General features: G+C 70.4%; 56 protein-coding genes (2 of these 56 running past the window's edge). 35 read left to right on the top strand and 21 right to left on the bottom strand.

Annotation, left to right across the window (positions count from 1 at the left end; translation table 11 throughout):
• On the top strand, positions 1-215 hold the final stretch of the coding sequence (gene rnhA / locus NQV15_RS04255; protein ID WP_232398365.1) for a ribonuclease HI. The gene continues 247 nt to the left of window position 1, outside the view; only the last 215 of its 462 coding nucleotides appear in the window; the start codon falls outside the window, past its left edge; it ends in the stop codon at positions 213-215.
• A 35-nt stretch (positions 216-250) separates the two neighbouring features.
• Positions 251-442 carry a hypothetical protein gene (locus NQV15_RS04260; RefSeq protein ID WP_232398366.1) on the top strand — a complete coding sequence of 64 codons (192 nt, stop codon included), beginning with the start codon at positions 251-253 and terminating at the stop codon, positions 440-442.
• An 89-nt stretch (positions 443-531) separates the two neighbouring features.
• On the opposite strand, the gene NQV15_RS04265 is transcribed toward NQV15_RS04260, so the two are convergent.
• Entirely contained in the window at positions 532-2,655 is a 2,124-nt protein-coding gene (locus tag NQV15_RS04265; RefSeq protein ID WP_232398367.1) for a DEAD/DEAH box helicase, read from the bottom strand.
• 317 nt (positions 2,656-2,972) lie between these two features.
• Complete coding sequence (locus NQV15_RS04270) at positions 2,973-4,235, bottom strand: YibE/F family protein (protein ID WP_232398368.1); 1,263 nt, start codon at positions 4,233-4,235, stop codon at positions 2,973-2,975.
• A 9-nt stretch (positions 4,236-4,244) separates the two neighbouring features.
• On the opposite strand from NQV15_RS04270, the gene NQV15_RS04275 reads away from it, so the two are divergent.
• Together NQV15_RS04275 and NQV15_RS04280 are read left to right on the top strand one after the other, a co-directional pair.
• Entirely contained in the window at positions 4,245-4,997 is a 753-nt protein-coding gene (locus NQV15_RS04275; protein WP_232398369.1) for a phosphotransferase, read from the top strand.
• A complete protein-coding gene (locus NQV15_RS04280; protein WP_232398370.1) occupies positions 4,994-5,425 on the top strand; it encodes a cupin domain-containing protein in 432 nt (143 codons plus the stop codon). Before NQV15_RS04275 ends, NQV15_RS04280 begins: the two co-directional genes overlap by 4 nt.
• A gap of 2 nt (positions 5,426-5,427) precedes the next feature.
• Here the strand turns inward: NQV15_RS04280 and NQV15_RS04285 are convergent, their stop codons facing one another.
• Positions 5,428-6,192: a YqjF family protein gene (locus NQV15_RS04285; protein ID WP_232398371.1), complete on the bottom strand. Its 765-nt coding sequence runs from the start codon at positions 6,190-6,192 to the stop codon at positions 5,428-5,430.
• Between the two features lie 212 nt (positions 6,193-6,404).
• Here NQV15_RS04285 and NQV15_RS04290 point away from each other — a divergent pair, with 212 nt between their 5' ends.
• On the top strand, positions 6,405-6,839 hold the full coding sequence (locus NQV15_RS04290; RefSeq protein WP_232398372.1) for a hypothetical protein: 435 nt from the start codon (positions 6,405-6,407) through the stop codon (positions 6,837-6,839).
• Positions 6,840-6,907: 68 nt separating this feature from the next.
• Positions 6,908-7,771 carry a bile acid:sodium symporter family protein gene (locus NQV15_RS04295; protein ID WP_232398373.1) on the top strand — a complete coding sequence of 288 codons (864 nt, stop codon included), beginning with the start codon at positions 6,908-6,910 and terminating at the stop codon, positions 7,769-7,771.
• Here NQV15_RS04295 and NQV15_RS04300 read toward each other — a convergent pair.
• Positions 7,768-9,018 carry an FAD-binding protein gene (locus NQV15_RS04300; RefSeq protein ID WP_232398374.1) on the bottom strand — a complete coding sequence of 417 codons (1,251 nt, stop codon included), beginning with the start codon at positions 9,016-9,018 and terminating at the stop codon, positions 7,768-7,770. The two genes, NQV15_RS04295 and NQV15_RS04300, sit on opposite strands and share 4 nt — an antisense overlap.
• 29 nt (positions 9,019-9,047) lie before the next feature.
• Positions 9,048-10,625, bottom strand: coding sequence for an ABC-F family ATP-binding cassette domain-containing protein (locus NQV15_RS04305; protein ID WP_232398375.1), 1,578 nt, complete (start codon positions 10,623-10,625; stop codon positions 9,048-9,050).
• A gap of 134 nt (positions 10,626-10,759) precedes the next feature.
• On the opposite strand from NQV15_RS04305, the gene NQV15_RS04310 reads away from it, so the two are divergent.
• Positions 10,760-11,029: a hypothetical protein gene (locus NQV15_RS04310; protein WP_232398376.1), complete on the top strand. Its 270-nt coding sequence runs from the start codon at positions 10,760-10,762 to the stop codon at positions 11,027-11,029.
• Positions 11,030-11,034: 5 nt separating this feature from the next.
• Here the strand turns inward: NQV15_RS04310 and NQV15_RS04315 are convergent, their stop codons facing one another.
• A complete protein-coding gene (locus NQV15_RS04315) occupies positions 11,035-13,116 on the bottom strand; it encodes a S9 family peptidase (RefSeq protein ID WP_232398377.1) in 2,082 nt (693 codons plus the stop codon).
• Positions 13,117-13,172: 56 nt separating this feature from the next.
• Between NQV15_RS04315 and mshB the strand changes: the two genes are divergently transcribed.
• From mshB to NQV15_RS04335, 4 genes are read left to right on the top strand one after another with little or no spacing between them, the layout of a single operon-like run.
• Positions 13,173-14,078, top strand: coding sequence for an N-acetyl-1-D-myo-inositol-2-amino-2-deoxy-alpha-D-glucopyranoside deacetylase (mshB, locus tag NQV15_RS04320; protein WP_232398378.1), 906 nt, complete (start codon positions 13,173-13,175; stop codon positions 14,076-14,078).
• Positions 14,079-14,087: 9 nt separating this feature from the next.
• Complete coding sequence (locus NQV15_RS04325) at positions 14,088-14,420, top strand: hypothetical protein (RefSeq protein ID WP_232398379.1); 333 nt, start codon at positions 14,088-14,090, stop codon at positions 14,418-14,420.
• Positions 14,417-14,950 (top strand): flavin reductase family protein, encoded by a 534-nt coding sequence (locus NQV15_RS04330; protein WP_232398380.1) that lies wholly within the window; start codon positions 14,417-14,419, stop codon positions 14,948-14,950. Before NQV15_RS04325 ends, NQV15_RS04330 begins: the two co-directional genes overlap by 4 nt.
• Positions 14,947-17,073, top strand: a complete 2,127-nt coding sequence (locus tag NQV15_RS04335; protein ID WP_232398381.1) for a VanW family protein — start codon at positions 14,947-14,949, stop codon at positions 17,071-17,073. Before NQV15_RS04330 ends, NQV15_RS04335 begins: the two co-directional genes overlap by 4 nt.
• Before the next feature lie 247 nt (positions 17,074-17,320).
• Here NQV15_RS04335 and NQV15_RS04340 read toward each other — a convergent pair whose 3' ends face one another.
• Complete coding sequence (locus NQV15_RS04340) at positions 17,321-18,277, bottom strand: GNAT family N-acetyltransferase (RefSeq protein ID WP_232398382.1); 957 nt, start codon at positions 18,275-18,277, stop codon at positions 17,321-17,323.
• Between the two features lie 96 nt (positions 18,278-18,373).
• On the opposite strand from NQV15_RS04340, the gene fdxA reads away from it, so the two are divergent.
• Entirely contained in the window at positions 18,374-18,697 is a 324-nt protein-coding gene (gene fdxA, locus NQV15_RS04345) for a ferredoxin (RefSeq protein ID WP_232398383.1), read from the top strand.
• Between the two features lie 6 nt (positions 18,698-18,703).
• Entirely contained in the window at positions 18,704-19,801 is a 1,098-nt protein-coding gene (dapC, locus tag NQV15_RS04350; RefSeq protein WP_232398384.1) for a succinyldiaminopimelate transaminase, read from the top strand.
• Between the two features lie 5 nt (positions 19,802-19,806).
• On the opposite strand, the gene NQV15_RS04355 is transcribed toward dapC, so the two are convergent.
• From NQV15_RS04355 to NQV15_RS04370, 4 genes are read right to left on the bottom strand one after another with little or no spacing between them, the layout of a single operon-like run.
• Positions 19,807-20,331, bottom strand: a complete 525-nt coding sequence (locus tag NQV15_RS04355) for a DUF2243 domain-containing protein (protein WP_232398385.1) — start codon at positions 20,329-20,331, stop codon at positions 19,807-19,809.
• Positions 20,332-20,379: 48 nt separating this feature from the next.
• A complete protein-coding gene (locus tag NQV15_RS18125; protein WP_306459362.1) occupies positions 20,380-21,204 on the bottom strand; it encodes a hypothetical protein in 825 nt (274 codons plus the stop codon).
• Positions 21,205-21,213: 9 nt separating this feature from the next.
• Positions 21,214-22,173: a 2,3,4,5-tetrahydropyridine-2,6-dicarboxylate N-succinyltransferase gene (gene dapD / locus NQV15_RS04365; protein ID WP_232398386.1), complete on the bottom strand. Its 960-nt coding sequence runs from the start codon at positions 22,171-22,173 to the stop codon at positions 21,214-21,216.
• A 23-nt stretch (positions 22,174-22,196) separates the two neighbouring features.
• A complete protein-coding gene (locus NQV15_RS04370) occupies positions 22,197-23,324 on the bottom strand; it encodes an LCP family protein (RefSeq protein WP_232398387.1) in 1,128 nt (375 codons plus the stop codon).
• A 158-nt stretch (positions 23,325-23,482) separates the two neighbouring features.
• Between NQV15_RS04370 and NQV15_RS04375 the strand changes: the two genes are divergently transcribed.
• On the top strand, positions 23,483-24,946 hold the full coding sequence (locus NQV15_RS04375; RefSeq protein WP_232398388.1) for an LCP family protein: 1,464 nt from the start codon (positions 23,483-23,485) through the stop codon (positions 24,944-24,946).
• A gap of 102 nt (positions 24,947-25,048) precedes the next feature.
• The gene (locus tag NQV15_RS04380; protein ID WP_232398389.1) at positions 25,049-26,503 is read left to right on the top strand and encodes an LCP family protein; all 1,455 of its coding nucleotides are present in this window, start codon (positions 25,049-25,051) and stop codon (positions 26,501-26,503) included.
• 10 nt (positions 26,504-26,513) lie between these two features.
• Here NQV15_RS04380 and NQV15_RS04385 read toward each other — a convergent pair whose 3' ends face one another.
• The 4 genes from NQV15_RS04385 to NQV15_RS04400 form a co-directional block, all read right to left on the bottom strand.
• Positions 26,514-27,305: an ABC transporter ATP-binding protein gene (locus NQV15_RS04385; protein WP_232398390.1), complete on the bottom strand. Its 792-nt coding sequence runs from the start codon at positions 27,303-27,305 to the stop codon at positions 26,514-26,516.
• Positions 27,295-28,191, bottom strand: a complete 897-nt coding sequence (locus NQV15_RS04390) for an ABC transporter permease (protein ID WP_232398391.1) — start codon at positions 28,189-28,191, stop codon at positions 27,295-27,297. The genes NQV15_RS04385 and NQV15_RS04390 overlap by 11 nt, the downstream gene beginning before the upstream one ends.
• Positions 28,192-28,273: 82 nt before the next feature.
• Entirely contained in the window at positions 28,274-28,939 is a 666-nt protein-coding gene (locus tag NQV15_RS04395) for a TIGR03089 family protein (RefSeq protein ID WP_232398392.1), read from the bottom strand.
• Positions 28,936-29,706: a 2-phospho-L-lactate transferase CofD family protein gene (locus tag NQV15_RS04400; protein ID WP_232398393.1), complete on the bottom strand. Its 771-nt coding sequence runs from the start codon at positions 29,704-29,706 to the stop codon at positions 28,936-28,938. The genes NQV15_RS04395 and NQV15_RS04400 overlap by 4 nt, the downstream gene beginning before the upstream one ends.
• A gap of 117 nt (positions 29,707-29,823) precedes the next feature.
• On the opposite strand from NQV15_RS04400, the gene NQV15_RS04405 reads away from it, so the two are divergent.
• The 3 genes from NQV15_RS04405 (at position 29,824) to NQV15_RS04415 (ending at position 34,410) form a co-directional block, all read left to right on the top strand.
• Positions 29,824-30,078 carry a WhiB family transcriptional regulator gene (locus NQV15_RS04405; protein ID WP_056611083.1) on the top strand — a complete coding sequence of 85 codons (255 nt, stop codon included), beginning with the start codon at positions 29,824-29,826 and terminating at the stop codon, positions 30,076-30,078.
• 181 nt (positions 30,079-30,259) lie between these two features.
• Positions 30,260-33,058: a glycosyltransferase family 2 protein gene (locus tag NQV15_RS04410; RefSeq protein WP_232398394.1), complete on the top strand. Its 2,799-nt coding sequence runs from the start codon at positions 30,260-30,262 to the stop codon at positions 33,056-33,058.
• The gene (locus NQV15_RS04415) at positions 33,055-34,410 is read left to right on the top strand and encodes a DUF5719 family protein (RefSeq protein ID WP_232398395.1); all 1,356 of its coding nucleotides are present in this window, start codon (positions 33,055-33,057) and stop codon (positions 34,408-34,410) included. The genes NQV15_RS04410 and NQV15_RS04415 overlap by 4 nt, the downstream gene beginning before the upstream one ends.
• Before the next feature lie 10 nt (positions 34,411-34,420).
• Here NQV15_RS04415 and NQV15_RS04420 read toward each other — a convergent pair whose 3' ends face one another.
• Complete coding sequence (locus tag NQV15_RS04420; protein ID WP_232398396.1) at positions 34,421-34,894, bottom strand: metallopeptidase family protein; 474 nt, start codon at positions 34,892-34,894, stop codon at positions 34,421-34,423.
• 48 nt (positions 34,895-34,942) lie between these two features.
• On the opposite strand from NQV15_RS04420, the gene NQV15_RS04425 reads away from it, so the two are divergent.
• The 3 genes from NQV15_RS04425 to NQV15_RS04435 are packed head-to-tail and all read left to right on the top strand — an operon-like array spanning position 34,943 to position 36,810.
• Positions 34,943-35,272, top strand: a complete 330-nt coding sequence (locus NQV15_RS04425; RefSeq protein ID WP_232398397.1) for a DUF3499 domain-containing protein — start codon at positions 34,943-34,945, stop codon at positions 35,270-35,272.
• A complete protein-coding gene (locus NQV15_RS04430; protein ID WP_232398398.1) occupies positions 35,269-36,630 on the top strand; it encodes a phosphomannomutase/phosphoglucomutase in 1,362 nt (453 codons plus the stop codon). The genes NQV15_RS04425 and NQV15_RS04430 overlap by 4 nt, the downstream gene beginning before the upstream one ends.
• 9 nt (positions 36,631-36,639) lie before the next feature.
• Positions 36,640-36,810, top strand: a complete 171-nt coding sequence (locus NQV15_RS04435; protein ID WP_232398399.1) for a Trm112 family protein — start codon at positions 36,640-36,642, stop codon at positions 36,808-36,810.
• Positions 36,811-36,828: 18 nt separating this feature from the next.
• Here the strand turns inward: NQV15_RS04435 and mctP are convergent, their stop codons facing one another.
• Together mctP and NQV15_RS04445 are read right to left on the bottom strand one after the other, a co-directional pair.
• Entirely contained in the window at positions 36,829-38,499 is a 1,671-nt protein-coding gene (gene mctP, locus NQV15_RS04440) for a monocarboxylate uptake permease MctP (RefSeq protein ID WP_232398400.1), read from the bottom strand.
• Positions 38,496-38,774: a DUF3311 domain-containing protein gene (locus tag NQV15_RS04445; RefSeq protein ID WP_232398401.1), complete on the bottom strand. Its 279-nt coding sequence runs from the start codon at positions 38,772-38,774 to the stop codon at positions 38,496-38,498. Before NQV15_RS04445 ends, mctP begins: the two co-directional genes overlap by 4 nt.
• Before the next feature lie 158 nt (positions 38,775-38,932).
• On the opposite strand from NQV15_RS04445, the gene ahcY reads away from it, so the two are divergent.
• The 10 genes from ahcY (at position 38,933) to NQV15_RS04495 (ending at position 51,650) form a co-directional block, all read left to right on the top strand.
• Complete coding sequence (gene ahcY, locus NQV15_RS04450) at positions 38,933-40,360, top strand: adenosylhomocysteinase (protein ID WP_232398402.1); 1,428 nt, start codon at positions 38,933-38,935, stop codon at positions 40,358-40,360.
• 82 nt (positions 40,361-40,442) lie between these two features.
• Positions 40,443-41,141, top strand: a complete 699-nt coding sequence (mtrA, locus tag NQV15_RS04455) for an MtrAB system response regulator MtrA (RefSeq protein ID WP_257125091.1) — start codon at positions 40,443-40,445, stop codon at positions 41,139-41,141.
• Positions 41,142-41,151: 10 nt separating this feature from the next.
• On the top strand, positions 41,152-42,681 hold the full coding sequence (gene mtrB, locus NQV15_RS04460; protein WP_232398403.1) for an MtrAB system histidine kinase MtrB: 1,530 nt from the start codon (positions 41,152-41,154) through the stop codon (positions 42,679-42,681).
• Positions 42,678-44,420, top strand: coding sequence for an LpqB family beta-propeller domain-containing protein (locus NQV15_RS04465; protein WP_232398404.1), 1,743 nt, complete (start codon positions 42,678-42,680; stop codon positions 44,418-44,420). Before mtrB ends, NQV15_RS04465 begins: the two co-directional genes overlap by 4 nt.
• Positions 44,421-44,478: 58 nt before the next feature.
• Entirely contained in the window at positions 44,479-45,177 is a 699-nt protein-coding gene (locus tag NQV15_RS04470; protein ID WP_232398405.1) for a ComF family protein, read from the top strand.
• 139 nt (positions 45,178-45,316) lie between these two features.
• Positions 45,317-45,946 (top strand): ribosome hibernation-promoting factor, HPF/YfiA family, encoded by a 630-nt coding sequence (gene hpf, locus NQV15_RS04475; protein ID WP_232398406.1) that lies wholly within the window; start codon positions 45,317-45,319, stop codon positions 45,944-45,946.
• A 53-nt stretch (positions 45,947-45,999) separates the two neighbouring features.
• Positions 46,000-46,662: a response regulator gene (locus NQV15_RS04480; protein WP_232398407.1), complete on the top strand. Its 663-nt coding sequence runs from the start codon at positions 46,000-46,002 to the stop codon at positions 46,660-46,662.
• A gap of 2 nt (positions 46,663-46,664) precedes the next feature.
• Positions 46,665-47,885, top strand: a complete 1,221-nt coding sequence (locus NQV15_RS04485) for a winged helix-turn-helix domain-containing protein (protein ID WP_232398408.1) — start codon at positions 46,665-46,667, stop codon at positions 47,883-47,885.
• A gap of 93 nt (positions 47,886-47,978) precedes the next feature.
• Positions 47,979-50,684 carry a preprotein translocase subunit SecA gene (gene secA / locus NQV15_RS04490; RefSeq protein ID WP_455423614.1) on the top strand — a complete coding sequence of 902 codons (2,706 nt, stop codon included), beginning with the start codon at positions 47,979-47,981 and terminating at the stop codon, positions 50,682-50,684.
• Between the two features lie 48 nt (positions 50,685-50,732).
• A complete protein-coding gene (locus NQV15_RS04495; RefSeq protein WP_232398409.1) occupies positions 50,733-51,650 on the top strand; it encodes an NAD-dependent epimerase/dehydratase family protein in 918 nt (305 codons plus the stop codon).
• A 9-nt stretch (positions 51,651-51,659) separates the two neighbouring features.
• On the opposite strand, the gene NQV15_RS04500 is transcribed toward NQV15_RS04495, so the two are convergent.
• Both NQV15_RS04500 and NQV15_RS04505 read right to left on the bottom strand, forming a co-directional pair.
• Positions 51,660-52,142, bottom strand: a complete 483-nt coding sequence (locus NQV15_RS04500) for an Rv3235 family protein (RefSeq protein ID WP_232398410.1) — start codon at positions 52,140-52,142, stop codon at positions 51,660-51,662.
• The gene (locus NQV15_RS04505) at positions 52,139-52,753 is read right to left on the bottom strand and encodes a LysM peptidoglycan-binding domain-containing protein (protein ID WP_232398411.1); all 615 of its coding nucleotides are present in this window, start codon (positions 52,751-52,753) and stop codon (positions 52,139-52,141) included. Before NQV15_RS04505 ends, NQV15_RS04500 begins: the two co-directional genes overlap by 4 nt.
• A gap of 113 nt (positions 52,754-52,866) precedes the next feature.
• Here NQV15_RS04505 and NQV15_RS04510 point away from each other — a divergent pair, with 113 nt between their 5' ends.
• Positions 52,867-53,370 (top strand): hypothetical protein, encoded by a 504-nt coding sequence (locus tag NQV15_RS04510; protein ID WP_232398412.1) that lies wholly within the window; start codon positions 52,867-52,869, stop codon positions 53,368-53,370.
• Here the strand turns inward: NQV15_RS04510 and NQV15_RS04515 are convergent.
• Positions 53,354-53,605: a helix-turn-helix domain-containing protein gene (locus tag NQV15_RS04515; protein ID WP_232398413.1), complete on the bottom strand. Its 252-nt coding sequence runs from the start codon at positions 53,603-53,605 to the stop codon at positions 53,354-53,356. The two genes, NQV15_RS04510 and NQV15_RS04515, sit on opposite strands and share 17 nt — an antisense overlap.
• Before the next feature lie 110 nt (positions 53,606-53,715).
• On the opposite strand from NQV15_RS04515, the gene NQV15_RS04520 reads away from it, so the two are divergent.
• The 3 genes in view from NQV15_RS04520 to NQV15_RS04530 are tightly spaced (at most 41 nt apart) and all read left to right on the top strand, a layout consistent with a single transcriptional unit that may run on beyond the window.
• On the top strand, positions 53,716-54,378 hold the full coding sequence (locus tag NQV15_RS04520) for a hypothetical protein (RefSeq protein ID WP_232398414.1): 663 nt from the start codon (positions 53,716-53,718) through the stop codon (positions 54,376-54,378).
• On the top strand, positions 54,375-55,526 hold the full coding sequence (locus NQV15_RS04525; RefSeq protein WP_232398415.1) for an AAA family ATPase: 1,152 nt from the start codon (positions 54,375-54,377) through the stop codon (positions 55,524-55,526). The genes NQV15_RS04520 and NQV15_RS04525 overlap by 4 nt, the downstream gene beginning before the upstream one ends.
• Before the next feature lie 41 nt (positions 55,527-55,567).
• Positions 55,568-55,762, top strand: the 5' portion of a protein-coding gene (locus NQV15_RS04530) for a WS/DGAT/MGAT family O-acyltransferase (protein ID WP_232398416.1). It continues 1,209 nt past the right edge of the window; the window shows 195 of its 1,404 coding nt (coding positions 1-195); the start codon lies at positions 55,568-55,570; the stop codon falls past the right edge of the window.

Consider the following 55,762-nt stretch of genomic DNA (forward strand, 5'->3'; position numbering starts at 1 on the left):
GCATCACGCAGTGGGTCGCGGGCTGGGAGCGCAATGGCTGGCGGACCGCGTCCAAGCAGCCGGTCAAGAACGTCGATCTGTGGCAGCGGCTCAAGGCCGCGTGCGACCGGCACGAGGTCGAGTGGTTCTGGGTCAAGGGCCACTCCGGGGTCGCCGACAACGAGCTCGCCGACCAGCTGGCCACCAAGGGAATGCTCGAGGCGATGGGCCGTTGACGACTGACTCGCGGCCGAACGGGTAACTCACTGCCATGAGCGATCCCATCACTGCACGCAACGACACCGACGACAGCACTTCCGACGAGGGCGGACAGCTGGCCAATCCCGGCCCCGTCCCCGCTGAGCCCGAGGACTCCACCGACACCGGTGAGGGACGCCCAGGCGATCTCTCGGCCGAGGCCGGCCCCGATCAGGACGATGCCGGCGGCGTCCTGGAGGAGTGATCCACCGCCAACCCACGCTGGGCCTGACGTTTTGACCGACACACCGACGGTGTGTCTGCCAAAACGTCAGGCCCAGCGGCGTGTGGGGGTCAGGCCCGGTTCTCGAGAGCCTCGGTGAGCAGGGCGACGAGCGCCTCCATCTGGATGTCGGCCGACGACGAGATCTCCTCGTCGGAGCCGTCCAGGGCCCGTGCCGCCAGACCGGCCTTGCTGTCGATCAGCTCGGCGATCTTGCCGTCGATCGTGTGCGCGGCGATGATCCGCCACGCGGTGACCGGCTCGCCCTGACCGATGCGGTGCACGCGGTCGATGGCCTGCGTCTGCTCAGCGTCGGTCCACGACAGCTCCGCCAGGACGACGTTGGAGGCGACCTGCAAGTTGAGGCCGACGCCCGCGGCGGTCAACGAGCAGACGACGATCTCGACCTCCTCGTCGTTGACGAAGGCGTCGATGTTCTCCTGGCGCGCCTTGGGGCTCTGGTCGCCGCGGATCGAGGAGTACTTGATGCCGCGCTTGGCGAAGGTCTCCTCGGCCACGTCCATCACGTCGATGTGCTTGGCGAAGAAGACGACCTTGCCGACGTTGCGGGCCAGCTGGGCGGCGTAGTCGGCGGCGAGCCCGGCCTTGGCCTGGCCGATGCGGCGCATCATGCCGAAGACGTTCTCGCCGGTCTTCTCGTCATCGCTGTCCTCGCGCTCCCAACGGGCGACGCTGCGGACCAGCTCGTGGTCGATGCCGTCGACCGTGACGCCCGACGTGCGGGTCTCCAGCGCCCGGTCGTAGCGGGCGACCAGACGGCGGGCCAGCTCGCGCTCGGAGTCGCGGATCGAGCGACCCACCGCATCGTCCAGCTCCACGGGCAGGTCCGCGATCCGGCGGGCGGGGATGTCGGCGGCCACGTCGACCTTGCGGCGCCGCACGATGCCCATGCTGATGACGCTGCTGCGCGCTGCTGAGTAGAAGCCCGAGTCGGCGGGCGTCAGCCCGGTGTCCTCCAGCTTGTCCATGAGCTCGGCGAGCGGCTTCTTGTCGTCGATCCAGCCCAGGAACTGCCAGATCGCGCGGAAGTCCTCGATGTCGTTGATCAGCGGTGTGCCGGTCAGCGCCATCAGCAGGGGCCGGACCGTCCGGGTGCGGATGCGCTCGGACAGCTCTAAGGCGTGCTTCGAGCGCTGGGACGACTTGTTCTTGATGAAGTGCGCCTCGTCGATCACCATGCCGCGGAAGCCGAATTCACCCAGCCAGCCGACGTGCCGGTCGAGCACCTCGTAGTTGACGATCACGATGTCGGCGAAGCCGTCGATCGAGTCGCCGTCGCCCTGGATGACGGTGGCCTTGCGGTTCGGCGTCCAGATGCCGACCTCACGGGCCCAGTTGGTCTTGACCACGTTCGGGACCACGACCAGCAGGGGATAGGCATCGGCGGCGTGGGCGGCGAGCAGCGCCTGGGCGGTCTTGCCCAGGCCGGGCTCGTCGGCCAGCAGGAAGGTGCGGTGTCCTTCGGCTGCGGCCGCCACGACCTGCGCCTGGTGCGGCATCAGCTCGTGGCCGCCGGGCGTCATCAGGAAGCCCGGCTCCGGCAGCGGCATGCACGACGAGGCGCCGCCGTACTCGAAGGCGCGGAACAACGGCCCGAGGAGCTCCCACGTCGCCAGCCGCTTGGGGCTGGAGGTGCGGTGCACGGCGGAGAAGTCAGGGGCGAGGAACGGGTTGGCCAGCTGCCGCGCGATGACCGACTGCGGCACGACCCGGCGCTCCGGCGCGGCGGCGGCGGGGGCGTCCTCCGAGGAGCTCTCCTCGACGGGAGCCTCGATGCCCGCGGCCTGCAGCATCTCGGTGCGCAGGGTGTCGGCGGCGTCGGTGAAGACGGCGTTCTCGTCCAGCAGGGGGTAGACCGTGGGATCCAGCGCGACGGTCTGGGCCAGGATCGTCGCGACCCCGTCCAGCCGCTTGAGCTGCTCGGCGCGGTGCGCCTCGGTGGCGTTCTTGTCGTTCTTGACCCGGGTGCGCTCCTCGCGGACCAGCACGGCGACGACCTGGAACTTGGTGCGACCCGAGGGGCTCAGCGGCCCGCGCTGCGCCTTCGCCTCGACCTCGCGCACGGCCCGCGCGAGGACGCGGATGATGTCGCCCTTCTCGAGCGGACGTGCACTGCGCTGCTGACGTGGAGCAGTGCGGGTGGCGCCGGCCTGGCGCTGGCCTCGTCGAGCCAAGAGTTCCTCCTGTGGACGTCAGACCTGCGTCCGACTGTGCGGCGGCACCGGGCCCTGCTCGTGGACCGTGACGAGAAGCGAGCCGGACGAGGTGGTCGCCCTGCGCGCTGTCGGTCGACCGCCGGGAACTGCGCATCCGGCGGACGCCTGTCATGGGCGTGCCGTTCGAGGAACGACATCGACCATGGCCCTGGAGCAGTCATCGTCGCTGGATGCAGCGACACTGCGGGTTCGGTGTCCTGGACCATGTTACCCCTGCGAGGTGCAGGACGCGCGAGAACCCGGCAACGTCAGGACGGCCTGGGCCGGGATCGTTCCTAGGCCGGCGGGGCGGTCTGCGGGCCCGAGTGTCGGCCGGCCGGGTCGGACCGGTCGACACCATCGGGGTCCTCCGCGGATCGTGGCGGGGCCAGCCACACCGCGAACAGGGTGGTGATGGGAACCGCGAGCACCAGGCCGATCGCGCCCACGAGCGTCCGCACGATCTCCTGGCCGATCTCCTCGGTCGTGGCGATGTCGGCGAGGCCGCGCTGGTACGCGGTGGCCAGCAGCAGGACGGTCATCGCCGAGCCGGCGTACGCGAACACCAACGTGTAGACGCTGGACGCGATGTGGTCGCGTCCGATCCGCATCGCGGAGGCGAACAGCTCGGCGGCACGGGCCGCGGGCCGGGCTGCCCGCAGCTCCCACACCGCGCTGGCCTGGGTGACGGTGACGTCGTTCAGCACGCCGAGACCGGCGATGACCATGGTTCCCGCGACGATCGCCGACAGCGAGATGTCGGGGACGGTGGCGATGAGCCGCTGGTCGTCCTCCGACCCGACGCCGCTCAGCTGCGACCAGCCCGTCGCCGCGACCCCGATCAGCGCCGTCAACAAGATGCCCATCAAGGTGCCGAACAGCGCCGACGTCGTGCGGATCGAGATGCCGTGGGCGAGGTACAGCACCACGATCATGATGACGGTCGACCCCACGACCGCCACGGCCAGCGGTGACTCGCCGGCCAGGAAGGCCGGCAGCATGAACTCGGTCAGCGCGAACAGCGTCACGCCGATGCCGACCAGCGCGAACAGCCCGCGCCACCGGGCAACGACAATGACCAGCAGCGCGAAGATCGCGGCCAGGCCGAGCAGCGGCACCCCGCGGTTGAAGTCCAGGAACTCGTACGAGGCCTCCTGCCCCTGCGGCTCGATGCGGATCAGCTGCACCTCGTCGCCCACGTCGATGCCCGCGCGGTAGCGGGAGGCGTCCAGGTCGAACGTGCCGGTGCCGCCGGGCACCTTCGCGGTGACGCGCGCGCAGTCCCCGGCGAGCTCGACCGTGCCGTCCGGACCCTCGCCGCCGCTGTTGCACTCGAACGGCACGACCTTCGTGACCGTGCCCTCCACGGTGCTGACGCCCTCGGCGCCGTACGGGTTCTGGTCGCGCGGCACCTGGTCGGCATCCGGCCACAGCACGATCATCGCCACGACCGCGGCGGCGGCGATCACCGCGACGACGGCGGCCAGCCAGATGGCGAGGCGGCGGCGGGGCGGCCCGTCGGAGGCTGGTGAGTGCGAGTGCGAGTGCGAATGTGCCACCATGACAGCGTGCCAGAGGACGACAGCGAGCATCTCCCCGGCGCCGTCGGAGGCGCTACCCGCATCGGTCGCACGGTGCGCCGGCCCACGGGGCCCTGGACGCCTGCCGTGCACGAGCTGCTGACGTATCTGCACGACAACGGGCTGCGCGGCGTGCCCACGGTGCACGGCCTGGACGACGAGGGACGTGAGGTCCTGGAGTACGTGGAGGGCCGCGGCGTCCCGATCGACCGGGAGATCGTGCTCGACTCGGTGCTCGAGGAGGCCGTCGTGTGGCTGCGCGACTTCCACGACATCGTGGAGGGCTACCGGCCGTCCGGCCCGCGCACGTGGCGCGGGGGCGAGGCCGAGCTGGAGCCGGGCCAGATCATCTGCCACCACGATCCCGGCGCCTACAACTGGATCATCCAGAGCGGGCACTTCGTGGCGATGATCGACTGGGACATGGCCGGTCCCGGACGACCCATCGAGGACCTGGCCTTCCTGGCGTGGACGGCGATCCCGCTGTACCGCGAGATCCCCGCCGCAGACGTCGCCCGCCGACTCGACATCCTGGTCGAGGCCTATGGCGAGTGGGGCCCGATGACGGTGCTCGAGGCGGTCGCCGAGCGGATGTCGGTGGCCGCGGACCGCATCGAGGCCGGGCAGGCCCGCGGCGACCAGGGCTTCATCAACCTGGCGAGGGTCGGCGAGCCGCAGCGCACCCGCGACCGGGTCGCGGCCTTCCGGGCACGGCTGCCCGAGATCGAAGCAGCTCTGTGAGCAGGCCTGCTCTGGCGGAGGCGCTGGACCTTGCGCCCCACCCGGAGGGCGGCTGGTACCGCCGCACGTGGGCGTCGCCGGTCGAGGTGACCCTCCCGGACGGCCGCGTGCGCCCGACCGCGACGCTGATCCACTTCCTGCTGCCCGCGGGGGAGTCGTCCGCGTGGCACAAGGTCGCCTCCGACGAGCTGTGGATCGCCCAGCAGGGCAGAGTCTGCCTTGAGCTGGGCGGCGACGCCGACCTGCCGGGCAAGGTCACCGGCCAGGTGGTGGGGCTTGATCTGGACGCGGGGGAGGTGCCGCAGGCACAGGTGCCGGCCGGCGTCTGGCAGCGGACCGTGCCGACCGACGCCGATGCGTTGGTCAGCTGCCTGGTGTCGCCCGGCTTCGACTTCGCCGACTTCCAGCTCGAGCCGGCGACGGACTGAAGTCAGGCGCGCACGAGTCGCGGCGTCCCGAACGTGGTGCGGATGCCCGCCGAGTGCAGCACCGAGTCCGGTGCACGTCCGGCGACGCCGGGCAGCCCGGCCACAGCCAGCAGGCTGTCGTCGAGGTGCTCCAGTGTGGCGCGGCGCAGCGGCCACGGGGTGTGATGGTTCGGCAGCCACAGCGTGCGCCCCAGCCGCCGGGTGTGCAGCCCGAACCGGGCCGTCACGAACTCCTCGACGGGGGAGAGCTGCGCCACCGGCTCGCCCACGGTGACACGCATCGTGCCGCCGACGCCACGGGGACCGGGCCAGCGCCGCCGCGTCGTGTACTCCAGCGCGTCACCGTCCCGGCGGATGCGCATGCGGGCCCACATGTAAGGAAGTCCCAGGAAGAATCGGGAGCCCAGGGCGAACAGCAGCCGGGCGGTCTCGAGCGACCGGAAGACGACGCCGTGGCGTCCCTGGCGGTCGACGCTGTACAGCCGCACGTTGGTCTCGGCGAAGTCGCCGATGAACGGCACCCCGGGGCCCCGGGCGAGACCTCCGTGGCGCAGGTGGAACGGGATGAGCCCGACGTAGGTGACGCCGTCGAGGACGTCGGGCCGCGTGCCCGCGGGGAGCAGTCCGGCGACGAGCTCGGGATCGACCGCCCAGTGCACGAAGGTGATGCTGGTCCAGTCCTGCCGCAGGATCCCGGGCCCGGGCAGAGTCGCCGGTACCGGCTCGAACGGCGGCGTCAGGTTGCCTGTCCAGCCGGTTCCGGTCACCGGTCCCAGTGTGCCCTGGCCCTACGATCACGGCATGCTGAGTGTTCCTCGACGCGCCGTTCGCGCCCGGACGCTCGTGGGGACTCCGTCCGACCCGACACGAGGAGAACCGTGACCATCGCCGCAGACGACGTCGACCGCGGAATCGTGCCGGACACGGCGCTCGAGGCGGAGGCCCTGGACCTCGCCCCGCGCCCGGAGGGCGGCCAGCCGTGACGCTGCTGGACGACGATGCGTCGGCCTCCGCCCTGCGCCACGGTCGCTGGCAGATCGTGCTGTTCATCGCAGCGCTCGTGGTGTGCCTCGCCATCATGCTTGCGCACCCCGAGCTGTTCCAGCTCGAGGAGGGCGAGGAGGCCGAGGTGTCCGAGCTGCACGCGACCCTGCGACCGTGGTCGATCGTCGCGGTGGGCGCCATGACGGTCTGGGCGCTGGTCCTGCCCGCGCTGGCGGCGCGTCACCGGCACGCGCTCGCGACCGATCCCGCCGCGCGCCGGTCGTTCCGGGTGGCCTCGACGACGCTGATCCTCCTGCCGGTGCTCCCGGGCTGGCTGCTCTGGGGCCCGGCCGGTCTGGGGGCGGCCGCGATCGGGTTGGTTTGCCTGGTCGCGACGTCGGTGCTGGCGCGGGCTCGCAACACCCAATGACGGCGCACCTACGCGATCCCACGCCTCGCACCACACGTGTGACCTGAGTCACGTCTAGGGTGTTCGCCATGGACTCCCCACTCACCACCGTCGGCCTGCCGGTTGCGCTCGGGATCATCATGTTCGGACTCGGCCTGTCGCTGACCGTCGCCGACTTCCAGCGGGTGCGCCGCCATCCCCGCGCGGTCGCCATCGCGCTGGTGTGTCAGCTGCTGGTCCTGCCCGTGGTGTGCCTCGGCCTGGTCGTGCTGCTGGACCTGCCGCCGCTGCTCGGCATCGGGATGCTCCTGCTCGCGGCCTCCCCGGGAGGCACCAGCGCCAACCTGTTCAGCCACCTGTTCCACGGCGACGTCGCGCTCAACGTGACGCTGACCGCGATCAACTCGATCATCGCGATCTTCACGCTGCCGATCATCACGAATCTCGCGATCGCGTACTACGACCGCGAGGACTCGGTGTCGCTGCAGTTCTCGAAGGTCGTCGAGGTGTTCGCGGTCGTGCTCGTGCCGGTGCTGCTGGGCATGCTGGTCCGGTCCCGGCGGCCCGGCATCGCCGCCGGTGCGGACAAGCCGGTCCGCATCGGCTCGGCCGTCATCCTTGCCGTGCTCGTGATCGGCATCCTGGTCGACCAACGGGACAAGATCGGCGAGTACTTCGGCGACGTGGGACTCGCGACGGGCCTGTTCTGCGCGATCAGCCTCGTCGTCGGCTACGTCGTGCCGAAGCTGCTGGGCGTCACGGAGGCGCAGGCCATCGCCTCGTCGATGGAGATCGGCGTGCACAATGCGACGCTCGCGATCTACATCGCGGTCGAGGTCCTCGACACCACCGAGATCTCCGTGCCTGCGGCGGTCTACTCGATCTTCATGTTCGCGTTCGCGGGCCTCTGGGGGTACCTGCTCTCCCGCCGCACCGCGAAGGTCGCGGTCTAGTCCTCGCTGCGTCCCAGCCACCCGTCGGTGAGCCTGTTGCGGAACACCCCGTCCGGGTCGAGCCGCTCGGCCAGCGCACGGAACTCCGGCAACCGTGGATAGGCCGCGAGCAGCCGTTCCGGCGTCGTCTCGAACACCTTGCCCCAGTGCGGCCTGGCCGCGAACGGGGCCAGCGCGTCGTCGAGCAGGGGCAGGAAGGCCGTGACCGCGGGGACGTCGAGCCGCCAGGTGAAGTGCAGCGCGACGCTGTCCCGGCCGCGGCTGGGGCTGAGCCACAGGCCGTCGGCCGCGATCGTGCGGATCTCCGAGACCAGCAGGATCGGCGCGAGCCGCTCGCGCAGCGCCCGGACGGACGCGATCGCGTCCAGGGCGTCGGTGCGGGCGACCAGGTACTCGGTCTGCAGCTCGTCGCCGTCGCTGGGGGTGAACTCCAGCCGGAAGTGCGGGAGGCGGTCCCACCACGGGCCGGGCAGGCCGAGCTGCCGGGTCGTCGCGCCGGGATCGACGCCGGGCAGCGGGTGCAGCTCCTGCGTGGCGACCTGTGCGCCGAACAGCTCGGTGACCGGGGGCGCGTCCGTGCGGGACTTGGTCCAGATCTGGTGTGGGCCGGTATCGCTCCAGTCCGTGTACATGCTGACGCTGTAGGCGCTGGAGGTGATCTCGTCGAAGTGCTCGGCGACCTCGGCCCACGGCAGGTGCTCGAACAGGTCCTGCTGCATCCAGAACGTCGGGACGATGTCGAGCGTCACGGCGGTCACGACGCCGAGCACGCCCCATGACACGACCATGCCCTCGAAGTCTGGGTCGCCGCGACGGACGTCCATGAGCTCTCCATCGGCCGTCACGAGCCGCAGCCCGGCGACGGCGGCGGCGAGGCTGTGGTTGCGGTCGCCCGACCCGTGCGTCCCGGTCGCGATCGCGCCGGCCACGGAGATGTGCGGCAGCGAGGCGAGATTGGGCAGCGCCCAGCCCGCGGCGTCCAGCTGCTCGACCAGCTCGCCGTAGCGCAGGCCCGCCGAGACGGTGACCTCGCGCGCCTGCTCGTCGATGTCGACGACGACCGGCAGGTGCGCGACCGACACCTGGGCGTCGTCGGTGTCGGCGATGCGGTTGAACGAGTGCCGCGAGCCCAGCGGGCGCAGCCGCGACGCAGATGCCACGATCTCGCGCAGCTCGTCGACCGTGGCCGGCTCGTGGAGCGAGGTCGCGCCGTACGTCAGGTTGCCTGCCCAGTTGGTCCCGGTCACCGGTCCAGTGTGCGCCGCTGCCGGTGACGTCACATCTCGAGGCGCCGGGTCAGCTCGAGGTCGTCGAGGAACCGCTCGTCATGACTCACGACGACGAGTGCCCCGCGGTACGACCGCAGCGCGTCGACGAGGTGCCGGATGCTGGGCAGGTCGAGGTTGTTGGTGGGCTCGTCCAGCAGCAGGAGCTGCGGGGCGGGCTCGGCCAGCAGCAGACAGGCCAGCGTGGCCCGAAGGCGCTCGCCACCGGAGAGCGTCGCTGCGAGCTGGTTGGCGGCGCGGCCCCGGAACAGGAACCTGGCCAGCCGCGACCGGCGCTGTGTCTCGCTGGCTTCCGGTGCGATGGCCGCGATGTTGTCGGCGACGGTCAGCGACTCGTCGAGGACGTCCATGCGTTGCGGCAGGTGGCGGATCGGCACCATCACCTCGACCGTCCCGCCTGTCGGCTGCAGCTCGCCGGCGACGGTGCGCAGCAGCGAGGTCTTGCCGCTGCCGTTGGGGCCGGTCAGGCCGATGCGCTCCGGTCCGCGGACGTCCAGGTCCAGGATCGTACGGCCGTGCGGGGCGCGCAGCTCCCGCGCGATGAGCACCGTCCGCCCCGGCGGCACCGCCGTCTGTGGCAGGTCGACGTGGATCTCCCGGTCGTCACGCAGCCGGGACTCCGCATCCTCGAGCCGGGCACCGGCAGCTTCCGCCCGGCCCTCGTGCAGGCCACTGAGCTTGCCGGCGGCCACCTCCGCGGAGCGCTTGCGGTTGCCCATGACGATCTTGGGCTCCCGCTTCTGGTCGTACATCTTCTGCCCGTACCGACGCCGGTGCGCCAGCTTGCTGTGGGTCTGCAGCAGCTCGCGCTGCTCGGCTCGCAGGTCCGCCTCGGCATTCCGGACCGCCCGCGCGGCAGCGTCCTGCTCGACGGCGACCGCCGCCTCGTAGTCGTCGTAGCCGCCTCCGTACCAGGTGACGACGCCCTCGCGGAGCTCGGCGATGTCGTCCATCGTGTTCAGCAGCGCACGGTCGTGGCTGACGACCAGGAGCGTCCCGCGCCAGGACGAGATCACGTCGACGAGCCGCTCGCGCGCGGACCGGTCCAGGTTGTTGGTGGGCTCGTCCAGCAGCAGCACCGACGGTCGGCGCAGCAGCAGCGCGGTCAGCGACAGCAGCACCAGCTCGCCGCCCGAGAGCGACCCCACGGGGCGGTCGAGGGTGAGGTGCCCCAAGCCCAGCCGGGACAGCTCGGCGGTGGTGCGCTCGGCGATGTCCCAGTCGTCGCCGATGAGGTCGACGTCGTCCTGATAAAACTCGCCGGCGTCCATGCGCTCGAGGGCCGCCAGCGTCGGCGCGACGCCGAGGACGTCCGCGACCGGGCGGGAGGGTTCCGTGCCGGGGTCCTGCCGCAGGTACGCGAGCGAGCCGTCCACGGCGATCGTGCCGGCCTGCGCCTCGAGGCGCCCGGCGATCAGGCGAAGCAGGGTCGACTTGCCCGAGCCGTTGATCCCGACCAGACCGTGCCGGCCGGGGCGGCCGGTGGACAGGTCGAGACCGTGGACGACGACGGTGCCGTCCGGCCAGGCGAAGTGCAGATCGGTGATCGAGATGGAGGTGTGGGCCATGCGTGCGCTCCGAGAGGTCGTGGGATCGCGCGCACCGTCGGCATCGACCGGTGCGGGCGGGGGACTGACCTCAGAGCTTCAACGGACGCTGACCTCGTGGTGGGGGGATGGTGCTTCCGGCCTACGATACCGGCATGTCCGCGGTGTACTTCGATTCCGATGACGACGCCACCGAGCTGGTCGCAGCGCTGGAGGCCGAGGGGTACACGACGACCTTGGAGCGGGAGGCGTTCGCCGGCGAGGAGGACTGGGAGGACCGGGCCTGGGTGCTCGTCGTGACGCCGTTCGACGACCGGGTCGTCGAGCTGGTCGACGCCTCCGACGGCTGGATGCCCGGCGACGAACGGGCGCCTGTCGCCCCGCCGGAGCTGCCCCAGCAGCCGAAGCGCCTCAAGAAGGGCTGAGCGCGTCAGGCCCCCAGGTGCTCCTTGAGGAACTGCAGCTGCAGCAGCTTGAGGTTCTCGGCCACGACCTCCTGCGGCGTCATGTGGGTGACGCCCGACAGCGGCAGCACGGTGTGCGGGCGTCCCGCGGCCAGCAACGCCGACGACAGCCGCAGCGTGTGCGCCGCGACGACGTTGTCGTCGGCGAGGCCATGGATGATCATCAGCGGACGCTCCAGCTGCGGGGCCAGGGGGATCAGAGAGTTGCGGTCGTAGACCTCCGGCTGGGTGTTCGGGTCGCCGAGGTACCGCTCGGTGTAGCAGGTGTCGTACAGGCGCCACTCGGTCACGGGCGCTCCTGCGACGGCCGCGTGGAAGACGTCCGGGCGCTGCAGCACCGCCAGCGCCGAGAGGTAGCCGCCGTACGACCAGCCGGTGATGCCGACCCGTGAGGTGTCGACGTCGTCGGGGTACGCCGCGGCAACGGCGTGCAGGGCGACGACCTGGTCGTCCAGCGTGACGGTCGCGAACTCGTGCAGGACGGCGCGCTCCCACGCGTGGCCGCGTCCGGGGGTGCCGCGTCCGTCGGCGACGACGACGCAGAAGCCCTGGTCGGCCAGCCACTGCGCCTCGAGGAATGCGCGCGCCGACGACAGCACGCGCTGCGCGTGCGGGCCGCCGTAGGGATCCATGAGGACCGGCAGCCGGCGCGAGCCCGGCTGGTGGTCGCGCGGGAACAGCACCGCAGTGCGCAGCTTGTCGTCTCCGGCGTGCAGCAGGGTGACCGACGGCTCCAGCGGGGCAGGCTCGGCCAGCACCCGGATCGCCGCGGGTGCGGCGTCCTCGCGGTGAACCGTGACGGTCGTCCCGACCACGTCGAGCCCCGATCGGACGACCACGGTGGTCGGGCCGCCCACCACGGCCCCGTGCACCGCGGCGCCATCGGTCAGCGGCGTGACCGTGCCGTCCAGGCCGAAGCGGACGACCTGGATCTCGGTCGGCTCCTGCGACGCCGTCGCGATCACGGAGTCGGCGAAGATCTCCACGACCGAGCGCACCTGCCAGCCGTCGGGGGTGACGGGCGAGCCCTCCACCACGACCCGGCGCCAGCCGTCGACGTCGTCGACCGTCGCGAGCCGGCCGTCGGGCAGGAACCGCGGCGCGGACGACAGCTCAACCCAGGCCTCGTCGCGCAGCTCGCGCAGCACCGTCGTGGCGCCGGTCGCGATGTCGACCGACAGGACCTGCGACGCCTTCTGGTCACGGCTCAGCACCTGCAGCAAGGGAGCGCCGTCCGCCGTCCACGTCACCCGGCCGAGGTACTCGTAGGCGTTCCGGTCCCAGACGATCTCGGTGCGGCTGCCGTCGAGACCGACGTGCCACAGGGTCACCTCGGCGTTGGGGGTGCCCGCCGCCGGGTAGCGCTGGGCGACCGGCTCGCGGTCCGGGTTCTCCGGGTCGGCGATGTGCCACGTCTGGACGGGGGCGTCGTCGAAGCGCTCGACCAGCAGCGACGAGCCGTCGGGCGCCCACCAGAACCCGCGGTAGCGCTCCATCTCCTCCGCAGCGATGAACTCGGCCTGGCCCCACACCTGGGTGTCGGTCTCCGGCGACACCAGGGCCCGCTCGCCCTTGCCGTCCACGCCGATGACCCGCAGCGCCCCGCCCGAGGCGTAGGCGATGCGGCGTCCGGTGGGGTCGAGGCGCGGGTCGATCACGGCACCGACGCTGGGCAGCGCGGTGACGGCCTTCGCGCCGAGGTGGACCGCCCACAACCGGCCGGACAGGGCGAAGCACGCCCACCGCCCGGTGTCGTCGACGTCGTAGGCGACCAGCCCGGCGGCCGACTCGCGGCTGCGCTCGCGCCGCGAACGCTCCTCGGCCGACAGCTGCTCGCCGTCCTCGCCCAGCAGGGCGACCGGGTCGACCAGCAGCGACTCGGAGCCGGACTCGACATCGTGCTCCCACAGCTGTCCGGTGCGGGTGACGCCGTCGGGTGTCCGGATGAACCGGACCGTGCTGCCGTCCGGCGACACCGTGATGTTGCGCGGGATCCCGAGCGTGAAGCGCAGGGTGCGGGCGGCCAGTCGGGGATAGGAGACGCTCATGCCCCGATCTCATCACACACGTGATGGGGCGCGACTCGGCCAGTAACCTTGAAGGCATGACCCTGAGTGATCGTCGGCTTCTGCTTGTCCATGCGCACCCTGACGACGAGACCATCGGCAACGGGGCCACGATGGCCAAGTACGCGGCCGAGGGCGTGGGGGTCACCCTCGTGACGTCCAACCGCGGCGAGATGGGTGAGGTCCTGGTGCCCGATCTGGAGCACCTGGCCTTCGAGCGGGACAACGGGCTCGGCGCGCACCGCGAGATCGAGCTGGCCGAGGCGATGAAGGCCCTGGGTGTCACCGACCACCGGTTCCTCGGCGGGCCGGGACGCTTCCACGACTCGGGCATGTCGTGGGCAGAGGACGGCACCGCGACCGCGGCCCACGACGTCCCTGAAGGCGCGTTCTGGCATGCGGACCTGCTGGTCGCGTCCGATCTGCTGGTCGAGATCATCCGCGAGGTCCGCCCGCACGTGCTGGTGACGTACGACCAGTTCGGCGGCTACGGGCACCCCGACCACGTCCAGGCGCACCGGGTCGCGACCTACGCGACCTCGCTGGCCGCCGTCCGCTCGTACAAGCCGGAGCTCGGCGACGCGTGGGACATCCCCAAGGTCTACTGGTCGGCGATGGCCAAGTCGCAGATGGCCGAGGGCATCCGCGCCATGCGTGAGGGCGGTGACACGACCAGCTTCGAGGGCTGGGACCCGGACAACCTGCCGTGGGGATCGGACGACGAGGACCTGGACGCCGTCGTCGACGGGTCCGACTTCGTGGAGGCCAAGATGGCCGCGATGCGCGCACACGCCACCCAGATCGCGCTGGACGGGCCGTTCTTCGCCCTGTCCAACAACGCCGGCACGCAGGTGTGGGGCAAGGAGTTCTACCGTCTGGCCAAGGGCAGCCGCGGGCCGGTCGGCGACTCCGGCCTCGAGGAAGACCTGTTCGCGGGGCTGTAGATCGACGTGATGCGTGCTGCTTTGGTGGTTCTCGGGGCCTACGTGTGCCTGCTCGGTGCCGTGCTGCACCGGCAGACGTGGCGGGCGGCGGACGTGTCATGGCCGTGGGGACTGGTCGTCGTCCTGGCGCTGACCCTGCTGGTGACCCTGGCGGCGGGTGGCTTCTCACGCGTCGGGGGCGCGTGGTTCGCGCTCGGCTGGGCGCTGGTCCTGCTGGCCTTGCAGTGGTCGCCGGACGGCAGCTATCTGGTCGCGTCCGACTGGCTGGGGCTGACATTCACCGGCGGCGGCCTGGGGGCCATCGTCCTGGGCATCTCGATTCACCCTAGGCTGGCGCGATGACCGAGATGGTGGACCAGACAGCATTTCGCGGCGCCCTCGGTCGCTTCGCCAGCGGTGTGACGGTGGTGACGACCGTCCTGGACGGGATCGACCACGCCATGACCGCCAGCGCGTTCTGCTCGGTGTCGCTCGACCCGCCGCTCGTGCTGGTCTGCTCGCACAAGAGCAGCCGGTTCCACGACGCCGTCCTGGACAGCGGAGTGTGGGGGGTGTCGATCCTGGCCGAGGAAGGCATGGCGGCGTCCGCGTGGTTCGCCCACCGGGGCCGGCCGCTGGAGACCCAGTTCGACACCATCGCGCACCGCCGCGGAGACGCGGGGGTCATCCTGCTCGACCAGTCGCTGGCGTGGCTGGAGTGCACGACGGACAGCGTCGTCGACGGCGGCGACCACACCATCTTGATCGGTGCCGTGACGGGGGCCGGGGTGCGCGACGACCTCGACGACCCGCTGCTGTACTACCGCTCGCACTACGGCACGATCGTGCGCTCGCCTGACTCCGAGAAGACCATCGAGGTGGATGACGCATGAGCGAGGACTCGAAGCGCTCCGTACGTGGCGCGGACCAGTCGGCCGAGGACGTCCCCCTGGCCGAGGCCGCGCTGGTCATCGAGAGCGACGAGCTGGATCTGTCCGAGGAAGAAGAAGCCGCACCGGTCGACGTCCCGGTCGAGGACGAGCCGGTGCCCGATGAGCCCGTGGAGGACGAGCTGGTGAAGGACGAGCCCGTGCCCGAGGAGGAGGCGGTGGCCGACGAGCCGGTGGCCGAGGAGCCGGTGGCCGAGGAGGAGGTCCGCGAGGAGGAGCACCTCGTCATCCCGGCGCATGCGGTCAGTGATGACTGGGAGCCCGAGCCGCCGGCACGCGGTGCTGCCCCCACCGAGGGTGACGGCATCGGCGACGGCACCGGTGGCGACGACGCGCCGGCGTCCTCGCGGCACTGGGGCAGGTACCTCCTGCTGGCAGTCCTGGTCCTCGTCGGCGCGGCCTATGTCGCCGGGTACTTCTTGACCGGCAGCCGCATGCCGGCGCAGGCCACGATCGGCGGAGTCGACGTGTCGGGCATGAGCCCGGCCGCGGCGCGCGAGGCCGTCGACGCGGCGTTGACTCCGAACGAGGACCGCGAGATCGAGCTGGTGCACGGCAAGAAGACGTTCACGGTCAAGCCGTCCGCCGCGGGCCTCGCGCTGGATGTCGACCGGTCCGTCGACGAGGCGGGCGGCGCCCGCAGCTGGGACCCGCGCGACATGGTGGCGCTGTTCATCGGCAAGCACGATCACCCCCCCGCGCTCACCGTCGACGAGGACGCCCTGTCGAGCGCTGTCGCCGCGATCGGGGAGTCGGTCGACGTCCCGGTGGTCGAGCCCCAGGTGACCTTTCCCGACGCGAAACCGAAGGCACGGCAGCCCAAGGCCGGACTGGTGATGTCCCGCGAGGACACCGCGGCCGCGATCCGCGCGGCCTACCTGGTCAGCGACGAGCCCATCGAGGTGCCCACGGTGCCCGTCGAGCCGACGGTCGACGCCGACGACCTGGCCACCGCGATGACGACGATCGCCGAGCCGGCCGTCAGCGGTCCGGTGACGCTGAAGGTGGGTGACAAGTCGGTCGCGCTGCCGGTGACCGCGTACGCGCCGGCCCTGTCGATCCGTGTCCGGGACGGCGCGCTCGCGCCCCACCTGGACCCCGACAAGCTCGCCGGCCCGCTCACCGACTCCACGACCGGCATCGGCACCAAGGCCGTCGACGCCACGGTCAAGATCCAGGGCGGCAAGCCGGTCGTCGTGCCCGGCAAGCAGGGCGTGGGCCTGCAGCCCGAGGAGATGGCCACAAAGCTGATCCCGGCCCTCACGCAGACCGGCGACGCCCGTTCGGTCGCGGTCGAGGCGAAGGTCGTCGAGCCGCAGTTCACGACCGAGGACGCGAAGGCGCTGAAGATCACCGAGAAGATCGGTGAGTTCAAGACGCAGTTCCCGTACGCGGAGTACCGCAACACCAACCAGGGGCGTGCCGCCGAGCTGATCGACGGCACGATCATCAAGCCCGGTGAGACGTTCAGCTTCAATGACGTCGTGGGGGAGCGGACCGAGGCCAACGGCTTCGTGACCGGCACGGTCATCAACGGCGGCGTGTTCCGTGAGGAGCTCGGTGGCGGCGTGTCGCAGGTGGCCACGACGATGTACAACGCGGGCTTCTTCGCCGGCATGGAGGACGTCGAGCACCACCCGCACGCGTTCTACATCGACCGCTACCCGGTCGGACGCGAGGCGACGGTGTACTTCGGCAGCCTCGACCTGCGCTGGAAGAATCCCACCGACTACGGCGTGCTGATCCGCTCCTACGTCAAGAAGAGCACCCCGTCGTCGCCGGGCAGCATGCACGTCGAGCTGTGGAGCACGAAGGTGTGGGACAAGATCGAGGCGAGCGCGTCACCGCGCCGCAACGGCCGCACCCCCGGCACGCAGTACGACGACACCAACCGGTGCGTGTCGCAGGCGCCGGTCCAGGGCTTCGACATCGACATCATCCGCAAGTTCATCAAGGACGGCAAGGTCGTCAAGACCGAGAAGGACACGGCCAACTACCAGGCCGCCGACCGCGTCATCTGCGGCAAGAAGCCCGAGCCCAAGAAGCCCAAGAAGTCGGACGACTGACGCCGAGGCGTGGCTTGCGCACGGCGACGCGTGGGTTACGCACGGCGAAGCGTGGGTTACGCGCGGCGACGCGTGGGTTGCGCACGGCGACGCGTGGGTTGCGCACCGTGAGGCGCGTGTTTCAGCGTTCGGAACTCACGCGTCAGCGTTCGGAACTCACGCGTCAGCGTTCGGAACTCACGCGTCAGCGTGCGTAAGCCACGCGTCAGCGTGCGTAAGCCACGCGTCAGCGTGCGGAAGCCACGCGTCAGCGGATGGGGGGTTCGAGGTAGACGTAGTCGTGGTGGTCGACGAAGCCGTAGGGGGCGTAGAGGGCGAGGGCTGCGGTGTTGGAGCGCATGGTCTGCAGGTACGCCTTGTCGGCGCCGCGCTCGAGGGCCCAGGCCAGGGACGTCTCGACGATGCGCCGGGCCAGACCCTGGCGCCGGGCCTCCGGACGCACCTCGACCGCCGACAGCCCGGCCCACTCGCCGGTCACCACGACCCGCCCGATCGCGACCGTCGGCGCGCCGATCGAGACGAAGGCGACCTTCGCCGGACGCTCCATCACGGCTCGCGCGATGGCGGCGTCGTCGACCCGTCCGTAGCCGGCCAGCCAGTCGTCATCGGCGGTGGCCGCCACCCGGGCGTCCGGATCGGCCTGGTGCGCCGGCCCCAGATCGGCCACCTGCACGACCGCCCCGCCGAAGTACCCCTGCTTGCGCACCCAGCCCGCGTCCGCGAACGACCGCTCCTGCGGCGAGTCCACGATGACCTGGGCCTGGGCCGGCAGCGAGCGCTGCGCGTAGAACCGCTCGACCTCTGCCAGGGCACGGTCGAACGGGACGCCCGGCGAGCCCGTCACCGCGACGGAGTTCGCACGGCCCGTGAAGCCGCCCGACGCCCGCAGCTCCCACTCACCCAGCGGTGCCGACTCGATCGCCGGCCAGCCGCGCGAGGTGATGCGGGTCAGCTCCTCGGCGTCCACCGCGACGGCGCGCCGCCGCCGGACCGGACGGTCGGGCACGCGCTTCCAGGTCACGATCGTCGCCACGGCGATGTCGGCCGTCCGCCCGTCCCGCAGCTCGAGCGTCACGGTGTCGTCGTGCACCGACAGGACGTGGCCGATCACATCGGTCATCTCCGGTCCGCCGCTCGGACCGACACCGCCCGTCTCATGGCGGACGACGATGCGCGAGCCGACCTCCTGAGCGTCTAGAGTCATGATCAAAGACTTCCATGCCGGCTGAGGCGGACCTGACTTCAGGGTCCTGAGGCCGTGACGGGATACTGATGTCAGCCTGTCGAAGGAGAAATGCTCGTGACGTACGTGATCGCCCAGCCGTGTGTGGACATCAAGGACCGCGCATGTGTGGACGAATGTCCCGTCGACTGCATCTACGAGGGCAAGCGGATGCTCTACATCCAGCCCGACGAGTGCGTGGACTGCGGCGCCTGTGAGCCGGTCTGCCCGGTCGAGGCCATCTTCTACGAGGACGACACGCCGCCGGAGTGGAAGGACTACTACGGCGCGAACGTGAACTTCTTCGACGATCTCGGGTCCCCCGGAGGCGCCGCCAAGCTCGGCGTCATCGACAAGGACCACCCGATGATCGCGGCGCTCCCTCCGCAGAACCAGGAGTAGCTCCGCATGGCTCGTGTGTCCGAGCGCTTCCCGGAGTTCCCGTGGGACACGATCGCCGGCGCGAAGGCACGCGCCGCCGAGCATCCCGGCGGGATCGTCGACCTGTCGATCGGCACCCCGGTCGACCCGACGCCCGAGGTGGCGCGCGAGGCGCTGGTCGGTGCTGCCGACTCACCGGGCTACCCGACCGTGTTCGGACCGGAGTCGTTGCGGCAGGCCGCCGTCGACTGGCTCGAGCGGCGCTTCGAGATCACCGGCCTGAGCCCGTCGCAGGTGCTGCCGACGGTCGGCTCCAAGGAGCTCATCGCCAATCTGCCGATGCAGCTGGGTCTGGGCGCGGGCGATCTGGTCGTGATCCCCGAGCTGGCCTACCCGACCTACGAGGTCGGTGCGCGGTACGCCGGCTGCGAGGTGCTGGCCGCCGACTCGACGATCGCGATCGGCCCGCGCAAGCCGGCCCTCATCTACCTGAACTCGCCGGCCAACCCGCACGGACGCATCCTGGGCAAGGACCACCTGCGCAAGGTCGTCGAGTTCGCCCGTGAGCGGGGCGCGCTGCTCGTCTCGGACGAGTGCTACCTGGAGTTCGCCTGGGACGACGAGCCGTTCTCGGTCCTGCACCCCGACATCTGCGGCGGCAGCTTCGACGGTCTGCTCGCGGTGCACTCGCTGTCCAAGCGGTCCAACCTGGCCGGCTACCGCGATGCCTTCGTGGTGGGTGACCAGGCGGTCGTCGACGAGCTCCTGGCCGTCCGCAAGCACCTGGGCTTCATGCTCCCGACGCCGGTGCAGGCAGCCATGACGGCCGCGCTGGCCGACGACACCCACGTCCAGGAGCAGCAGCAGGTGTACGCGGCGCGTCGCGCTGACCTGCGAGCGGCACTGGAGTCGGCCGGATTCACGGTCGAGCACTCCCAAGGGGCCCTCTACCTCTGGGCGACCCGGGGGGAGCCGTGCCGCGACACCGTCGCGTGGCTGGCCGAGCGCGGCATCCTGGTCGCGCCGGGGGAGTTCTACGGGTCCGCCGGAGCCCAGCACGTCCGGGTCGCCTTCACCGCCACGGACGATCGCATCGCGGCGGCCGTCGAGCGTCTGACGGCCTGAACGAACTAGGCGGCGCGCCGGGACAGCGCTGCCTGCCGGCGCTCCAGGGCGGCCACGCCCCGGCGGTGCAGCAGCCAGCCGCCGACCACCAGCGCGACGCCGAACGCCAGGAACCCGAGGTCCCACGACAGCGGCGCTCCCAGGTCGTCCCGGACGTGGTGCAGCTGCAGGATGTGGTGGTCGACGACGCCCTCGACGACGTTGAACAGCCCCCACCCGGTCAGCAGCAGCCCCAGGTGGAACGGCAGATTGGGTGAGAGCCGGCCCTGCCGCCAGCTGATCAGCATCGCGATGGAGCCCGCCAGCACGAAGATCCAGGTGGCGGCGTGGAAGAAGCCGTCCGCCAGGGTGTTGACCTCGAGCCCGGCCACGGTCTTCATCGACTCCTCGTGGCTCAGCATGTGGTGCCATTGCAGGATCTGGTGCAGCACGATGCCGTCGACGAAGCCGCCGAAGCCGATGCCCATCAGCAGCCCGCCGGTCCTGGACGGCAGCTCGCCCCGGTGGGTGTCGCTCATCGGGTGGCTCATGCTTGGACCGTACGTGGAACTCGCCCCGCCGCAACCGGGGGAGGACGGCTAGTTGGTCGTCGCGCGCACGACGGACCGCGATGCCTTCGGATCCTCGGCCCAGCCCCGGTCGGAGTGCGCCGCCGTCCACGTCCGCCCGTCGAACGAGATCTTGCTGATGCCCCGGGCGGACGCCTGCCCGACCAGATAGTGCGCGATGGCCCATCCACGCGCCTCGACGTCATCGGGACGCCCGCTCAACGGCCAGGAGGCGCTGTCGCCCTTGCGGGTGACGGTGATGTCGCCGAACGCCGCCCTGACGTCGTCGACGACGGCTGTCGTGCTGCCGATCGAGCCCGGGTTGATCTGGCAGGTGAACTTCGCCGGGCTGTACCCGCGCAGCGACGACGCGAGGGCGCGGGCGTAGTCCTCGTGCTGGGCGTAGGCGCCGGGGTGTCCCGAGCGCTGCACCAGCTGCGCGGCGTCGTTGATGATCATCGACTCGTAGCCGCGCACCTTCACCAAGGCGTCGTAGAAGGCCCCGATCGAGTAGTGGGGGTCCATGATCTGGGCGACGGTTCCCCACCCCTGCGAGGGACGCTGCTGGAACAGTCCGACGGAGTCACGGTCCCCGTAGTCGATGTTGTGGATCTTGGACTCCTGGAACGCCGTGGCGATCGCGATCGTCGTGGCGCGCGGGGGCAGGCCGCGCTGCTGGGCGATCGCCGCGATCAGCGATGCCCACCGTCCCTGCTCCAGATCGACCTGTGCACGGGTCTCTCCGACCTCGGCCACGCAGAACTCGGCCCGCAGCGGCGCACGGTCGCGCACCGCCGTCCCGAACAGCACCAGGGCCAGGACCAGTCCCAGCCCCACGAACCAGCGGAACTTCACCGGCTCGGGCTAGTTCGCGTGCAAGGCCGCGTTGAGCTCGATGCCCGTGCGAGCGCCGCGGGGCCGGGCCTGCAGCACACCGGTCTGGCTGTCGACGAGGAACAGGATGCCGTCCTGGCCGGACAGCTCCGATGCCTTGACGACGGTGCCGTCGGGCGTCGTGACCTTCGAGCCCGCGGTGACGTAGGTGCCGGCCGCGACGACGCAGTCATTGCCCAGCGAGATGCCGATGCCAGCGTTGGCGCCGATCAGGCAGTTCTCACCGACCCGGATGACCTCCTTGCCGCCACCGGACAGCGTGCCCATGATGGAGGCGCCGCCGCCCACGTCCGAACCGTTGCCGACGACCACACCGGCCGAGATGCGTCCCTCGACCATCGCGGTGCCGAGCGTGCCGGCGTTGAAGTTGACGAATCCCTCGTGCATGACGGTCGTGCCCTCCGCCAGGTGCGCACCGAGACGGACCCGGTCGGCGTCGCCGATGCGGACGCCGCTGGGAACCACGTAGTCGGTCATGCGGGGGAACTTGTCGACACTGGTGACCTGCAGGTGCTGGCCGGCGGCACGCGCCCGCGCCCGGGTCAGCTCGAAGTCGGCGACCGCGCAGGGCCCGATCGACGTCCACACGACGTTCGCGAGCAGTCCGAACTGTCCGTCCAGGCTGAGGCCGTGCGGCTTGACCAGGCGGTGCGAGAGCAGGTGCAGGCGCAGCCACACGTCGTAGGCATCGACGGGCGCGGCCTGCAGGTCCTCGATGATGGTGTGCACCACGACCTTGGTGACGTCGCGAACCGGGTCGTCGCCCTCCAGGGCGGTCAGGTCGGTCGGCTCGGTACCGGTGTCGGGTGCGGCACCCAGCTCGGGACGCGGGTACCAGACATCCAGCACCGTGCCGTCGGCCGTCAGGGTCGCCAGTCCGTACGCGTGCGCGCCCGCCTGCTCGGGGGTCGCGTGTTCCACAGAAGTCATGCGGACAACCTATAGGTCACCCGCTAGGACTTCGGCAGTCCGTCCTTGGTGCACAACGAGCCGATGTCGGAGCTGCGGTCCTTGGCGATGAGATCGAACATCTTGGGCGCCCGCACCGGGTCCCACGTCACCGCGAAGTCCTTCAGCGGGACCGTGCAGTTCAGGCCCTTGCCGCTCATCGCCGCCGACAGCGACCACGCGAACCGGCCCAGCGAGATCGGCCCGACGTTCTCACCGATCGTCAGCGACCCGGACGCGCCGGAGGCGACCTTGGCGTAGCGGACGGGGTTGAGGATGGTCCACGGCGACTTGGCCTCGCTCGCGATCGAGCCGAGCACCTCGCGCTGGCTCTGGACCCGCTGGATGTCCTGCGTCGAGTACGAGTGCCGGTTGCGCGAGTACGCCAGCGCGGTGCGGCCGTCGGCGGTCTGGCAGCCCTTCTTGACGTCGAGGCCGGAGTCCTTGTCCTTGAGATCCTGCTTGGGGCAGATCTCGACGCCACCCATCGAGTCGACGACCTTGACGAGACCGCCGAAACCGACCTCGACGTAGTCGTCGACCCGGATGCCGGTGTTGTCCTCGATCGTCTTGACCAGCAGCTTGGGGCCGCCGTAGGCGTAGGCGGCGTTGATCTTGGTGCGCCCGTAGCCGGGGATCTGCACGATCGAGTCCCGCGGGATCGACATCAGGACGCTCGGCCCGCTGCCGGTGTGCAGCATCATGATCGTGTCGGTGCGACCACGGCCACCGCCGTCGCCACCGGTGGACAGCTCCTTCTGCTCGGCCTTGGTCAGGCCGCGGCGGCTGTCCGACCCCACCAGCAGGTAGGTCGTCCCGGACTGCGCGGCGGGACGCTCCCCGCCCGGCTCGGCATCGACCTTGGCGATCTTGCCCCAGGCCCAGACGGGTACGGCCACCAGGAACACGATCCAGGCCAGCAGCAGGATCCCGAGGATCCGTCGACCGCTCCTGCGCTTCCTGGGGGCGCCGGGCGGCTCCTCACCGCCGGACTGGCGTCCCGGCGGCGGCAGGTTGGGGGGTGGCAGCTGCGGCGGGGGAAGCTTCGAGGTGGTCGTGCCGGGTGCCGGACGGCTCTTGTCGTCGTCGCCGTAGAGCCACCCGTAGCTGCCCTGCGGGCGTTCGTCTGACATGCAGAAGACCGTACCGGACCGGCCGGAACCAGCCGCGCATCCCGGGGCTGGGACGCGCCCGAAAATTCGGCGTGTCGCGGCGCGCCCTCAACCTTGGATTGAGACTTTGTGTGGATACTGGGCAAGCACCTCCAGCCTCTTCCCCACGTGAGGACATCATGTCTGACGTTCGCTCGAGTGTCATCGGCGGCTCGTACGACCGGCCCGCCGACACCTCGGCCCGTATCCAGTTCCGCCGCGCCCTGACCTTGACCGGGATGACGTTGGTCATGCCCGGCTCCGCCCAGCTCGTGGCGGGCAACAAGCGCATCGGTCGCATCAGCCTGCGCATCTGGATGGGGTTCCTGGCCGTCGGACTGGTGCTGCTGCTGGTGTCGATCACCTCGCGCACCGGACTGTTCTCCCTCATGACGAACCCCCGGCTGCTCACGCTCGGCCGCTGGGTGCTGATCGCGGGCGCGGTCGCCTGGGTCGCCCTGATCATCGATGCCTGGCGTCTCGGCCGGCCCACGGAGCTGAAGCGCGGCCACCAGATCTGGGCCGCCGGCCTCAACAGCGCGTTGTGCTTCGTCACGGCCGGGGCGATGTTCTTCGCCGCCCACCTCGTCGCCGTCCAGAGCTCGTTCATCGGCACGGTCTTCGCCTCCAGCACGACCTCGGCGCCCGCTGACGGCCGGTACAACGTGCTGCTGCTCGGCGGCGACTCCGGCCCCGACCGCAGTGGCGTCCGTCCCGACTCGCTCACGGTCGCCAGCATCGACAAGGACACCGGCCGCACCGTGCTGATCGGCCTGCCGCGCAACCTCGAGGACGTCCCGTTCAAGCCCGGTTCGGTCATGCACAAGGCATTCCCCGACGGATTCACCGGCGAGGGCAACTACCTCAACGCGGTCAACACCTGGGCCAACAACCATGCCGACCTGTTCGGCACCAAGGAGCCGGGGATCAAGGCCACGATGGACGCGGTCGAGCAGATCACCGGCCTCAAGATGAACTACTACGCGCTGGTCAACATGCACGGCTTCTCCAAGCTGATCGACGCGGTGGGTGGCGTGACGATGAACGTGCGCGAGCGCACCGCGATCGGCGGCATCGGCTCGCCCATCCGCGGCTACATCGAGCCGGGCAAGAAGAAGCTCACCGGCGACCAGGCGCTGTGGTACTCACGCAGCCGGGTGCTGAACAACGACTTCTCGCGCATGGGTCGCCAGAAGTGCGTCATGAACGCGATGCTGCAGCAGCTCAGCCCCAAGAAGGTGCTGATGAACGTCGAGAAGATCGCCGACTCCAGCAAGGCGCTGCTGACCACCGACATCGCCCAGCAGGACCTGGGTGTCTTCATGGACCTGGCGCTGAAGGCCAAGTCGCAGAAGGTCTCGACCGTGTCGCTCGTCCCGCCGGTCATCTACACCGGCAACCCCGACTACAAGAAGGTCCGCCGCATGATCAGCGCGGCGATCGACGAGGCCGAGGGCAAGAAGCCGGCCAAGCCGGCGCAGCTCGTCACCGCGACCCTGACGATGCCGCAGACCGAGCAGCAGAAGGCGCAGGCCAAGGTCGCTGCGAAGAAGAAGGACCCCGTCAAGGCCAACCAGACCTCGGACCTGGGCAGCACCTGCTGACGCCCTCGGCTGAGGACTGACTGAGATCGTGACGGTCCGCGCGGCGGCCGTGGGCGGCATCAGGCACAATGGGGCTCCCGCACGGCACTTTCTCGAGGAATCATGACGCATCGCGCGAGCCTTCTGGGCCGTGGCTACCAGGACCGCCATCTGGACTCGCCCCGTGTCCGTTTCCGTCGCGTCCTGGCGCTGTGCATCATGACGATCGTCGTGCCCGGATCGGCCCAGCTGGCCATGGGCAAGCGGGTCATGGGCTGGACCGCGATCGGTGCCTGGCTGCTGGCCATCGCCGGCGCCGCGTACACCTATGCGACCTTCCGCTCGGACCGCGCCCAGGTGCTCGGCTGGTTCACCGATCCGGACGTCCTGATGGCGACGCGGGTCGGGATGGTCGTGGTCGCGCTGCTGTGGCTGGTGCTGTTCGTCGACGCGTGGCGCCTCGGCTCGCCCGTTCGCCTGACGTTCGCCCGCGCGGCGGTCGTGACCGTGGTCAACCTGGCCATCATCGGCAGCGTCGCGGGATCGACGGCCTTCGCCTCCCAGCTCATCCAGGTCCAGCGCAGCGTCGTGCAGGAGGTCTTCCCGGAGACCAAGACCTCGACCCCGCTGCAGGGGCGCTACAACATCCTGCTGGTCGGCTCGGACGCCCGTGAGGACCGCACCGGCATCCGTCCGGACTCACTGACGGTGCTGAGCGTCGATGCCAACACCGGCAAGTCGGTCATGGTGTCCTTGCCCCGCAACCTGCAGAACGTCCCGTTCCCGAAGAGCTCCCCGATGCACGCCCTGTACCCGTACGGGTTCAACTGCGGGGCCGAGTGCCTGCTCAACGCCGTGCACACCACGGCGCAGAACCGCACCGATCTGTACCCCAGCAGCAAGGACCCGGGCCTGGACGCCACGATCGACGCCATCCGCGGCGCCACGGGCCTGAAGATCAACTACTACGTGATGGTCAACCTCAACGGCTTCAAGGGCCTGGTGGACGCCGTCGGCGGTGTCGAGATGGACGTCAAGAGCCGCATCGCGATGTTCGGCCAGGCTGACGCGTACAAGAACATCTACATCGAGCCGGGGCGCCAGAAGCTCAACGGGCAGAAGGCGCTCTGGTACGCCCGCAGCCGCGTCCAGTCCGACGACTACGCCCGCATGGGACGTCAGAAGTGCCTGATGGCGGCGATGGTCGATCAGCTCAGTCCCGCCACGGTGCTCAAGAACGCGACCCAGATCGCCTCCTCGGGCAAGGAGCTGCTCAGCACCAGCATCCCCCAGCAGGAGCTGGGACAGTTCGCCGATCTGGCCCTCAAGGCCCGCGGCAAGCAGATCCGCACCGTCTCGATCGTCCCGCCGGAGTTCAACACCGTGACGCCGGACTACGAGGCGATCCACGCAGCGATCCGCCAGGCGATCCGTACGTCGGAGGGCAAGGTCGCGAAGCCGGCGCCGGGCACCCCCACCGGCACGACGACCGCACCGGCGCCCACGGCGCCCACGACCGTCTCGCCGACCGAGGGACGCGCGGCCAACAACGCCGAGGACCTCAAGTCCGCCTGCTGAGCAGAGCGGGTTACTTGTCCTGAGCGGCGTGGTAGGCCTTGATGACCTCGTCGGTCTCGCCGTCCATCATCAGCGTGCCCTGGTCGAGCCAGATCACCCGGCTGCAGGTCTCGCGGATGGACTGCATCGAGTGGCTGACCAGGAAGACGGTGCCGGCATTGTCGCGGATGTCGCGGATGCGGGCCTCGCTGCGCTGGCGGAAGGTGCGGTCACCGACCGCGAGCGCCTCGTCGACGATCAGGATCTCGTGCGTCGCCATGCTGGCGATCGCGAACTTGAGGCGGGCGGTCATGCCCGAGGAGTACGCGCGCATCGGCAGGTCGATGAACTTCTCGAGCCCCGCGAACTTCACGATGTCGTCGTAGCGGGCCTCGATCTCAGGCAACGTGAAGCCCATCGCGAGGCCGCCCAGGATGATGTTGCGCTCACCGGACAGATCCTTGAGCAGCGCGGCGCCGACGCCCAGCAGGCTGGGGCGGGACTGCGAGTAGATCGCTCCGCGGCTCGTGGGCGTGAGGCCCGCGATGGCGCGCATCAGCGTCGACTTGCCCGAGCCGTTGGTGCCGATGACGCCGATGCTGTCGTTGGCGTACGCCGTGAACGACACCCCCTTGAGGGCGTGGACGGTGCGCATCTGCTTGCCCTTGACACGCAGCTGCTTCAGCGAGCGGCGGTCGGCTGCGGACGGACGCTTGCCCGTCGCGAAGACCTTGTACTCGACGTGGACGTCGTCGACGATCACGACCGGCCTGCGGTCGGCCGCCGGCTCCATCACCGTCTCCTGGGGGGACTCAGTCGACACGTCCGTACCTCTCCTCAGCACGCCAGAAGAACCAGACGCCCACGCCGAGCATGCCGATCGTCCACAGCGTCGCGTAGACCCAGTAGGTGAGGTTCATGTCGTAGGTCGGTCCCTGCAGGAGGGCGGCGCGGGCCAGGCTCAGGAACTCGTGGATGGGCTGGAAGTCGGTCAGCCGCACGAGCCACTCGTGGCCCGCGTAGCCATTGGGCTCGCTGGGTGACGGCGGGCGGGGGCCGAACCGCTCCTCGATGCTGAAGAAGATGCCCGTCGTGTAGAAGAACAGCCGCGTCAGGAACGGGATGAAGTTGTTGAGGTCGCGCCAGTGGACCGACAGCCGTGCGGTGATCAGGGCGAGCCCACAGACGAAGAAGTAGTACAGGATGAACAGCGGCACGATCAGGAGCCAGTGGAAGTCCACGGGATTGCCCGTCACGACCAGGTAGACCAGCAGGATCGCGATCGTCGGCAGGAACTTCAAGAACTGCTGGGTGACCGCCGCCAGCGGCAGCACCATCCGCGGGAACGCCAGGCTCTGAACGAGGGCGGCATTGTTGGTGATGGCCTTGCCACCGGCGGACCACGACTGGGCGAAGAACTCGAAGACGAACACGCCGATGATCAGGAACTCCACGAAGTGCGGCGGACGGCCGGCGGTGCCGATCAGCACGCCGAAGACCGCGCCGTACACGAGGGCGTTGAGCAGCGGCTTGATGACGACCCACAGCATGCCCAGCGAGTTCTGCTGGTTCTCGGACTCGATCTTGAACCGGGCCATGGAGAAGATGAATGACCGACGGCGCCAGACCTCGGCGACGTACTCACCCAGTGGTGGGCGCCCTCCGACCTTCGTGAGGCCAGCGCGCGCCGCGTCGTCGGCGGTTGTCATTCGTGTGGTGTCCCTACTGTTCAGACGGTTGAGGCCTAGCGGAACGATGCCTCATCGGCCTCGTCGAGTGTAGAGGATCGCCCTACGAGAGCAGGCCGCCCTCCTGAGCCGCCACGCGGGAGATCTGTTCGGACGTGGCCGATGCCACGAGCACGAGCGACCCGCCACCGAGGCAGGCGTCGACCAGCAGCTGCGCATCGCGGGGGAGCGTGCCCGGCGCCACGACGCGCCGGACGTCGCTGGGCCGGGCGGCGGTCAGCACGTCGGCGTGGCTGAGGCGCTCGCCCTCCAGGTCGAGCGCAAGGCTCGACGCCTCCGGCGGGTCGAGGGCCACGAAGTGGTCCCCGTGCCCTGGCACCTCGGCACCGAGGTCGAGGAATCCCGGGGGAGGCGATGCGAACCGTCCACCCAGGGGCCGCAGCGACGCCGCCACGCGGTGCGGCTCGTCGGCCTGGAGCTCCGGACCGCTCACGCCGATCTGGGCGTCGTGGTCGACGACGGCTGCAGCGACGTTCCACGCCGAGAGGATCCACACCATCGTCAGCCAGTGGCTGGGCAGCCCGATGCGGATGCGGGTGCCCGGCTCGGCATCCAGCTCGTCGACCAGGAAGTTGCTGGTCTTGGCGACCCAGTTGGCCGTCGTGACCGTGCTGAGCTCGACGCGCTCGCCGGTGGACATGTCGTAGTAGGTGATCAGCGGCTGAGTGGGATCGGCCACGCCCCGCAGCAGCTGGTCGAGCGTCCTCACGACACCACCACCGACCGGGCCCGGTGCACGACCGCCGCGGCATCGGCCGGGACCGGTTCGGCGACACCCGGGTCGGCGGCGCGCAGGCCGGCGACCCGGACCAGATCGGCCGGGGCGGTGTCGGCGTGGTCGACGACGAGCACCGGGAGGTCGTCCCGCACGGCGTCGAGCAGCCCGGGCGTGCGCAGCACGGGATCGATCGCGAGCGTGCGGCTCGACGGGCCGAGCACCAGGACGTCGGTCTGCTCGAGCACGGCCGTGACCGCCGGGGACACCGACCAGGCCTCGGCGACGAGGACGGTCTCGGTCGGTGTGTGTGCGCCCGGATCGGCGAGGTACTCATCGACGTGGATCGCCCGGGGCTGGTCCTCGCCGACCACGACGTGCAGCTCGGCGCGGTCGTCGCTCATCGGCAGCAGCCGGTACGGCAGGTCGGCCCGCGTCGCCGCGGCGAGCGTGGCGTCCGACAGGCGGAAGCCCGTGCCGATCAGCTCGCTGCGCACCAGACGGTGGGCCACGACCTGGTCACTGGTCCGCTGCCATTCGGGGGAGTACTCGATCGACCGCAGCTGATCGGCGACGCCATAGGTCGGGGTGACGCCCGGCGTCCCGAGGAGAGCGTCCAGATCAGGGCACGCCTTGAGCCACGCCGACCAGTGGTCACGCACCGTGGGCGCGATGACGGTCAGCTCCCCGGGGTCGAGCTGGGTCGCGAGGTCGTGCGCGAACGAGGCGCCGTCGGCACCGATGATGAGCGTGATCCGCATCCGACCATTGTGTCGGGCACGCGACGGCGGTCGCGCGGCGGGGCGACACGCCGGAGATTCGACGGATCTTGCCATTCGGCTTGACATGTGAGAGGCAACAGGACTGTAATTCCACGTATGTCATTCGATCTGGAACTGTCGCACGAGCCCGATGAGGAACTCATGTGGCAGGAGCGTGCCCTGTGCGCCCAGACAGACCCCGAGGCGTTCTTCCCCGAGAAGGGCGGATCGACCCGCGAGGCCAAGCGCGTCTGCCTGACGTGCGACGTCCGCGGCGAGTGCCTCGACTACGCCCTGGCCCACGACGAGCGGTTCGGCATCTGGGGTGGGCTGTCCGAGCGTGAGCGCCGCAAGCTCAAAAAACGCGCTTAGCGCGACCCCGCATCTTCGCTGACTGCGTTGCTCGGAGGTCGACGCCTCCCCCACTCGCTGCGCTCGCGGGAGGTGCCCCAGGACGGTGCGCCTTCCCTCCGGCGCCTTGTCAGCGAAGCGCGGATGCCGCGCTAAGTCAGCACCGCTGCGTTCTTTCGGTCGTCCACTAGAGTCGATCCACGTGGACGAGACCGAGACGACGCGCCCTTGGCTCGACGATCCGCCCACCGTCGGAGCCGTGCTGGTGGCCCACAACGGGGCCCGGTGGCTCCCGAAGGTGCTCGCATCGTTCGGCCACATGGACCACGCGCCGACCGCGTGGCAGGTCGTCGACGTCGACTCGAGCGATGGCAGTGCCGATCTGCTGACCGAGTCGTTCGGCGCGGACCTGGTCACGCACGCCCCGCCCGGCACCGGATTCGGTGACGCCGTCCGCCAGGCCGTCGCCCGCCTGCCGCGGACCGACTGGATCTGGCTGCTGCACGATGACGCCGCCGTCCTGCCCGACACGCTGGCCGGCCTGCTCGACATCGCGACCTCGGCGCCCGACATCGCGATGGTCGGGCCGAAGATCCGCGAGTGGCCGTCGCTGCGTCGCCTGCTCGAGGTGGGCGTGACGATCACCTCGACCGGCGGGCGGGAGACGGGCCTGGAGACGGGCGAGCCGGACGCCGGCCAGCACGACCGACCGCGGGACGTCCTGGCGGTCAACACCGCCGGGATGCTGGTGCGGCGCGATGTCTGGGACGAGCTGGACGGTCTCGACCCCGATCTGCCGCTGTACTTCGACGACGTCGACTTCGGCTGGCGGCTGGCCCGGGCCGGCCACCGCGCCATGACGGCGCCGGGAGCCGTGATCTTCCACGCCGAGGCGAGCCGGCGCGGCACCCGCCCGCGCGTCAACGGCGACGTCCCGCACTGGGAGCGGCGCCGCGCGGCGCTGTTCACCCTGCTGGCCAACACCTCCCTGCCGCGATTCCTGTGGCAGCTCGTGCGGTTGTTCATCAGCTCGCTCGTGCGGGTCACCGGCCTGCTGATCGGCAAGGACCCCGAGGCCGCCGGCGACGAGCTGCTGGCCCTGCGGTCGACGTACCTGCACCCGGTGCGGCTCCTGCGCGCCCGGCGACGACGCGCCCGCACGGCCAGACGTTCCCAGCGCGCCATCCGCGCCCTGTTCCCGGTGTACTGGCTGCCGTACCAGCACGGGTTCGACGTCATCCGCGAAACGGTCCGCGCGATGGTCAAGCCCGAGGCGGCCCCGTCCGCGGGACGACGAGCCAACCGGCCCGACCTCGCGCCCGACGAGGACGAGCACCTCGACGACGAGCCGCCGCTGCTGATCCGGCGCCCGTGGCTCACGGTGGTGCTCGGTCTCGTCCTGGCGTCGTTGATCGCCGGCCGTGGGCTGCTCGGTGGCGGTCTGGCCGGCGGCGCCCTGCTGCCCGCCCCCGCCTCGGCCGGGCAGTGGTGGGGGCTGCTGTTCGAGAGCCACCACGACATCGGTCTGGGCAGCACCTCTCTGCCCCCGCTGTTCGCGCTGCCCCTGGCCCTGGTCGCCACCCCGGTGTGGTTCAGCCCGGGCCTGGTCATCACGGTCCTGATGGTCTTCTCGGTCCCCTTGGCCGCGCTGTCCGCGCACCGCTTCGGCCGCCTGATCAGCCCTCACCGGGCGCCTCGGATCGTGTGGGCGGTCGCGTACGGCCTGACCGTCGCCGCGACCGGCGCCGTGGCGCAGGGACGCCTGGGCGCGGTCATCGCACTGATCATCGTGCCGATCATCGCCAACAGCGCCTGGCAGCTCGTGGCCCGGCCGGGGTGGCAGCCGGCGCTGCGACTGGGCATCTGGATCGCGCTCGCGGCGGCATTCGCGCCGATCGTCCTGCTGCTGGGCCTGGTCGCCCTGCTGATCCTGTGGTGGCTCGGCGGGCGTCGCGTCGGTCGCCAGCTCGTGGTCGCGATCGTGGTGCCGGTGCTGCTGCTCGGCCCGTGGGTGGCCCAGCGGGCGCTGCGCCCGTGGCGGATGTGGTGGGAGGCGGGTCTGCCGCTGCCGGGCTCCGCGACCGTCCGGGACGTCGTGCTCGGGCGGCCCGGCGGCCCCGGCGAGGCCCCGCTGTGGCTGACGGTCACGCTGATCGTGCTCGCGGTGGCGGCGCTGGTCCCGCGCGCCACCCGGCCGGGCGTCCAGCTGGCGTGGCTCGTGGCCCTCCTGGGTCTTGCGGTGGCACTGATGGGCACGCTCGTCACGTACTCGACGCCGGGCTCCCCGGCCGATGTGACCCCGTGGGTGGGAGTACCGGCAGCGCTGTGGCTGGCCGGTCTGTCCACGGCGGTCCTGCTGGCGGTCCCTGCGGTGACGTCCTGGCAGCGTCCGGCCATCATCGCGGCCGTCGTGGTCGCGCTGGTGATGCCGGTCGGCACCGGGGTGTGGTGGGTGGCCCGCGGCATGAGCGATCCGGTCGACGACTCGCGCCGCGACGTCGTCCCGGCCTTCCTCGCCGACCGCCCCGGGGACACCCTCGTCCTGACCGGCAGCATCGCGTCGGGCGTGGAGTACGAGGTCGTCCGGGGGGAGGGCCCGTTCCTGGGGCAGGAGGCCCTCGCGCCCCCGTCGTCGGTGTCGTCCACGCTCACCAGCTCCGTGCGCAGGCTGCTCGCCCAGTCCACCGGCCCCCAGGTCGAGACGCTCGCAGGTGCTGGCATCGGCGCGATCTACGCGCCGCACGCCGATGCCGATCTGGCCCGCCGCATCGATGCCACCCCGTTGCTCGAGCCATCGGGCAGCGACGATCCCAGATCACGGGTGTGGACGCTGGTCCCGCAGCCCGATCTCGTCCAGCCGTCCGCGCCCTGGTGGCACCGCGTCGTCATGGGCGTGCAGGTGGTGCTGTGGCTCGCCGCCATCGTCCTGACGGCGCCCGTGCGGCGCCGCACCGATCCGGAGCCGCTGTCCGACGAGGAGGACGAGGTGGTGACCGTATGACCGCAGCAGATCTGCGCGCCGCGGCCCTGCCGGTCGTGGCGATCGTGCTCGTGGTGCTGGCCACGCTCGCGCCCTCCGGCGCCGACCGGGCGAAGGGCGACCGAGCGCCGGGCACCGTCGAGGTGACCCGCTCGGCCTATGCGTGCCCGGCCGGCTCGGCCATCACGGTGGCGGCCGGACAGGTCACGGCAGGAACGTCCGGCACCGCCAGCGTCCTGCCCGCCATGACTCCCGACGGCCGGCTCGGCGGCGCCACGTCGTGGCGCACGGGTGTCGTCGACGCCCCCGGTGTGCTCGTGGAGCAGGCGGGCCGCGGTTCCGGCGCGGTGGGCTACTTCGCCGGCACAGCACCGCGGTCCGGCGGCGGCGGACTCGTCGTCGGCCCGTGCCCGGGCGTCGTGGACGACGCATGGCTGCTGGGCCTCGGCTCGGGAAGCAAGCACTTCTCGACGCTCATCCTCACCAATCTGGGCGACACCCGGGCCGCCGTCGACCTGACGCTGTGGGGCCCGGCGGGCGAGATCGACGCCGTCGACGCCAAGGGCGTCGTGATCGAGCCGCACTCGGTCAACCGCATCCCGCTGGACAGCCTGGCCGCGGGGGAGTCCGAGGTCGCGGTGCGCGTGCAGCGTCTTCGCGGATCGGTGTCCGCCGTCGTCAACGACACGTCGACGGCCACGTTCAAGGGCACCGAGCCGATCTCGGTCGCGCAGGGCCCGAGCCGCGAGCAGATCGTCGGCGGCGTGGTCGGCGGCACGAGCGGACGCACGCTGCTCGTGCTGAACCCGGGCACCTCCACCGCCCGGGTCGACGTCCAGGTCATCGGCCCCGAGGGGACATTCACCCCGGCCGGGCTCGAGCAGGTCACGGTCGAGGCCGGGACCCTGCGCGCCGTCACGGTGCCCAGGACCGCCGGGTCGCCGGAGCTGGCGCTGCGCCTGACGTCCGACCAGCCGATCTCCTCGACGGTGCGGATGGCGCCGACGACCGCGGACTACGCCTATGCCGAACCGACCGTGCCGCTCACCGGCCCGGCGGTCGTGCCGGTCGACCTCGGTGCCGCCAGTGGGGTGCCGCAGCTCGTCCTGACCGCGCCCGGACCCGCGGCCACCGTCGAGATCCAGGCGTTCGACGCCCAGATGGCGCCCCTGATGTCGTCGACCGTCGAGATCGGGGCCGGCGCCACCCAGGTGGCCGGCGTGGACGCCGAGGGTGCCGCCTATCTGGTGCTCCGGCCGAAGGGCCAGGTGATCGCCGCGGCGACCTACACCAAGGGCAAGGCGATCAGCTCGCTGGCGGTGCAGGACGCACCGGTGTCGGTCATCGCCCCGCAGGTTCGTCCGGCCGGTTGAACCGACGAGGTCAACGGGGTCGGGGGTCCAGGTCGTCCGGCGACATGTGCCACACCTCGGCCAGCCGGTCCAGGACGATCGTCCACACCAGATCCTCCAGGTCCGCGTTGGTCAGGCAGCGCTGGGTGATCGGGATGCGGAACAGCATGATCCGGTGCCCGTCGGGAATCGGCGCGACGATGCTGAGCGGTACGTCGTCGGTCCACTCCGGCGGCAGCAGCGGCGCCTCCTCGACGACGACCTCCACCTGGTCGGGCTCGACGGTGAAGTGGGGCTCGAGGGCCGCGAGCACCTCGCCGACCAACAGGTCGAACGATGCCTTGGGCGGACGGTGCGCGGGCACGCTGCGCGGCGACAACGGGCCCGGCAGCGCCATCGGCCCGCGCGGTCCGCGTCCGCGTCGATCCCGCATCCGCCCGGGGCGCGGACCGGTGACGACCCCACGCCAGCGCGAGGTCGCGCCGTCGGCCGAGTCACGGGTCATGCGGTGAGCCTAACGCGCAGAGCGTGGCCCGCCGGATAACCTCGGCCCGTGGGAACAGTTCGACGGTGCACGCGATCCACGTGCTCACAGGCAGCGGTGGCGACGTTGACCTACGTCTACGCCGACCAGACGGCGGTCCTCGGCCCGCTGGCGACGTACGCCGAGCCGCACACGTACGACCTGTGCGAGCTGCACGCGCAGCGCATGTCCGCACCCCAGGGCTGGCACGTGCTGAGGCTCGCCCCGGACCCGGACGCCGCCGAGCCCAGCCGCGACGACCTGCTCGCCCTCGCCGATGCCGTCCGCGAGGCCGGCCGGCCCCCTGCCCCCGCCCCCGACGGTCCGCCGTCCCTACGACTTGTGAGGCCTGATTCGTGATCGATCCCCGTCTGGAGAAGGTGGTCAAGGCCTATGACGTCCGTGGCCTGTCACCCGCCGAGCTCGACGCCGACCTGACCCGCGCGCTGGGCGAGGCGTTCGCGATCGAGACCGGCATCGACCAGGGTCGCGGCGCGGCCGTCATCGGGCACGACATGCGCGACACCTCGCCCCTGCTGGTCCGCGCCTTCGCCGACGGCGTCCGTGCGCAGGGCGGCAACGTGATCGGCATCGGGCTGGCCTCGACCGATCTGCTCTACTTCGCCTCCGGCGACTTCGACCTGCCCGGCGCGATGATCACGGCCAGCCACAACCCCGCGCAGTACAACGGCATCAAGCTGTGCCGCGCCGGCGCCAAGCCGATCGGCTACGACTCGGGGCTCCGGGCGATCGCGGAGAAGGCGACCGAGCTCCTGGGACGCAGCGAGCTGCCCGAGCCGACCGGGACGTACGAGGAGCGCGACGCCCTGACGCGCTATGCGGAGTATCTGCACCAGATCGTGCCGATCCCGGCCGGTCGCCGGCTCAAGGTCGTGGCCGACGCCGGCAACGGCATGGCCGGTCACACCGTGCCGTCGGTCTTCGCCTCGCTGGACGTCGAGCTCACGCCGATGTACTTCGAGCTGGACGGCACGTTCCCGAACCACGACGCCAACCCGCTGGACCACTCGACGCTGGTCGACCTGCAGGCCAAGGTCCGCGAGACCGGTGCTGACATCGGCCTGGCCTTCGACGGCGACGCCGACCGCTGCTTCGTCATCGACGAGCGCGGCGAGGTCGTCTCGCCGTCGGCCATCACGGCCCTCATCGCGCACCGCGCCCTCCTGACGACGCCCGGCGCGACGATCCTGCACAACGTCATCACCTCCAAGGCCGTGCCCGAGATCATCACCGAGAACGGTGGCACCGCCGTCCGCACACCGGTGGGGCACTCGCTGATCAAGGCCGAGATGGCGCGCACCGGTGCGGTCTTCGGTGGAGAGCACTCGGGGCACTTCTACTTCAAGGACTTCTTCCTGGCCGACTCCGGCATGATCGCGGCGCTGCACGTCATGGCCGCCCTCGCCGAGACCGACGGCACCGTCTCCGAGCTCATGGCACAGTACGAGCGCTATGTCGCCTCGGGCGAGATCAACAGCACCGTCGCCGACGGCCCGGCGATCCTCGCCGAGCTCACCAAGACCTACGGCGACCACGACCAGGACACGATGGACGGGCTCACCGTCACCGCCGACAGCTGGTGGTTCAACGTCCGGGCGTCCAACACCGAGCCGTTGCTGCGGCTCAACGTCGAGGGTGACGACGAAGCGACCATGGCCGCGGTGCGCGACGACGTGCTGGCCGTCATCCGTCGGTAGGCTGCAGCCATGAACCTCGACCCCGCCCTGCTGGAGATCCTCGTGTGCCCGCAGTGCCGCGCCACGCTGTTCGTCGACGACGACGCCAGCGAGCTCGTCTGCAATGCGTGCGCCCTGGCCTACCCCGTCCGCAAGGACATCCCGGTGATGCTCGTCGACGAGGCACGTCCGATCAGCTGATCTCGGACGTCGCCGGGCCTACACGCGCTTGGGCGTCGCGATCGGGTCGAGCACGTCAGCGACGTGCGGGTCCCCGGCGTCCACGAGGTAGTCGCCCGGCCGGGTCTCGTCCGTCCCGGCACCCACGCCGAAGGCCTGGCACACGACCGTGCCGACGACCGCGACCAGCAGGTTCAGCACCAGCGCCGTGATCCCGAAGTAGATCAGGTTCTCGCTGATGTGGACCCCGAAGACCTCCAGCGGCCCCACCGAGCCGCCGAAGTGCGAGTCCGGCTTGCCCACGACGGGCTTGTTGTAGGCCGCGATCGTGCCCCACACCATCCCGACGGCCCAGCCGGCGAGCAGGGCGTACCGGTGCAGCCACCGCGTGTAGAGGCCGATGACGATCGACGGCAGCGTCTGCAGGATCCAGATGCCACCGAGCAGCTGCAGGTTGATCGCGAAGTCCTTGGGCAGCGCGAGCACGAACACGAGTGCGCCGAACTTGACCAGCAGGGACGCGATCTTGCTCTGCTGCGACTCCTGCGCATCGGTCGCATCGGGGTTGATGTACGCCTTGTAGATGTTGCGGGTCCACAGGTTCGCCGCTGCGATCGACATGATCGCTGCCGGGACGAACGCGCCGATCGCGATGGCCGCGAACGCGACGCCCGCGAACCAGGGACTGAACTCCTGCTCGAACAGCTGGGGGATCGCGAGCTGGGGATTCTTGACCTGGATGCCGGCGGCGATCGCCGCGATGCCCAGCAGCGCCAGCAGCCCGAGCAGGAACGAGTACGCCGGGAGCAGCGCGGCATTGCGGCGGATGATGTTGCGGTTCTTGGTCGACAGCACCGCCGTGACCGAGTGCGGATACATGAACAGGGCCAGCGCCGAGCCCAGCGACAAGGAGGCGTAGGCCCACTGCGAGACCCCCATCCCGGGAATGAGCCCCTTGGCGCTGGCCTCGCCGGCTGCGATCGCATCGGCGTTGTCGCTGTTGAACGAGCTGAACGCCTTCTCGGCGGACTCGAAGATGCCGCTCCACCCGCCGAGCTGGGTCGGCAGGTAGATCACGGCCACGATGATCACCAGGTAGATCAACGTGTCCTTGACGAAGGCGATCAGCGCGGGCGCGCGCAGGCCTGAGGAGTACGTGTAGGCGGCGAGCAGGGCGAATGCGATGAACAACGGCAGGTCCTTGCGGAACCAGCTGGCGTCGTCGCCTCCGCCGAGGCCCATGACGTCCAGCACCGCCTGGATGCCCACGAGCTGCAGGGCGATGTAGGGCAGGGTCGCCAGGATGCCGGTGAAGGCGATCGCGAGCGACAAGGTCTTGGAGTCGAAGCGGCCCTGCACGAAGTCGGCGGGGGTGACGTACGAACGTCGGTGCGAGACCGACCACAGACGCGGCAGGAAGATGAAGATGATGGGGTACAGGATGATCGTGTACGGCACCGCGAAGAAGCCCGTCACGCTCCCGGCGTAGAGCGTCGCCGGCACCGCGATGAAGGTGTAGGCCGTGTAGATGTCGCCGCCGATCAGGAACCACGCGACGAAGGTGCCGAAGCTGCGACCGCCGAGCCCCCACTCGTCGAGGCTGTCGAGCTCGCCGACCTTGCGCCATCGGGCGGCCAGGAACCCCAGCACCGTGACGAGCAGGAAGAAGAACAGGAAGACGGTCAGTGCGACCGGGTCGACGTCATTCATCGCTCGCCGTCCTTGCCGTCCTTGCCGCCCGTGGAGAGCCCCGCGGCCCGGCGCCGCTGCCGCTCGTGACCGATCACCAGCCAGTACGCGATCGAGGTCAGCACGACGGAGACCAGGACCAGCACGAACTGGTACCAGAAGAAGAACGGGATGCCCGCGAGCTCAGGATCGCGCCGGGCGTACGTCGAGACGAGCAGGGGGAGCGCGACGGCGATGGCCAGCGCGACCCCGGCTGCGTACAGCGGGCCCTTTCCGGGCGGTGTGTGTTCTGGCATCGGATCCCCCGATCCTCCCCGGACGTGACCCACGTCACGCCGAGATCCAATTTAATGGTTGCGGTTCGCAATGCAAGGGGCTGAGCGGACGTTCGGGGCGCCGTACCGACCCGGTGTTTGATTGGGTGGGAGTGGGGGTCCGCCGGTAGGCTGTCGCCATGGATTACAACGTCGCTGACCTCTCCCTTGCGGAATACGGTCGCAAGGAGATCGACCTCGCCGAGCACGAGATGCCGGGCCTCATGGCCATGCGCGAGCGTTATGGCAAGGACAAGCCGCTGGCCGGGGCGCGCATCGCGGGATCGCTGCACATGACGATCCAGACCGCCGTGCTGATCGAGACCCTCGTGGACCTGGGCGCCGATGTCCGCTGGGCCACCTGCAACATCTTCTCCACCCAGGACCACGCCGCGGCCGCGGTCGTCGTCGGCCGCAACGGCACCGTCGACAACCCGCAGGGCACCCCCGTGTTCGCGTGGAAGGGCGAGACCCTGGCCGAGTACTGGGACGAGGCCGAGAAGGTCTTCGACTTCGCCGAGGGCGGCCCGAACGTGCTGCTCGACGACGGCGGCGACATCACGATGCTGCTGCACCTGGGCGTCGAGTACGAGAAGACCGGCGTCGTCCCCTCGCAGGACAGCACCGACAACGAGGAGTTCAAGGAGGTGCTGCGCGTCCTGGCCCGTTCGGTCGCCAACAAGCCGCAGCACTGGACCAACATCGCCAAGGACATCAAGGGCGTCTCCGAGGAGACCACGACCGGCGTCCTGCGCCTGTACGACCGTTTCCGTGACGGCACGCTGCTGTTCCCGGCGATCAACGTCAACGACTCGGTCACCAAGAGCAAGTTCGACAACAAGTACGGCTGCCGCCACTCGCTGATCGACGGCCTCAACCGCGCCACCGACGTCATGATCGGCGGCAAGGTCGCCGTCGTGTGCGGCTACGGCGACGTGGGCAAGGGCTCGGCGGAGTCGCTGCGCGGCCAGGGCGCTCGCGTCATCGTCACCGAGATCGACCCGATCTGCGCACTGCAGGCCGCGATGGACGGCTACGAGGTCAAGCGCCTCGAGTCGGTCGTCGAGACCGCCGACATCTTCGTCACCACGACCGGCAACTTCGACATCATCCGGGTCGAGCACTTCGAGAAGATGAAGCACCAGGCGATCGTCGGCAACATCGGTCACTTCGACAACGAGATCAACATGGCCGGCCTGGCCAAGATCCCCGGCATCGTCAAGGACGAGATCAAGCCCCAGGTCCACCAGTGGATCTTCCCCGACGGCAAGAAGATCATCGTGCTGTCCGAGGGACGCCTGCTGAACCTCGGCAACGCGACGGGCCACCCCTCGTTCGTGATGTCGAACTCCTTCACCAACCAGGTGCTGGCGCAGATCGAGCTCTACAGCAAGGCCAGCCAGTACGAGCTGGGCGTGCACGTCCTGCCCAAGCACCTCGACGAGGAGGTCGCCCGTCTGCACCTGGATGCCCTCGGCGTCGAGCTCACCGAGCTGAGCAAGGAGCAGGCCGCCTACCTCGGCGTCGACGTGGCGGGCCCGTACAAGTCGGACCACTACCGCTACTGAGATTTCACCTAGCAGTCGTGAACGAGCGCCAGATGTCTGCATCTGGCGCTCGTTCACGTCGGTGGCTCCGTACTATTGACGCGTGAGCTACCGACGGACCAAGCGCGACCGGGTGCTTGTCGTCGACGATGACGCCTCGCTCGCCGAGATGCTGACGATCGTCCTGGAGGGCGAGGGCCTGACCACGGCGGTGTGCCGCTCCGGGGACCGGGTCATGTCCGCATTCGCCCAGTTCAAGCCCGATGTCGTGCTGCTCGACCTGATGCTGCCGGGGCTGGACGGCATGAGCGTGTGCCGTCAGATCCGTGCCGCGTCCGGCGTCCCGATCATCATGCTGACGGCCAAGTCCGACACCCCCGACGTCGTCGCGGGGCTCGAGGCCGGCGCCGACGACTACATCACCAAGCCGTTCAAGAACACCGAGCTCGTCGCCCGCGTCCGGGCCCGCCTGCGTCGCTCGGACCAGATCGCCGAGACGCTCGTGTTCGGTGACATCGTCCTGGACCCCGCCGGACACACGGTGTCGCGCAAGGGCGAGCCGCTGGAGCTGACCCCGCTGGAGTTCGACCTGCTGGCCTGTCTGCTGGGCGATCCCTCGCAGGTCTTCACCCGCGAGTCCCTCCTGCAGAAGGTGTGGGGATACCACCACCCGGGCGACACCAAGCTGGTCAACGTCCACATGACCCGCCTGCGCTCCAAGATCGAGGACGACGCCGAGAACCCCCAGGTCATCCGCACCGTCCGGGGGGTCGGGTACCAAGCGATCCTCCCGGGCTCATGACGGCGCGCTGATGCCCAGCCTCGGCCGGTTGTGGCGTCGCTCGATCCAGGCGCGGGTCGTGACCAGCACGATCCTGCTGAGCACCCTGGTCGTCACGCTGACCGGCTGGGCGCTGCTGCGCGACGTCGCCGACGGCCTGGCCGACAGTCGCCGCTCGACGGCGATCTCCGAGGCGCGGTCGGGCTTCGACTACGCGCAGACCCAGCTCGACGCCGCGGTCGACACCGAGACGTCCACCCAGTCGCAGGTGCTGACCCAGATGGTCGACTCCCTGACCCGCTCGCGCGGGGCCAGCAGGACGTACGAGCTCGTGCTGGAGGGGCCGCTCCTGACCGAGGACGGCGAGGTCCCCATCCGCTCGTCGGCCGCGATCGACCCGGACTCCCTGCCGCGCGACCTCTCGGACGCCGTGCGGTCCGGGCCCGGGACGTTCTGGCGCTACTCCGACCTGGCCCTGCTGGGCTCGTCGACGCGGGACGCGTCCGTCGTGGTCGGCAGCCAGCTGCGGGCGCCGGGCAGCGGGGACACGTATGCGCTGTTCTACCTGTTCTCGCTGGCCGACCAGCAGGAGACCCTCGACCTCGTGCGCCGCGCGCTGCTGCTCGGCGGGATCGCCATGGTGCTCATGGTCGGCGGGGTGGCGTGGCTGGTGTCCCGGCAGGTGCTCGACCCCGTGCGGCTCGCGCGCCGCATCGCCGAGCGCTACGCCAGCGGCAACCTCGAGCAGCGCATGCACGTCTCCGGAGAGGACGACATCGCCCGGCTCAGCTCGTCCTTCAACCAGATGGCGGCCAGCCTGCAGAGCCAGATCCGGCGGCTCGAGAACCTGTCGCGGGTGCAGCAGCGGTTCGTGTCGGACGTGTCCCACGAGCTGCGGACGCCGCTGACCACCGTGCAGATGGCCAGCGAGGTCCTGTACGACTCACGGGACCGGTTCGACCCCCAGACGGCGCGGTCCGCGGAGCTGCTCAAGCGGGAGCTGGACCGGTTCGAGTCCCTGCTGTCCGATCTGCTCGATCTCAGCCGGTTCGACGCGGGAGCGGCCGACCTCGAGCTCGACCTGGTCGATCTGGCGCAGGTCGCCCGGGACGCAGCCGATGATCCCGTCCTGGAGCGAGCCGGCATCACGGTTCGCCTGGTCGGCGTCGAGCATCCCGCAGTGGTCGAGGCCGATCCACGCAGGATCGACCGCATCGTGCGCAACCTGCTGGCCAATGCGGCCAAGTACAGCCAGTCACCCGTCGTCGAGATCCGGGTCGCCCAGAATGACGAGTCCGTCAGCCTCGCGGTCCGCGACTTCGGCGTGGGCCTGTCCGGCGACGAGGCCATCCGGGTCTTCGACCGGTTCTGGCGCGCCGATCCCGCCCGCGCGCAGGGCGGCACCGGCCTGGGACTGGCGATCTCGCGCGAGGACGCGGCCCTGCACGGCGGGACGCTGCAGGCCTGGGGGCGTCCCGGTGCCGGCAGCGAGTTCATCCTGACGCTGCCCAAGCCTGAGGGATCGGCCAAGCACCCACCTCTCGTCTCGGTGTTCGCATGATGCGGCTGCGCAGCATCCGTCGCCTGATCGCCGGCGGGCTGGCCGTCGCGGTCGTGTCGGGCTGTGCGGGCATCCCGTCGTCCGGTCCGGTCACCAAGGTCGCCGACGACGGCGGTCTGGGCCAGAGCGCCGTCCGCTACGCCCCGGCCCGCCCATTGCCGGGAGCGACGCCCGAGCAGATCGTGCGCGGCTACCTCGATGCGATGCTGGCCTTCCCGGCGTCCTCACGCACCGCATCGGCGTTCCTGACGCGGCGCGCGGCTCGTGACTGGGTCTCCTCCTCGCAGGTCCGGATCTACTCCGGGCCCGAGGTGGGCGGAGCGCTGGACGTCGACGGGCGCCCCAGTGCGGCCGAGGACCCGTCGGAGCCGGTCAAGGTGCGCCTGGGGTTCACCGAGGCCGCGCGCCTGGACCGGCAGGGCCGCTACGCCCGTCGGGCCGTCCCGGCGGCGCTCACCTACACGCTGCAGCAGGTCAAGGGGGAGTGGCGGATCACCGACCCGCAGGACGGCCTGCTGGTCAACGAGAAGTTCTTCACCGACTACTTCCGATCGTTCGACCTGTACTTCTTCGACCGACCGGGTCGACGCCTCGTCCCCGACCCCGTGTACCTCGTGGTGGGCGACCAGCTCGCGACGACGCTGCTCACGAGCCTGGCGGGCGGCCCGGCGCCGGACTCGGTGGAGTCGATGCGCACCTATGTGCCGCCGAGAACCGGACTGCGACCGTCCGTGCCGGTGTCGGACGACGGCGTCGCCGATGTCGAGTTCACCGACGACCTCGCCGATGCCACTGACACCGCCCGGGACCACCTCTCGGCGCAGGTCGTCTGGACCCTCCGGCAGGCCCCGGGTGTGGAGGGCGTCCGGCTGCTGGGCGGCGACACCGCACTGACCGCTGGCGGCGACGAGATCCAACCGGTGCAGGCCTGGGGTGGCTACGGACCCAGCACGGCCCGCGGTCGCACCTATGCCGTCGTGGAGAACAGGGTCGCCGAGATCGACGACGGCCGGATCATCCCGATCAGCGGACGATGGGGCAAGAATGCGCGCGGCGCCGAGCTGGTCGCGGTGTCGCAGTCGGGTGTCGCGGGTGTGCTCCCCGGCGACGACGCCGTCAGGGTGACGTCGCGCGACGGATCGGCGCCGCTCACGGTCGGCGGCAACGACTTCATCGAGCCCGACTGGGACTCCGACGGGCGGCTGTGGCTCGTCGACCGCGCGGCCGGCGGCACCCGCGTCCGCGTCGTGTCCGACCAGCAGCAGGTCCAGATCGCGGTCCCCGGACTCGCCCGTCTGGACGTCACCTCGTTCAAGATCTCCCCGGACGACACCCGGTACGCGGTCACGGCCGGCCGGCGGATGTACGTCGGCGAGGTCGTGCGGGACGTCAAGGACCAGGTGCTGGGGCTGGGCCTCCCGTCCCGTGTCTTCACGACGGTGAGCGGGCCGCGAGCGGCTTCCTGGTCGTCGCCGACCGAGCTGTCCTTCCTCGGTGACAGCCAGGCCGGTGTGCAGATCTACCAGGTGCAGATCGACGGCTCGCGGACTACCAGCGAGGTGGCCCGCAGCGGCTCCCTGCTGCCCGATGTCCGAGCCCGCGGCCTCGCGATCGCGCAGGGCGGCACCGGGACGCTCCACGTCAGTGACGCGCGCCGACGGCTGTGGTACCTGCCGAGGGGCGGCTCCTGGCGGATGATCGACACCCCGCCGGCCACAGGGCTGAGCTACGGCCGCTGACCCCACAGGCCGGCGGCGAAGGCTGGTGTCGGTCCCGTCCCTGACGCATCGTGGCGGGGTGCGCCATCTCGTCGTCCCCGTCGCGGACCTGCTCCTCGGTGCGCGGTGCGCCGCCTGCGGGGGCGCGGCGCTGGTGCTGTGCCGCGACTGCGGAGCGGGCGTCGGGCCCCAACCGTTCGTGGTCCGGGACCTCGCGGCTCCGGGCCTGCGGTCGGGCGACGTCCCGTGCGTCGCGTCGGGCGTCCACGCCTCGACGATGCGACGGATCGTGCTGGCCTGGAAGGAGGAGGGCGTCAGCCGACTGACCGATCTCCTGGCGCACCACCTCGCGGCATCCGTCCTGGCCCACGTGTCCCATCCCGATCCGGTGCTGCTCGTGCCGGTGCCCACGTCCCGGCGGAGCCGCCGCGTCCGTGGACGGGACCTGGTCGACGAGCTGGCTCGGGCCTCGGCGCGTCTGCTGGCGCAGGTCGGAGTCGACGTCGAGGTGGAGCAGGCGCTGCGCCACAGCCGTGGCGTCCGGGACCAGGCGGGTCTGGATGCGGTGGCGCGCCAGGAGAATCTGGATGGTGCGTTCGTGTGCCGTCCGCGGCGTCCCCGCACCCCGGGGCCCGTGGTGGTCGTCGACGACATCCTGACGACGGGAGCCACGGCTGCGGAGGCCGTGCGGGCCCTGCGAGTGGTCGGTCGGCGACCGATCGGCGTGGCGGCGATCAGTGCCACGGCGAGGACGAGACCGGCGCCCGGCGCCGTGTGAGCAGGATCACACACTGGCATTCCTGAGAGCGCGGGAGGAAGTTACCCCCCGCGCTGGTGATCCGCAAGGGGGCGGTCTACCGTCGCAGATATGGCATGAGGAAGGCGCCCACCAGCGCGAACCGAAACGAGGAGTCCTAATGGAAATTGTCGTCAACGGTCGCAACAGCGAGATCTCCGAGAGCTTCAAGGAGCGCGTCGCGGACAAGCTTCTCCGGCTCGAGAAGTACGACTCCCGTCAGAAGATCAATCGGGTCGAGGTCGAGGTCACCCACGAGAAGAACCCCCGCCAGCACGACACGGCCGCCAAGGTCGAGATGACGCTGCGCTCCCGCGGGCCGGCCGTGCGCGCGGAGGCCACGTCGACCGACCAGCACTCCGCGCTCGACGCCGCGATCGACAAGCTCGAGTCGCGCCTGCGCCGGGCGGTGGACCGTCAGCGCATCCACCGCGGCGAGAAGCGTCCGACCTCCGTCGCCGAGGCCCTGGCGACGACCGACATCGAGGACCTGGTCCTGGACGAGCCTGCCGACGACGACGTGCCGCGCAGCATGGCCGGACCGATCGAGGTCCAGGGCGACTGCCCGCTCGTGGTGCGCGAGAAGACCCACCAGGGTACTCCGATGACGCTCGAGCAGGCGATGTACGAGATGGAGCTCGTGGGCCACGACTTCTACCTGTTCATGGAGAAGGACTCGATGCGCCCCAGCGTGGTCTACCTGCGCAAGGGATACGACTACGGCGTGATCCACCTCGACGTCACGGAGTGAGCGCGAAGCGCTGAGCGGTGCCACCTGAGCTGGTTCCGTGGCATGATCGACGCGTGACTTCCCGGGGAGACAGCATCCGCGTCCTGTTGGTCGATGATCAGGAGCTCTTCCGGCGCGGCGTCAAGATGGTGCTGGGAGCCGATGAGGCGCTCGAGCTCGAAGAGGTCGACGACGGGGACAAGGCGCTGGAGCTGGTTCGCGAGAACCCGTTCGACATCGTGCTGCTGGACGTCCGGATGCCCGGGCGCAGCGGGGTCGAGGTGTGCGCGGCGATCAAGGAGATGTCCCCGACGACCGGCATCATCATGCTCACGGCCAGCGATGACGAGTCGGATCTGTACGCAGCGATTCGAAGCGGCGCCTCCGGCTACCTGCTCAAGGACGGTTCGACCTATGAGCAGGTGGCCGAGGCCGTCCGCCTCGTGGCGTCCGGGCAGTCGCTGATCAGCCCGAGCATGGCCACCAAGCTGCTCGACGAGTTCGTGCAGATGTCCAAGAGCCCGGCGCCGGCGACCAACCTGACGCCGCGTGAGCTCGGTGTCCTGCGCCATGTCGCCCGGGGACTGAGCAACCGGGAGATCGCCGAGGAGCTGTTCATCAGCGAGAACACGGTGAAGAACCACATCCGCAACATATTGGAGAAGCTGCAGATGAAGTCGCGCATGGAGGCGGCCATGTACGCCGTGCGCAGCAAGCTCGTCGACGACATGCCCTGAGCGTGACGCCGCAGCAGCTCACGGTCCTGCAGGCCCGCCGGATCGCACTGGCGGCCCAGGGCTTCACCCGGCCGCGGGTCGGCCTGAGTCGAGACGTCGGGTCCGCCCACATCGCTCGGGTGATCGAGAGGCTGGGCTTCTTCCAGATCGACTCGGTCAACGTCCTGCAGCGCGCCCACTACATGCCGTTGTTCTCACGGCTGGGCCCGTACGACGTCGAGCTCCTGCACCGGGCGTCCGGCCGGGCACCGCGGCGTCTGTTCGAGTACTGGGCCCACGAGGCCGCGCTGGTCGACGTCAACCTGTGGCAGGCCTTCCAGTTCCGGATGGAGGCCGGCGCGCGCATGTGGGGCGGCATGATCCGCATCGCCCGCGACAAGCCCGAGTTCGTGGAGTGGGTGCTGGACGAGGTGCGCGCGAACGGGCCGCTGACGGCGCGCGAGATCGAGCACGACGTGCCTCGGCAGCGTGACAACTGGGGGTGGAACTGGTCGGAGGTCAAGGCCGCGCTGGAGTACCTGTTCTACAAGGGTCAGGTGACGGCGGCGCGACGCAACTCCGCCTTCGAACGTGTCTACGACCTGCCGGAGCGGGTGATCCCGCGCGCGCAGCTGGAGGCTCCGCCGCTGGACGCCGCCGAGGCGCACCGCGAGCTGGTCGGCCACGCTGCTCGCGCTCTCGGGGTCGGGACCGCGCAGTGCCTGCGGGACTACTTCCGCCTGCAGCCGGGGCCCACCAAGGCGGCGATCGAGGACCTGCTCGAGACCGGTGAGCTGCTCCCGGCCACGATCGCGGGCTGGAACCGGCCGGCCTACCTGCACCGTGATGCCGTCCTGTCCCGCAAGGTCCAGGCGCGCGCACTGCTGAGCCCGTTCGACCCCCTGGTGTTCGAGCGCACGCGGGCGGAGCGTCTCTTCGGCTTCCGCTACCGCATCGAGATCTACGTCCCGGCCGACCAGCGGGTCCACGGCTACTACGTGCTGCCGTTCCTGCTGGGCGACCGGCTCGTCGCCCGGGTCGACCTCAAGGCCGACCGCCAGGCCGGGGTCCTGGTGGTGCACGGCGCCTGGGCCGAGGACCACGCCCCGGCCCACACCGCCGGCGAGCTGGCCGCGGAGCTGCGGCTCATGGCGGACTGGCTCGGGCTGGGCTCGGTCGCGCCACCCGCGAAGGGTGATCTGGCCGGGGAACTCACGCGTGCCCTTGCCTCTGTTCTAGACTGAGAAGGTTCCCGTCTTCATTCGGTGAGCGTCGTGCAGCACCAGCCGTCCCAGGAGTGCATTTTCGTGCCCAAGGTCATTGACAAGATCCTTCGCATGGGCGAAGGCAAGGTCCTCAAGCAGCTCGAGGCCATCGCCAAGCAGGTCAACGCCATCGAGGACGAGTTCCGTGCGATGAGCGATGACGAGCTTCGCGGTATGACCGACGAGTTCCGCGAGCGGATCGCCGCCGGGGAGACGCTCGACGACCTCATGCCCGAGGCCTTCGCGACGGTGCGCGAGGCAGCACGTCGCGTGCTCGGCCAGCGCCACTTCGACGTGCAGATCATGGGTGGCGCCGCGCTGCACCTGGGCAACATCGCCGAGATGAAGACCGGCGAGGGCAAGACCCTCGTCTCGACGCTGCCGGCCTACCTGAACGCGCTGTCGGGCAAGGGTGTCCACGTCGTCACGGTCAACGACTACCTGGCCAAGTACCACGCCGAGTGGATGGGCCGTGTGCACCACTTCCTCGGCCTCAGCGTCGGGCAGATCCTGCCGACCATGACCCCGGCCGAGCGCCGCGAGTCCTACGCCGCCGACATCACGTACGGAACCAACAACGAGTTCGGCTTCGACTACCTGCGCGACAACATGGCCGACGACATCGCCGACTGCGTCCAGCGCGGTCACAACTTCGCCGTCGTCGACGAGGTCGACTCGATCCTGATCGACGAGGCCCGTACGCCGCTGATCATCTCCGGACCCACCGAGGAAGAGGTCAAGTGGTACGGCGAGTTCGCTCGCATCGTCGGCGCGATGAAGATCAACGAGCACTACGAGGTCGACGAGAAGAAGCGCACGATCTCGGTCACCGAGGAGGGCATCGACCGCGTCGAGGACCAGCTCGGCATCGACAACCTCTACGACGCGGTCAACACGCCGCTCATCAGCTTCCTGAACAACGCGATCAAGGCCAAGGAGCTGTTCAAGAACGACAAGGACTACGTCGTCATGGACGGTGAGGTCCTGATCGTCGACGAGCACACCGGCCGCATCCTGGACGGGCGCCGCTACAACGAAGGCCTGCACCAGGCGATCGAGGCCAAGGAGGGCGTGCGCATCCGCGAGGAGTACCAGACCCTGGCCACGATCACGCTGCAGAACTACTTCCGCCTGTACGACAAGCTCGGCGGCATGACCGGTACGGCCATGACCGAGGCCTCCGAGTTCGACAAGATCTACAAGCTCGGCGTCGTGCCCATCCCGACCAACCGTCCGGTGGCCCGCGTCGACCAGCCCGATCTGGTCTACCGCACCGAGCAGGCCAAGTTCGACGCCGTCGTCGAGGACATCGTCGAGCGGCACGCGAACGGCCAGCCGATCCTGGTCGGCACGACCAGCGTCGCCAAGAGCGAGCGGCTGTCCAAGCAGCTCACGAAGCGCGGCATCCCCCACGAGGTGCTCAACGCCAAGCAGCACGACCGCGAGGCCGCGATCGTCGCGATGGCCGGCCACAAGGGCGCCGTGACCGTCGCGACCAACATGGCCGGACGAGGCACCGACATCATGCTCGGCGGAAGCGTCGAGTTCCTGGCCGATGCGGCCCTGCGCAAGAAGGGCCTCGACCCGCTCGAGGACTCCGAGGCGTACGAGGCCGCGTGGCCCGACATGCTCAAGCAGATGGAGGAGCAGGTCGCCGCTGAGCACGACGAGGTCGCGCGGGCCGGCGGCCTGGCCGTCATCGGCACCGAACGTCACGAGTCGCGTCGCATCGACAACCAGCTGCGCGGTCGTTCCGGCCGTCAGGGCGATCCGGGCGAGACCCGCTTCTACCTGTCGCTCGAGGACGACCTGATGCGCCTGTTCAAGGCCGACTGGGTCAACTGGGTGCTGCAGACCATGAAGATCCCCGACGACGTCCCGATCGAGAACAAGCGGGTCACCGGCGCGATCGCGTCGGCGCAGGCCCAGGTCGAGGCGCAGAACTTCGACACCCGCAAGAACATCCTCAAGTACGACGACGTCATGAGCCGCCAGCGCGAGGTCATCTACGCCGAGCGTCGCCGCGTCCTCGAGGGCGAGGACATGCACGAGTGGATCACCTCGATGATCGGCGAGGTCACGGGCGCCTACGTCACCGGTGCGACCGAGGGCTTCCCCGAGGAGTGGGAGCTCCAGCAGCTGTGGACGGCCCTCGGGACCCTCTACCCGGTCGGCGTGACGATCGAGGAGGTCGAGGAAGAGGTCGGCGGCCGCGAGGGTCTGAGCCGCGAGACGCTCAAGGAGCGCATCGAGGCCGATGCGCTGCAGGCGTACAAGAACCGCGAGGAGGAGCTCGGCAGCGAGGTCATGCGCGAGCTCGAGCGTCGCGTCGTGCTCAGCGTGCTGGACCGCAAGTGGCGCGAGCACCTGTACGAGATGGACTACCTGCGCGAGGGCATCGGCCTGCGCGCCTACTCGCAGCGCGATCCGCTGGTCGAGTACCAGCGCGAGGGCTTCGAGCTGTTCAGCGCCATGATGGAGGGCATCGCCGAGGAATCGGTCGGCTTCCTGTTCAACCTCGAGGTCCAGGTCGAGACGACCGAGGACGACGAGGACGACGAGGCGCTGCAGCTGTCGGCCAAGGGCCTGGGCGTGAAGTCCGCCCCGCAGGCGCTGTCCTACTCTGCTCCCAGCGAGGACGGCGAGGCCGAGGTCCGCGGCGAGACCCTCGTCGAGGAGGAGAGCCCGGAGTCGGAGGCACGCCGTCAGGCCAATGCCAAGAACAAGGCTCGCCAGAAGGCCAAGCAGCAGCGCAAGAGCCGCAAGAACAACCGCTAGGCGTCGCGGCCCTCGCCCCGTCGGGGGCCGCGTGCCATGGTGGACAGCATGACTGAGCGGCCCACCACCCAGCCCACTGTCGTCGTGACGGGAGCCAATGGCTTCGTCGGTTCCCGGGTCTGCGCGGCCCTGGCCGAGCGGGGCGCCGCGGTGCGGGCCGTGGTGCGGCGCCCGGGCACGGCACCGACGCTGCCCGGGGTCGAGGAACGGGTCGGCGACTTCGCCGACCCGGCCTTTGCCTCCACCGTGCTGGCCGGCGCTGACGCGGCCGTCACGACGGTGTATCCGATGACCAGCGACGACCGGCAGACCCAGCTGGACGTCGCGGTGAAGGGCACCACCGAGTTCGCGCGTGCGGCGGTCGGTGCCGGCGTGGAGCGCCTGGTGCACATCTCGACGACCGCCGTCTACGACCGCTCACCGGGGACGGGCGACGTCGACGAGGATGCGGCCTTGGTGCCCGACGAGGCCGGCGACTACGCGGTCGTCAAGCGCGACACCGACATCGCCCTGGCCGGTGTCGACGGCATCACGCGGGTGCTGGTGCGTCCGCCGGCGATCCTCGGCGCGGGAGGGTCCTCGGTCTGGAACACACAACGTCCGGCCGCCGTGCGTGATGCCGCCTCCGCGCCCCACGCGGTCGCTGACCAGAGCTTCGCGTGGGTCCACGTGGACGACCTGTCCTCGATCGTCGCCGATCTCGCGGTGGGACGCGTCGCGGCGGCCGCCGATGTGACGGACGGCCCGGTCGATGGTGGCTGCACGCCCGTCAACGTGGCGGCCGGCCCGGCGACGGCTCGCGACTACTGGAGCGTCGTCGCGGGCGCGCTGGGCATGGAGCCGGTCTGGGAGGACAAGCCGGCCTGGACCGGCAGGATCGTGACGGATCGGGCAGCCGGCTGGGGGTGGACCCCGCGGGTCGACCTGGCCCAGGCGCTCGCCGAGCTCGAGGCCGGACTTCGATAGCCGGCTCGCCTAGGCCCACACCAGGGCCGTGCAGCGCCACACCTTGTCGCCGCGGTGGGTCTCCTGGAGCTCCAGCCTGACCGCGATCGCCCGCGACCGTCCGCGGTGCACCATGCGGCCGGCGATCTCGGCAGCCTCGTCGTGCACCATCGCGACGTGTACCGAGACGATGCGTGCACCGCGGCCCGACCGGGCCCGCAGCGGCACCCGCGCGTGGGCCGACAGGCGACTCGTCAGCTGGGCGTAGACGTCAGGGGCCATCCACGCCGCGAGCTGGCGCACCGGGCGCTCACCGGACAGCACCTCGACCAGCGCCTGCATGAACCGGGCCGACCGCTCCCTGATCGGCCGGGCGTCGCCGCGCTCCACAGGGGCCGGCAGCACCGGCGTCATCCCCGGGAACGGCAACGCGATCTGCCCCGCGGCCGGCTCGACGGCATCGTTGAACGGCACGTGGGGCGGCGGCGCGAGCAGGGTGGTGGCGGTCTTCATGGGTGGTCCTTCCCGGAGGGTGGCGTGAGTCGCTGCGAGGGGAAGATGCGGTCGGGATCGGCACCGATGACGTCCCGGTTGGTGTCGTGCCAGCGCCGCATCGCGTGCGCGATGTCGGCGGGGGACGCGTCGTGGGGCAGGGAGCGGGCGGCGATGCTCCACAGCGTGTCGCCCGGTCGCACCCGGACCGTCTCGGCCGCGGCGGCAGTACGCTTCTGCGCCGCCGGCACCGTGGTCTCCGTGGCGTCGGGCCGGTCGGGGAGCCGCAACCCACTGACGGAGTGAGCGGGTACGTCCGGGGCCGCGAGCTGCCCGGCCTGCGCCGGCGCGGCGACCAGGACACCCGTCGCGCCAGCGATGAGCGCCCTGCGCAGGATCGTCGGCGTGACGGCCGCCAGAAGGCGCGATGACCCGCCCAGCACAACGAGCGCCGCGGCCAGCAGCGACCAGGCGGCCACCGCCAGCAGGCACAAGGAGGCGGCGGCGATCAGCGCGTCGGGGAACGACGGCCCGCGCACCTCCCGCACGAGCGCGGCGGCATCGTGGGCCAGCAGGGCGACGACGGCTGCCGAGACCGCGGTGAGGGCCCATCCGATGCGGGAGAGTCGCATGCCGCGCCTGCCTTTGATGACGTTTGATGACGTTTGAACTCATCAAAGACCTCTAGTTGACAGGTGTCAACGAATCGCGGGTGGGCCTGTGGACGGTGGGATAGCGTGCGGCTGTGCGGTGGGACCGACTGTTCCAAGACCTGGAGGCGCAGGCCTCCGACATCGAGCGCGACGAGCGGGACGCGCTCGTCGCGGAGCTGCGCGACGAGCAGTGGGCCCAGACCTCGTGGCGTGACCTGGCCGGCGGCACGGTGGCCCTGGAGGTCCTGGGCGCGGGACGCATCGAGGGCCGCGCCACGCTCGTCAACGAACGCCTGCTGCAGGTCAGCGGCGACCGCGTGGACCACGTCATCGCCACCCGGGCCGTGCTCGTGGTCCACTCCGCGCAACGGCGGGCCGACGAGGTCGGCCGGGTCGGGGCCGCGCTGGGCTGGGGTCAGGTCTTTCGCGCACTGCGGGACGCCGGCGAGCCCGTCACGATCCGGCTCGTGGACGGCAGCGCCCGCGAGGGCGTCCCCGATGTCGTCGGCGGCGACTTCGTGCGCGTGACGGCGCAGTCCGGACGCAGTCAGGACATCGTGTGGGCCGCGATCGCGATGGTCAGCGGTCGGACGTGATGTCGCCGTCGCCGGACGTCACGTCCAGCTCGCGCGTGTCGTGGTCGGCGCGCGCGTACTGCCGCGCGATGTAGTCCTCCAGCTGGTCGTTCTCGATGCGCCACTGGCCACGGCCGCCGATCTGGATCCCGCGCAGCTCGCCGGACCGCACGAGGGCGTACACCTGCCGCACGGTCACGTTGAGCACCTCCGCGACGTCCGCCAGCGTGAGGAACCGCGGGCTGGATGGGGGCATGGCACCAGTTTCCCATGCGACGGTGTCAACCGTTGCGGCGGATGAAGCACCGTTGTGGACAACAACGGCAGGGGGTGGACGCGACGGCTGGTTGTCGGTAGAACCGTGCCATGACGAACTGGCGCAGGCCCAGGGGACAGGGCCGAGCGGCTCCACGACTGCGGCTGCGCCCCTGGCGCGACCCACGGCTCGTCCTCGGGGTGCTGCTCGTCCTGGGCGCCACGGTCCTGGGCGCCCGGCTGGCCGCAGCAGGTGACGACCGGGTCGAGTACTGGTCGGTACGGGCGGACGTCGTCCCCGGCGACACCATCACCCAGGACGACCTGCGTCCCGCCCGCGTGCGCCTCACGCGCGAGGCCGCGGACGACTACGTCAGGACGACCGAGCAGTTCTCGGCGCCACTGGACGACCTGGTCTGGGCCCAGCCCTTGACGCAGGGATCGCTGGTGGCCAAGACCTCCCTGGTGCCGCGCTCGAGCGCGGCCCGCGGGCAGCTCCCGCTCAACGTGGCGCTGGGTGCGGCGCCGGCCGACCTGGCCAGGGGCGACCTGGTCGACGTCTGGGTGGGGCCCGGCCCGGGGGACGAGCCGGGCCCCGACGCCGTCCGGGTCCTCGGTGCCGTCCGGGTGCTGCACTCCGGCAACGACGTCGGCGCGCAGAGCGGCTCCCTGGCGCAGACCGTGCTGGTCGACGTCGACGACTCGCGGCTGGCACCGGACGTCATCAGCACCGTGTCGGCCGGACACGTGACGCTGGTCCGGGTCGGCTCGTGACCATGGACGTCATGCTCGCCGCCGGTGGCGCCGCGTGGGAGCAGGCCGCCATCGGCGAGCTCGAGTCGTCGACGTCGCTGCGACTCGTGCGGCGCTGTGTCGACGTCGCCGATCTCCTGGCGGTCGCGCACACCGGGCAGGCGAACGCGGCGATCGTGTCGGCCGACCTGCCGGGGCTCGACGTCGACGCAGTGGCCCAGCTGGGTCGCTCAGGTGTCGTCGTGGCCGCCGTCGGCGCAGACCCGGAGCGTTGCGCGGCGCTGGGCATCCGGCGCAGCCTGCACATCGGTCAGCTCGGTGACATCGCCCACGACGTGCTGGTCCCGGCCGGCCCACAGGCGCGTCGGGCCCCCGTGGTCGCGGTGTGGGGCCCGGCCGGGGCCCCGGGCCGCAGCACCGTGGCCCTCGCGCTGGCCTCCGCGGCCGCCGCCCGCCGGATCGACACGATCCTGGTCGACGCCGACACCTACGGCGGCGCGCAGGGCCAGCTGTTGAGCGTGCTCGACGACGTCAGCGGATTGGTCGCCGCGTGCCGGGCGGCGAACCAGGGCCGTCCCGGCGAGGTCGTCGACCACCTCCTGGAGGTCGACCCGGGCCTGCGGCTGCTGACCGGTCTGCCACGGGCGGACATGTGGCCACAGGTGCGCGCCGGTGCCTTCGAGACGGTGCTGGACCGGATGTGCGGTGAGGCCGAGCTGGTCGTCGTCGACATCGCCTCGCCGTTGGAGCCCGGCACCGGCACCGGTGCAGATCGCAACCAGACAGCCCTGCAGGTCGTGGCTGCCGCCGACCTGGTCGTCGTGGTGGGTCGTCCCGATCCGGTGGGCCTGGCCCGTCTGGTCCGGGGCGTCCAGGACCTGTCGGCGATCGACCCCGGTGGCCGGCACGTCATCGCCATCAACATGATGCGCCCGTCGCTGGGGTGGCGGGAGCGGGAGGTGCGGGCGACCGTGGCGCGCCTGACCGGTGACGAGCCGGTCGTGCACCTGCCGTTCGACCAGTCCGGTCTCGACCTGGCCGCGGTCAAGGGTCGCGCCCCACGGGAGGCCGCGCCCTCGTCCCCGTTCGTGGCACGCATCGAGGTGCTCCTGGGCCATGTCCTGTCCGTCGTGGTCCCGCCCCGCGCGGTGACGGGACCCGCGGCTTGACCCGGTGGTACCTTCCTCGTCAAGACGTCACGAGGAGAGACATGCAACGGTTGAGCCCGCTGGATGCGATGTTCCTTCAGCAGGACAGCCCGACCGTGCCCCGCCAGGTCGCCTCACTCGTGATCATGGAGGCCGGTGAGCGCCCGCTGACCTACGACCGGCTGATCAACGTCATCAACGAGCGCATCGACCTCGTGCCGCGCTACCGCCAGCTGCCGCGCTCGGTCCCCGGAGCG

This window comes from Aeromicrobium wangtongii (assembly GCF_024584515.1).
GTDB lineage: Bacteria > Actinomycetota > Actinomycetes > Propionibacteriales > Nocardioidaceae > Aeromicrobium > Aeromicrobium wangtongii.

Bases quoted from the DNA above. Each gene is read 5' to 3' on its own strand.
- NQV15_RS04260 (WP_232398366.1), top strand. From the start codon at position 251: ATGAGCGATCCCATCACTGCACGCAACGACACCGACGACAGCACTTCC.
- NQV15_RS04295 (WP_232398373.1), top strand. From the start codon at position 6,908: ATGGACTCCCCACTCACCACCGTCGGCCTGCCGGTTGCGCTCGGGATC.
- NQV15_RS04305 (WP_232398375.1), bottom strand. From the start codon at position 10,625: ATGGCCCACACCTCCATCTCGATCACCGATCTGCACTTCGCCTGGCCG.
- NQV15_RS04310 (WP_232398376.1), top strand. From the start codon at position 10,760: ATGTCCGCGGTGTACTTCGATTCCGATGACGACGCCACCGAGCTGGTC.
- NQV15_RS04315 (WP_232398377.1), bottom strand. From the start codon at position 13,116: ATGAGCGTCTCCTATCCCCGACTGGCCGCCCGCACCCTGCGCTTCACG.
- mshB (WP_232398378.1), top strand. From the start codon at position 13,173: ATGACCCTGAGTGATCGTCGGCTTCTGCTTGTCCATGCGCACCCTGAC.
- NQV15_RS04325 (WP_232398379.1), top strand. From the start codon at position 14,088: ATGCGTGCTGCTTTGGTGGTTCTCGGGGCCTACGTGTGCCTGCTCGGT.
- NQV15_RS04330 (WP_232398380.1), top strand. From the start codon at position 14,417: ATGACCGAGATGGTGGACCAGACAGCATTTCGCGGCGCCCTCGGTCGC.
- NQV15_RS04335 (WP_232398381.1), top strand. From the start codon at position 14,947: ATGAGCGAGGACTCGAAGCGCTCCGTACGTGGCGCGGACCAGTCGGCC.
- NQV15_RS04340 (WP_232398382.1), bottom strand. From the start codon at position 18,277: ATGACTCTAGACGCTCAGGAGGTCGGCTCGCGCATCGTCGTCCGCCAT.
- dapC (WP_232398384.1), top strand. From the start codon at position 18,704: ATGGCTCGTGTGTCCGAGCGCTTCCCGGAGTTCCCGTGGGACACGATC.
- NQV15_RS04355 (WP_232398385.1), bottom strand. From the start codon at position 20,331: ATGAGCCACCCGATGAGCGACACCCACCGGGGCGAGCTGCCGTCCAGG.
- dapD (WP_232398386.1), bottom strand. From the start codon at position 22,173: ATGACTTCTGTGGAACACGCGACCCCCGAGCAGGCGGGCGCGCACGCG.
- NQV15_RS04370 (WP_232398387.1), bottom strand. From the start codon at position 23,324: ATGTCAGACGAACGCCCGCAGGGCAGCTACGGGTGGCTCTACGGCGAC.
- NQV15_RS04375 (WP_232398388.1), top strand. From the start codon at position 23,483: ATGTCTGACGTTCGCTCGAGTGTCATCGGCGGCTCGTACGACCGGCCC.
- NQV15_RS04380 (WP_232398389.1), top strand. From the start codon at position 25,049: ATGACGCATCGCGCGAGCCTTCTGGGCCGTGGCTACCAGGACCGCCAT.
- NQV15_RS04390 (WP_232398391.1), bottom strand. From the start codon at position 28,191: ATGACAACCGCCGACGACGCGGCGCGCGCTGGCCTCACGAAGGTCGGA.
- NQV15_RS04400 (WP_232398393.1), bottom strand. From the start codon at position 29,706: ATGCGGATCACGCTCATCATCGGTGCCGACGGCGCCTCGTTCGCGCAC.
- NQV15_RS04405 (WP_056611083.1), top strand. From the start codon at position 29,824: ATGTCATTCGATCTGGAACTGTCGCACGAGCCCGATGAGGAACTCATG.
- NQV15_RS04415 (WP_232398395.1), top strand. From the start codon at position 33,055: ATGACCGCAGCAGATCTGCGCGCCGCGGCCCTGCCGGTCGTGGCGATC.
- NQV15_RS04420 (WP_232398396.1), bottom strand. From the start codon at position 34,894: ATGACCCGTGACTCGGCCGACGGCGCGACCTCGCGCTGGCGTGGGGTC.
- NQV15_RS04435 (WP_232398399.1), top strand. From the start codon at position 36,640: ATGAACCTCGACCCCGCCCTGCTGGAGATCCTCGTGTGCCCGCAGTGC.
- mctP (WP_232398400.1), bottom strand. From the start codon at position 38,499: ATGAATGACGTCGACCCGGTCGCACTGACCGTCTTCCTGTTCTTCTTC.
- NQV15_RS04445 (WP_232398401.1), bottom strand. From the start codon at position 38,774: ATGCCAGAACACACACCGCCCGGAAAGGGCCCGCTGTACGCAGCCGGG.
- ahcY (WP_232398402.1), top strand. From the start codon at position 38,933: ATGGATTACAACGTCGCTGACCTCTCCCTTGCGGAATACGGTCGCAAG.
- mtrB (WP_232398403.1), top strand. From the start codon at position 41,152: ATGCCCAGCCTCGGCCGGTTGTGGCGTCGCTCGATCCAGGCGCGGGTC.
- NQV15_RS04465 (WP_232398404.1), top strand. From the start codon at position 42,678: ATGATGCGGCTGCGCAGCATCCGTCGCCTGATCGCCGGCGGGCTGGCC.
- hpf (WP_232398406.1), top strand. From the start codon at position 45,317: ATGGAAATTGTCGTCAACGGTCGCAACAGCGAGATCTCCGAGAGCTTC.
- secA (WP_455423614.1), top strand. From the start codon at position 47,979: ATGGGCGAAGGCAAGGTCCTCAAGCAGCTCGAGGCCATCGCCAAGCAG.
- NQV15_RS04495 (WP_232398409.1), top strand. From the start codon at position 50,733: ATGACTGAGCGGCCCACCACCCAGCCCACTGTCGTCGTGACGGGAGCC.
- NQV15_RS04500 (WP_232398410.1), bottom strand. From the start codon at position 52,142: ATGAAGACCGCCACCACCCTGCTCGCGCCGCCGCCCCACGTGCCGTTC.
- NQV15_RS04505 (WP_232398411.1), bottom strand. From the start codon at position 52,753: ATGCGACTCTCCCGCATCGGATGGGCCCTCACCGCGGTCTCGGCAGCC.
- NQV15_RS04515 (WP_232398413.1), bottom strand. From the start codon at position 53,605: ATGCCCCCATCCAGCCCGCGGTTCCTCACGCTGGCGGACGTCGCGGAG.
- NQV15_RS04520 (WP_232398414.1), top strand. From the start codon at position 53,716: ATGACGAACTGGCGCAGGCCCAGGGGACAGGGCCGAGCGGCTCCACGA.